The 51,022-nt window shown below is 30.9% G+C and carries 46 protein-coding genes and 2 pseudogenes; 29 read left to right on the forward strand and 19 right to left on the reverse strand.

Annotated features, from left to right (window positions below):
* Positions 1-3,179 (reverse strand): lectin-like domain-containing protein (locus tag HMPREF3125_RS13050; protein ID WP_256278079.1); only part of this gene is annotated, 3,179 nt, incomplete at its 3' end.
* Between the two features lie 566 nt (positions 3,180-3,745).
* Between HMPREF3125_RS13050 and HMPREF3125_RS07275 the strand changes: the two genes are divergently transcribed.
* The gene (locus tag HMPREF3125_RS07275) at positions 3,746-4,309 is read left to right on the forward strand and encodes a PepSY domain-containing protein (RefSeq protein WP_046467232.1); all 564 of its coding nucleotides are present in this window, start codon (positions 3,746-3,748) and stop codon (positions 4,307-4,309) included.
* An 84-nt stretch (positions 4,310-4,393) separates the two neighbouring features.
* Here HMPREF3125_RS07275 and HMPREF3125_RS07280 read toward each other — a convergent pair whose 3' ends face one another.
* Entirely contained in the window at positions 4,394-4,750 is a 357-nt protein-coding gene (locus HMPREF3125_RS07280) for a DoxX family protein (RefSeq protein ID WP_029056731.1), read from the reverse strand.
* A 383-nt stretch (positions 4,751-5,133) separates the two neighbouring features.
* Between HMPREF3125_RS07280 and pbp4 the strand changes: the two genes are divergently transcribed.
* Positions 5,134-6,375, forward strand: coding sequence for a penicillin-binding protein PBP4 (gene pbp4 / locus HMPREF3125_RS07285; protein WP_070452822.1), 1,242 nt, complete (start codon positions 5,134-5,136; stop codon positions 6,373-6,375).
* Positions 6,376-6,538: 163 nt separating this feature from the next.
* Positions 6,539-7,177 (forward strand): NAD(P)-dependent oxidoreductase, encoded by a 639-nt coding sequence (locus HMPREF3125_RS07290; protein WP_070452825.1) that lies wholly within the window; start codon positions 6,539-6,541, stop codon positions 7,175-7,177.
* A gap of 81 nt (positions 7,178-7,258) precedes the next feature.
* On the opposite strand, the gene HMPREF3125_RS07295 is transcribed toward HMPREF3125_RS07290, so the two are convergent.
* Positions 7,259-7,921 carry a M15 family metallopeptidase gene (locus HMPREF3125_RS07295; protein ID WP_046467230.1) on the reverse strand — a complete coding sequence of 221 codons (663 nt, stop codon included), beginning with the start codon at positions 7,919-7,921 and terminating at the stop codon, positions 7,259-7,261.
* 367 nt (positions 7,922-8,288) lie between these two features.
* Here HMPREF3125_RS07295 and pflB point away from each other — a divergent pair, with 367 nt between their 5' ends.
* The 9 genes from pflB to HMPREF3125_RS07340 all read left to right on the forward strand — a co-directional run bounded on the left by pflB (position 8,289) and on the right by HMPREF3125_RS07340 (position 21,682).
* Positions 8,289-10,532, forward strand: coding sequence for a formate C-acetyltransferase (gene pflB, locus HMPREF3125_RS07300; protein WP_070452828.1), 2,244 nt, complete (start codon positions 8,289-8,291; stop codon positions 10,530-10,532).
* A gap of 19 nt (positions 10,533-10,551) precedes the next feature.
* Entirely contained in the window at positions 10,552-11,307 is a 756-nt protein-coding gene (gene pflA / locus HMPREF3125_RS07305) for a pyruvate formate-lyase-activating protein (protein ID WP_029056736.1), read from the forward strand.
* A gap of 311 nt (positions 11,308-11,618) precedes the next feature.
* The gene (locus HMPREF3125_RS07310) at positions 11,619-12,548 is read left to right on the forward strand and encodes an FAD:protein FMN transferase (protein ID WP_083279979.1); all 930 of its coding nucleotides are present in this window, start codon (positions 11,619-11,621) and stop codon (positions 12,546-12,548) included.
* A gap of 71 nt (positions 12,549-12,619) precedes the next feature.
* On the forward strand, positions 12,620-15,652 hold the full coding sequence (locus tag HMPREF3125_RS07315; protein ID WP_070452831.1) for an NADH-dependent flavin oxidoreductase: 3,033 nt from the start codon (positions 12,620-12,622) through the stop codon (positions 15,650-15,652).
* Between the two features lie 12 nt (positions 15,653-15,664).
* Entirely contained in the window at positions 15,665-17,041 is a 1,377-nt protein-coding gene (locus HMPREF3125_RS07320) for an MFS transporter (RefSeq protein WP_017637621.1), read from the forward strand.
* A 174-nt stretch (positions 17,042-17,215) separates the two neighbouring features.
* On the forward strand, positions 17,216-18,613 hold the full coding sequence (locus HMPREF3125_RS07325; RefSeq protein ID WP_070452834.1) for a YfcC family protein: 1,398 nt from the start codon (positions 17,216-17,218) through the stop codon (positions 18,611-18,613).
* Positions 18,614-18,768: 155 nt separating this feature from the next.
* Positions 18,769-20,733: a DUF1430 domain-containing protein gene (locus HMPREF3125_RS07330; protein ID WP_070452837.1), complete on the forward strand. Its 1,965-nt coding sequence runs from the start codon at positions 18,769-18,771 to the stop codon at positions 20,731-20,733.
* Between the two features lie 2 nt (positions 20,734-20,735).
* Entirely contained in the window at positions 20,736-21,056 is a 321-nt protein-coding gene (locus HMPREF3125_RS07335) for a YxeA family protein (protein WP_070452840.1), read from the forward strand.
* Positions 21,053-21,682: a putative bacteriocin export ABC transporter gene (locus HMPREF3125_RS07340; protein WP_070452843.1), complete on the forward strand. Its 630-nt coding sequence runs from the start codon at positions 21,053-21,055 to the stop codon at positions 21,680-21,682. The genes HMPREF3125_RS07335 and HMPREF3125_RS07340 overlap by 4 nt, the downstream gene beginning before the upstream one ends.
* Positions 21,683-21,808: 126 nt before the next feature.
* Here the strand turns inward: HMPREF3125_RS07340 and HMPREF3125_RS07345 are convergent, their stop codons facing one another.
* From HMPREF3125_RS07345 to HMPREF3125_RS07370, 6 genes are all read right to left on the reverse strand, one after another.
* On the reverse strand, positions 21,809-22,732 hold the full coding sequence (locus HMPREF3125_RS07345; protein ID WP_046467223.1) for a hypothetical protein: 924 nt from the start codon (positions 22,730-22,732) through the stop codon (positions 21,809-21,811).
* Between the two features lie 24 nt (positions 22,733-22,756).
* The gene (locus tag HMPREF3125_RS07350; RefSeq protein WP_017637615.1) at positions 22,757-23,431 is read right to left on the reverse strand and encodes an ABC transporter ATP-binding protein; all 675 of its coding nucleotides are present in this window, start codon (positions 23,429-23,431) and stop codon (positions 22,757-22,759) included.
* A 15-nt stretch (positions 23,432-23,446) separates the two neighbouring features.
* Positions 23,447-24,367 carry an ABC transporter permease gene (locus HMPREF3125_RS07355; RefSeq protein ID WP_017637614.1) on the reverse strand — a complete coding sequence of 307 codons (921 nt, stop codon included), beginning with the start codon at positions 24,365-24,367 and terminating at the stop codon, positions 23,447-23,449.
* The gene (locus tag HMPREF3125_RS07360; protein ID WP_070452846.1) at positions 24,364-25,530 is read right to left on the reverse strand and encodes an ABC transporter permease; all 1,167 of its coding nucleotides are present in this window, start codon (positions 25,528-25,530) and stop codon (positions 24,364-24,366) included. Before HMPREF3125_RS07360 ends, HMPREF3125_RS07355 begins: the two co-directional genes overlap by 4 nt.
* A gap of 146 nt (positions 25,531-25,676) precedes the next feature.
* On the reverse strand, positions 25,677-27,161 hold the full coding sequence (locus HMPREF3125_RS07365) for a DUF6583 family protein (protein ID WP_070452849.1): 1,485 nt from the start codon (positions 27,159-27,161) through the stop codon (positions 25,677-25,679).
* 102 nt (positions 27,162-27,263) lie between these two features.
* Positions 27,264-27,875: a DUF5067 domain-containing protein gene (locus HMPREF3125_RS07370; protein WP_070452852.1), complete on the reverse strand. Its 612-nt coding sequence runs from the start codon at positions 27,873-27,875 to the stop codon at positions 27,264-27,266.
* A 429-nt stretch (positions 27,876-28,304) separates the two neighbouring features.
* Between HMPREF3125_RS07370 and HMPREF3125_RS07375 the strand changes: the two genes are divergently transcribed.
* The 9 genes and pseudogenes from HMPREF3125_RS07375 to HMPREF3125_RS07420 all read left to right on the forward strand — a co-directional run bounded on the left by HMPREF3125_RS07375 (position 28,305) and on the right by HMPREF3125_RS07420 (position 35,147).
* Positions 28,305-28,763 (forward strand): DUF1433 domain-containing protein, encoded by a 459-nt coding sequence (locus HMPREF3125_RS07375; RefSeq protein ID WP_070452854.1) that lies wholly within the window; start codon positions 28,305-28,307, stop codon positions 28,761-28,763.
* Positions 28,764-29,071: 308 nt separating this feature from the next.
* A complete protein-coding gene (locus HMPREF3125_RS07385) occupies positions 29,072-29,446 on the forward strand; it encodes a cystatin-like fold lipoprotein (RefSeq protein ID WP_070452858.1) in 375 nt (124 codons plus the stop codon).
* An 18-nt stretch (positions 29,447-29,464) separates the two neighbouring features.
* Complete coding sequence (locus HMPREF3125_RS07390) at positions 29,465-29,854, forward strand: DUF4064 domain-containing protein (RefSeq protein WP_046467214.1); 390 nt, start codon at positions 29,465-29,467, stop codon at positions 29,852-29,854.
* 1 nt (position 29,855) lies between these two features.
* The gene (locus HMPREF3125_RS07395) at positions 29,856-30,248 is read left to right on the forward strand and encodes a DUF5084 family protein (RefSeq protein WP_046467213.1); all 393 of its coding nucleotides are present in this window, start codon (positions 29,856-29,858) and stop codon (positions 30,246-30,248) included.
* Positions 30,249-30,469: 221 nt separating this feature from the next.
* Positions 30,470-31,132: a DUF5079 family protein gene (locus HMPREF3125_RS07400; protein WP_046467212.1), complete on the forward strand. Its 663-nt coding sequence runs from the start codon at positions 30,470-30,472 to the stop codon at positions 31,130-31,132.
* Between the two features lie 54 nt (positions 31,133-31,186).
* A pseudogene (locus tag HMPREF3125_RS07405) lies at positions 31,187-31,818 on the forward strand (DUF5079 family protein).
* A 44-nt stretch (positions 31,819-31,862) separates the two neighbouring features.
* On the forward strand, positions 31,863-32,477 hold the full coding sequence (locus tag HMPREF3125_RS07410; protein ID WP_070452861.1) for a DUF5080 family protein: 615 nt from the start codon (positions 31,863-31,865) through the stop codon (positions 32,475-32,477).
* A 13-nt stretch (positions 32,478-32,490) separates the two neighbouring features.
* The gene (locus HMPREF3125_RS07415) at positions 32,491-33,267 is read left to right on the forward strand and encodes a tandem-type lipoprotein (protein WP_070452864.1); all 777 of its coding nucleotides are present in this window, start codon (positions 32,491-32,493) and stop codon (positions 33,265-33,267) included.
* Positions 33,268-33,452: 185 nt separating this feature from the next.
* Positions 33,453-35,147, forward strand: a complete 1,695-nt coding sequence (locus HMPREF3125_RS07420; RefSeq protein WP_070452867.1) for an ABC-ATPase domain-containing protein — start codon at positions 33,453-33,455, stop codon at positions 35,145-35,147.
* A gap of 72 nt (positions 35,148-35,219) precedes the next feature.
* Here HMPREF3125_RS07420 and HMPREF3125_RS07425 read toward each other — a convergent pair whose 3' ends face one another.
* From HMPREF3125_RS07425 to HMPREF3125_RS07440, 4 genes are all read right to left on the reverse strand, one after another.
* The gene (locus HMPREF3125_RS07425) at positions 35,220-35,579 is read right to left on the reverse strand and encodes a hypothetical protein (RefSeq protein ID WP_070452870.1); all 360 of its coding nucleotides are present in this window, start codon (positions 35,577-35,579) and stop codon (positions 35,220-35,222) included.
* Between the two features lie 185 nt (positions 35,580-35,764).
* Entirely contained in the window at positions 35,765-36,115 is a 351-nt protein-coding gene (locus tag HMPREF3125_RS07430; RefSeq protein ID WP_046467206.1) for a DUF4064 domain-containing protein, read from the reverse strand.
* A gap of 253 nt (positions 36,116-36,368) precedes the next feature.
* Entirely contained in the window at positions 36,369-37,031 is a 663-nt protein-coding gene (locus tag HMPREF3125_RS07435) for an ABC transporter ATP-binding protein (protein ID WP_070452873.1), read from the reverse strand.
* A 15-nt stretch (positions 37,032-37,046) separates the two neighbouring features.
* On the reverse strand, positions 37,047-38,096 hold the full coding sequence (locus HMPREF3125_RS07440) for an ABC transporter permease (protein ID WP_070452876.1): 1,050 nt from the start codon (positions 38,094-38,096) through the stop codon (positions 37,047-37,049).
* A 201-nt stretch (positions 38,097-38,297) separates the two neighbouring features.
* Here HMPREF3125_RS07440 and HMPREF3125_RS07445 point away from each other — a divergent pair, with 201 nt between their 5' ends.
* A complete protein-coding gene (locus HMPREF3125_RS07445; RefSeq protein WP_070452879.1) occupies positions 38,298-39,323 on the forward strand; it encodes an SDR family oxidoreductase in 1,026 nt (341 codons plus the stop codon).
* A 351-nt stretch (positions 39,324-39,674) separates the two neighbouring features.
* Here the strand turns inward: HMPREF3125_RS07445 and HMPREF3125_RS13055 are convergent, their stop codons facing one another.
* The 3 genes and pseudogenes from HMPREF3125_RS13055 to HMPREF3125_RS07455 form a co-directional block, all read right to left on the reverse strand.
* Complete coding sequence (locus HMPREF3125_RS13055) at positions 39,675-39,875, reverse strand: hypothetical protein (protein WP_256278080.1); 201 nt, start codon at positions 39,873-39,875, stop codon at positions 39,675-39,677.
* 5 nt (positions 39,876-39,880) lie between these two features.
* Entirely contained in the window at positions 39,881-40,531 is a 651-nt protein-coding gene (locus HMPREF3125_RS07450; RefSeq protein WP_256278081.1) for an SDR family oxidoreductase, read from the reverse strand.
* A 71-nt stretch (positions 40,532-40,602) separates the two neighbouring features.
* Positions 40,603-41,610, reverse strand: a pseudogene (locus HMPREF3125_RS07455) (HoxN/HupN/NixA family nickel/cobalt transporter).
* A 238-nt stretch (positions 41,611-41,848) separates the two neighbouring features.
* Here HMPREF3125_RS07455 and HMPREF3125_RS07460 point away from each other — a divergent pair.
* Both HMPREF3125_RS07460 and rarD read left to right on the forward strand, forming a co-directional pair.
* Positions 41,849-42,055, forward strand: coding sequence for a zinc ribbon domain-containing protein (locus HMPREF3125_RS07460; protein WP_017637304.1), 207 nt, complete (start codon positions 41,849-41,851; stop codon positions 42,053-42,055).
* Positions 42,056-42,209: 154 nt separating this feature from the next.
* Positions 42,210-43,109 (forward strand): EamA family transporter RarD, encoded by a 900-nt coding sequence (rarD, locus tag HMPREF3125_RS07465; protein WP_070452882.1) that lies wholly within the window; start codon positions 42,210-42,212, stop codon positions 43,107-43,109.
* Positions 43,110-43,176: 67 nt separating this feature from the next.
* Here the strand turns inward: rarD and HMPREF3125_RS07470 are convergent, their stop codons facing one another.
* Together HMPREF3125_RS07470 and HMPREF3125_RS07475 are read right to left on the reverse strand one after the other, a co-directional pair.
* Complete coding sequence (locus HMPREF3125_RS07470; protein WP_070452885.1) at positions 43,177-44,595, reverse strand: anion permease; 1,419 nt, start codon at positions 44,593-44,595, stop codon at positions 43,177-43,179.
* Between the two features lie 174 nt (positions 44,596-44,769).
* Entirely contained in the window at positions 44,770-45,237 is a 468-nt protein-coding gene (locus HMPREF3125_RS07475) for a bacillithiol transferase BstA (RefSeq protein ID WP_070452888.1), read from the reverse strand.
* A 162-nt stretch (positions 45,238-45,399) separates the two neighbouring features.
* Here HMPREF3125_RS07475 and HMPREF3125_RS07480 point away from each other — a divergent pair, with 162 nt between their 5' ends.
* Positions 45,400-45,960, forward strand: a complete 561-nt coding sequence (locus tag HMPREF3125_RS07480; protein ID WP_070452891.1) for a tubby C-terminal domain-like protein — start codon at positions 45,400-45,402, stop codon at positions 45,958-45,960.
* Positions 45,961-46,018: 58 nt separating this feature from the next.
* On the opposite strand, the gene pcp is transcribed toward HMPREF3125_RS07480, so the two are convergent.
* Positions 46,019-46,657: a pyroglutamyl-peptidase I gene (gene pcp, locus HMPREF3125_RS07485; RefSeq protein ID WP_070452894.1), complete on the reverse strand. Its 639-nt coding sequence runs from the start codon at positions 46,655-46,657 to the stop codon at positions 46,019-46,021.
* 193 nt (positions 46,658-46,850) lie between these two features.
* Between pcp and HMPREF3125_RS07490 the strand changes: the two genes are divergently transcribed.
* From HMPREF3125_RS07490 to HMPREF3125_RS07505, 4 genes are read left to right on the forward strand one after another with little or no spacing between them, the layout of a single operon-like run.
* A complete protein-coding gene (locus HMPREF3125_RS07490) occupies positions 46,851-48,800 on the forward strand; it encodes a BglG family transcription antiterminator (protein WP_070452897.1) in 1,950 nt (649 codons plus the stop codon).
* Between the two features lie 3 nt (positions 48,801-48,803).
* Positions 48,804-49,247, forward strand: coding sequence for a PTS sugar transporter subunit IIA (locus tag HMPREF3125_RS07495; RefSeq protein WP_017637297.1), 444 nt, complete (start codon positions 48,804-48,806; stop codon positions 49,245-49,247).
* 1 nt (position 49,248) lies between these two features.
* Entirely contained in the window at positions 49,249-49,533 is a 285-nt protein-coding gene (locus HMPREF3125_RS07500; RefSeq protein ID WP_017637296.1) for a PTS sugar transporter subunit IIB, read from the forward strand.
* A 15-nt stretch (positions 49,534-49,548) separates the two neighbouring features.
* Entirely contained in the window at positions 49,549-50,904 is a 1,356-nt protein-coding gene (locus HMPREF3125_RS07505; protein WP_070452899.1) for a PTS ascorbate transporter subunit IIC, read from the forward strand.
* Positions 50,905-51,022: the final 118 nt, after the last annotated feature.

A 51,022-nucleotide genomic window follows, 5' to 3' on the forward strand; every position in this document is an offset into this window, starting at 1 on the left:
CTATCAGACGTAGACGTACTTGTACTAGATGAATCGCTAGTATACGTGCTTGCGCTATCAGAAAGCGAAGTAGAAGTACTTGTACTATTTGAATCGCTCACAGACGTACTCGTGCTGTCAGAAACAGACGTACTCAATGAATCACTTAGAGAAGCACTTGTGCTATCAGATGTAGACGTACTTGTACTAGTAGAATCACTCATAGATGTACTAGAACTATCAGAGAGTGATGTCGAAGTACTTGTACTATTTGAATCACTTACAGACGTACTCGTACTGTCAGAAACAGACGTACTCAATGAATCACTTAGAGAAGCACTAGCACTATCAGAAGTTGAAGCACTCGTGCTATCCGACATAGAAGTACTAGAACTTTGAGATTCACTCATAGAAGTGCTTGTGCTATCAGAAGCTGACATGCTATTACTTACTGATTGGCTATCAGACAAGGATGCACTAGTACTTTGTGAGTTACTTAGTGAAGCACTTGTACTACCAGAAGTCGAAGCACTCGTAGAATTACTTATAGATGCACTAGTGCTATTTGATGACGAAATACTATTACTATTAGATGTACTATTTGAAGTACTTGTACTATCAACAGTTGAAGTACTTTGTGAGTTAGAAATAGAATCACTTTCTGCATTTCTTCCTATATTCCAAGTAAATGTTTTAGTAGTTGTATTATTACTAGCATCTTTAGATGTAACTGTTACAGTATAGTCACCCATTGTAGTAGGTGTGCCACTAACTGTTTTAGTTGTAGGATCATAAGTTAAACCTGGTGGTAATCCAGTTACAGTATCAGTTGTTGAACCACTGTTGTCACTTGTATCAATTGTTACGTTATTAATAGGTGATAGTACTTGGTTAGATTGATTATTAATATTAATAACCGGATTAGTAGTATCCACTACATTAATGTTAAATGTCGATGTAGACGAATTACCGGCTTGATCAACTGAAGTGACAGTAACAGTATTATTTCCTAATTGTGTAGGAGTTCCAGTAATTGTGTTTGATGCTGAATCATAACTTAATCCAGAAGGTAGACCTGTAACAGTATTTGTAACAGTGCCAGTACCATTATCTGTTGTATTCACTGTAATAGGTGAAATTGGGCTATTAATTTCTTTAGTTTGATTAGACATGTTAATAGTTGGTGCCTGTACATCTTTATAAAAGACAGTTATAGCTTGCCCTGCATTTGTTAATTTAACTGTTTTATTTGTTGCGTTATATGTTGGTGCATATGTACTATCTATATTTACTAATTGATAACCTTTAGCCGTAATCGCGCTTTGTTGATCATCAATAGTGACAGTATTGTCTACGTCTCCAGCCAGTGTTTTAGCTGCAACGATTTCTTTACCAGTATCGGCATCAACATAGTGAACTTGTGCCGTAGCAGTTTCAGTATACGTGAATGAGTCAATTTCAACTTGTTGTAAATTTCGAGCTCCACCAGTAGACGCTGTCATAGATAGCGAGAAGTTAGTATTTTTACTGGCTTTAATCCAATCAGAAATATTTCTAGTCCACGTTTGTCCAGCATATGTTACTGTCATGACTTTCGTATCACCATTATAATCAATGATAAAATCTTGGAAAGTACCATTAGGTTGTGTTGTTAATTTAGCCGCATTAGCAGTTTTTGTATTATCTGTATAAGTTGTTGCTACGCCTGAATTATTTGTTGTTACAAATGCACCGAATGCGCCACCGCCACCTACACTAGCAGGGTCTTTATTAGCTTTGGCAGATGAGTTAGGTTGTGAGGTATTATGATAAGTATCTAACTTAAAGCCGAAAGCATTATTCAAGCCACCAATACCTAAGGCAGCCCCTTCTTTACCAATTTGTCCGAGTGTACCTGGTGAAAAGGCGAAACCGATACCATCGCCACCAGTGACGCCGTCTGGAGAAGTTCCTTCATAACGAGTTCCTAGGTTAACTTTACCTTCAAAATGGAAACTTTTATTTGAGTCAATTTTAGTACCTAGAGATATAGCACCTTTTTGTCCGCCAACATCTGGAGTTAATGTTGCAACACCAGTACTTTGATCGTATGTTGCAGAACCGCTAGTTGTGAAATGATCAGTAAAGTTATCCTTATCAACTACGACCTGTGAAGTTGTAGGTGCAATTGGTGATGCTGTTGTTGCTGCAGCTGCTAAACGATTGACCGCTAATCTACTAAATGCACGTACTTTAGTTGTACTAGTCGATTTACTAGATTCACTAGCAACCGGTGTAGTGACAACACTCTCAGAAGCAGTATGTGTCATTCTTTCATTAATATATGATGTTTTATTCGTAATCGCTTCACTATTTACTGTATTTTGTTTTGGGGATTCACTTGATGTAGCACCTGCAGATGATTGACTGTCGGTATTTTTCGTTGAAGCTTGAGATTGAGAGTCTGGTGAAGTTGATTTAGTTTCACTTGAAGTACTTGTTTTACTTTCATTTGTAGCTGTTTCTGATTTCTGCGATTGTGAATCAGATGAATTATCGTTAGATGATGAAGTAGATTTTGTACTTTGAGAATTTTTTGAATCATTTTTGCTTGCTTCAGAGTTACTATGGTCTGATTGACTAGACTTAGAAGCTTGCTCTGAATCAGAATTCTGTTTGTTAGTTTGATCAGTTTCACTATGTTGTTCAGATTTATTTTCAACGCTTTCACTAGATTGTGTATCTGATTTCTCGCTACTACTAGACGTAGATTGAGTACTATCAGTTGTGTCATTTTTTTCAGAACTTTGTGTTTTTTTTGATGAAACAGATTCACTTTTCGCTGTGTTTTCACTATTGCTTGCATGTTTAAGTTCAGTTGAATTTTGATTTGCGACTGCTTGACTTTGTGTAGAAAGCTCTGAAGTTACAGGTAATTCAGAAGCTGCCATTGCTTGATGATTATGTAACATATTAACTGTAAAAGCGCCACCTGCTATTGTAGAAGCTTTTATAGCATTTCTTTTTACAAAGTTACCTTTTTCTTTACCTTCATCAGAATCTTCCATTGTATGATTGGAAAAGATAGGTAATCCCATGATTCGCATTAATTTAATTTCTTTGATACCTGATTTAATCCAATGTTTCCCAGATTTATATAATTTAACCCGAGATTTTTCGTTTTCTAAACTGTGTTTTAAATTTCTTTGTCTTTTTGACATTGAACCATACTCCTTTAAATGTTGCTGTGTAAGAATGGGTTAGTCTCAATGTAATAATACACTAATATTTAACTTCATATTACGTAACAAATATATCACACTTTGAGATTAAAAAATATTAATATTATTTGGAAAATAAAATTGTTATCCCATTACAACGAATAGAGTAAAATTCAATAAGTTTGTATAATATATTTGTTGTAATACAAGTATAACTATTCACAAATCTATTTCTAAAAAATTTTTTTGTAGCTATTATTTTTGAAAACATTTAAAAATTTATAAAAATCAAAATAAGTGTAAATAATTTCTGTGAGAGGACACTGAGGTTTGTCTGACGTCAACGTGCTCGTGGTCTAATTTAGAACTGATATTCTAAAATTTTTAAGTACAATCGAAACGTAAAATTCAATAAAAAGCAATGATAAATACTTTAATATAAGTGAACTACTGTAAACATTTACCTTCAATAAATCTTTACAAAATCTTTACAATTCCTTAATTTAAGTTTTTTTGTATAGAAAGTTGGGGATTAAGAAATATCTAATATAAAGGAGAGACTAACAATGAAACATACAAAAACAATAGCTTTATTATCATCGGCAGCCATTTTATTAGGTGCGTGTGGCAATGGAGGTAGTGATTCAGCTTCAAATAAAAAAGACGAAGGTACAAAAGATACTACTGTAGCAGTAAAAGATATTAAGACAAATCCTGAAGATGCGATTAAAAAAGCGCAACAAACATATAAAGGTCAAGATTTAAAAGATATTTCATATGAAAAATCAAATGGCGACTGGGTATACAAAGTTGAACAACAAGACACTAAGAATAACAAAGAATCAGAAGTCATTATTAATGACAAAGATAAAAAGGTAATTCATAAAGAAACTGAAAAAGGCGAATCTAATAATTCTAATGATTCGTTTAAATATAGTGATGTAAAAGATTATAAAGATGCCATTAAATCTGCTCAAAAAGAATTTGACGGTGACGTTAAAGAATGGTCATTATCTAAAGATGATGGAAAATTAGTTTATGATTTCGACCTACAAAAAGGTAAAGAAAAACATGAAATAACAGTCGATGCTAAAACAGGTAAAGTATTAGACAATCAACAAGATGATTAGTATATAATAGAAAATCGTATTTGAAAAAGCAACCTAACGATGTGTTAGGTTGCTTTTCGTGTATCTGAATGTTCTATTTAAAAATTAATATAGTTCTAATAATTTCTTCCAATTATAAGAGATCATTACAGCAATACTCATAACTAGAAGTATAATTACAAGTTCTGAAGCCATATAACCTTGTGATAGATGTACCGTAAATAATGCGCCTAGCATAATAACGATAAAACCAGCAGCAACGTAATTTGAAAGTAAACCTATAATCATAAAGATACCACCAATAAATTCAAACAATCCTAATAAAATGCCTAAAAATGCTGGAAAGCCTAAGCCAGCCATCATTTCCATAGGTTCTTTAAATCCACTAAATACCTTTTGTGAACCATGTATTGTAAAAGTGACACCTAACATAAGTCTAATTAATAATAATCCTATTCTCATAGCGTATAACTCCTTTTGTATATTTTATATACTTGATATAACAGTTATATTACAATACTAGCTATTTACATTCAAGAACAAATCAGATATTTATTGTAACTAAACAATTAAAAATAGATTACAAAATGTAATAAAACGATAAAATGCTATAAATTTTAAAAAATAAAGTCCTTCTTACTTTAGAAATACATATTTTACAAAATTTGATAATAAAATTTTAATAGAGTAAGTCAATTACGTTATAATACTTATGTTCATATAATATATACATAAATACCAAATTAGTTTAGAGTGAAATTAAGTAGGGCACTTATAAACATAGGTATATGCAAATTACATATAGTAACTAAATGATATAAAAAATATTAATAGGGGGAGCATCATTGAAAAAAGTTTTGACCAGTATTCTGATGATAATTATGTGTTTAATCGTTGTATCACCAACTGTTTTAGCATCACAGTCACCTGTAGACGTAGCTAAACAAGAAAAACAAAACATTGATAAGCAATACAATCCAAAAGGTATGATAGTAACAACTGAGGATGGACAAATACTCTACAATTATCACGACAAAAAACAAGTTGATCCAGCTTCAACAACTAAATTGATGACAATGGATTTAATATACGATGATATTAAATCTGGGAAAGTGAAAATGAACGATAAAGTAAAAATTACATCAAGATATGAAAAAATGTCAGAATTACCTAATTTAACAACATTTCCTTTAAAACAAGGTGAAACTGTTACAATCAATCAATTATTGAAACAAGCAGCATTAGAATCAAGTAATGCTTCTACATTAGTCTTAGCTGAACATATTGATGGCAATTCTTCAAAATTCACAGACAGAATGAATAAAAAAGCAAAAGAATTAGGTATGAAAAATACAAAATTTACTAATCCAAGTGGAGCAAATAATAAAGTTTTACAACCATATGAACCGAAAAAATATAAAAATGATACTATTTCTCATACATCTGCACGAGATATGGCTATACTCAGTACAAATTTGTTAAAAGAACATCCGGATGTTTTAAAAATTACAAAGCTTTCTAAAGATACTCAATCTAATCAAGAGCTACATAATACAAATACATCATTACCAAATGCAGCAGATGCTATGAAAGATGTTGATGGATTGAAAACAGGTACTAGTGACAATGGCTATAATCTAGAATTAACAGCTAAACGACATCATTTAAGAATTGTTACTGGCATATTTAATGTAATGCCTTATCCTGATGAACAAGCTAAACATGCACGTCAAAAACTTGCGAATGCTTTGACTGAGCATGCTTTTAAACAATATGAATACCGTAAAGTTGTTTCAAAAGGGGAACATAAGATAGATGATAAGGAATACGAAGTTAAAAAAGATTTATATGATTTAGTTCCAAAAGATAAGAAAAAATATAAATTGAAAGTTTCTAAAGACAATCGATTATACGTTGATTATGATAGACAATTTATAAAAGATCATCACGCCCCTAGCGTTAAAGTTGAAGCTACGACACATTGGGGCATGATTTTCCTTTACATACTTATGGCGGTCGTAGGCCTTGTATTACTTGGTATGTTGACAATTATTGGCATCAAAATTTATTTTAAGAATAATAAATAAATATATAAATTGAGATAACTAACCTACCACTTTATGGATAAGAATTTGTATTAAGAGCTATTAAATTGACAAAAACATAAGTAACTGCAAAGATTACATTTATATATTTAGATTAATTGCTTTTAAATTAACCTTTATAACAAGAAATACGGAGGGGTTTATAATGAAAGTAGGAATTATTGGGGCTTCAGGTAAAGTTGGACAACTTATTTTAGAAGAAGCAGTAGATAGAGGAAACCAAGTAACGGCTATCGTAAGAAACGCATCAAAAGTTTCGAACTCAAATGTAGATGTCATTGAAAAAGATATTCATGATTTAACTACTTCTGATATTGCAGGATTTGATGTAGTGGTAAATGCATTTGGTGCACCATTAGGCGATTCAGAAGGTCATATTAATGCAGGTCGTCATTTAATTGATATTTTAAAAGGTACAGATACTAGAGCAATTATTGTTGGTGGCGCAGGAAGTTTATATGTTGATGATGCTCACACTATTAAACTTATTGACACTGATGAATTTCCAGATGTAGTCAAACCAACTGCAATAGGCCAAGGACAAAACCTTGAAGAATTACAAAATGCAGAAGGAATTACTTGGACATTTTTAAGTCCTTCAGCTGAATTTGATTATGAAGGTGCAAGAACTGGTAAATATAAATCTGGTAAAGATCAACTATTAGTGAATTCTAATGGAAAAAGTTATATTAGCTATGCTGATTTTGCAATAGCTATTGTAGATGAAATTGAAAACCCACAACATATTAATGAACGTTTTACAGTTGTAGGCGAAGAAAAATAATAAAGTTATCACTTTTATCATAAAGTAAGGCGGAAATTTTGAGTTGATATTCAATTCAAAATCTCCGCCTTTTTCTATTATTTATTTCCTAGGATATAAACCTAAATATGATTCTAAACTTTTACCTGATTGTTTAACTTTTTTCGCTTTATCTTTTCCTAAATAACGTAAATGCCATGGTTCATATTGATAACCTGTTTCATTCTCTTTATGTTTTCCATATCTTACAATGAAACCATAATCAGCAGCATGTTTTTTAATCCATTTACCTTCTTTAGTTTTACCAAAGCTACGATATAAATTTTTATCTGAGCCCTGTGCTCCTACATCAAATGATAATCCAGTTTGATGTTCAGAGTGACCTGGTTTCGAACTATATTTATTAGCAGCTTTTTCGCCATCTCTAGCTTTATAATTATTAAATAGTTGTACTTGTGTTTGATAACTTCTAAAACCACTTATTTTATATAATTGAATATTATCTTTCTTCGCATCTGTCATCATTTTATTTAAAGCACGTACCGCTTTTGGATTTTCTCCTGGATTGAAATCTTTAGGTAATTTAATTTGTTTATTTACTATTAGAATACCATCAATATATGTCTTTCCGTCTTTTTTAATCTTTTTATGATTTTTCTTCGAATGGTTATTATCACTTTTTTGATTTTTTTCACCTAAATGACCATTTGAACATGCTGACAGTATTAATAATCCCATTAATAAAAAAAGATATAACTTCTTCATGTAACATTTAACTCCTTTAAACTATTAATCACTCAATACTTGAAGGTTAGATGATGTCATCATTCCATACTAAATTAGCCTAACATATTTGCTTGAAAATTTAATTGTATTTAGTCAATAAATTCACTTTTTTTAAAGTGACAAACTATTCTTTTTACCATTAACTATAAAATTGTTATATAACAGATAATTTAAAAGATATACTGTATTAATTTATTTCACAGGTTCTTTAATCAGCCACATATTATATATAATTTAGCCATAAATTATGTGAAAGTAATCACAAAATACATGCTATACTCTTTGTGAAAGCGATAACAAAATTTGGGATTAATTAACTAATAATAAATAATTGGAGGCGAAAGGTATGTTAGAAACAAATCATACTCATGCTTGGCAAGGTTTTAAAAATGGACGTTGGAATAGACATTCAGACGTAAGAGAATTTATTCAATTAAACTATTCTTTATATGAAGGCGACGACGCATTCCTAGAAGGTCCAACAGAAGCTACTTCAAAATTATGGGACCAAGTGATGCAATTGTCTAAAGAAGAACGTGATCGCGGTGGCATGTGGGATATGGATACAAAAGTTGCATCGACAATCACTTCACATGATGCAGGATATTTAGACAAAAACTTAGAAACAATCGTTGGTGTTCAAACAGATAAACCATTCAAACGCTCAATGCAACCATTTGGTGGTATACGTATGGCGAAAGCTGCATGTGAAGCATATGGATATGAATTAGATCCAGAAACTGAAAAAGTCTTCACAGATTATCGTAAAACACATAACCAAGGTGTATTCGATGCATATTCCAGAGAAATGTTAGATTGCCGTAAAGCAGGAATTATTACTGGGTTACCAGACGCTTATGGCCGTGGACGTATCATTGGAGACTACCGCCGTGTGGCATTATACGGTGTAGATTTCTTAATGGAAGAAAAACTTCACGATTTCAATACAATGTCTACTGAAATGTCAGAAGATGTAATTCGTTTACGTGAAGAATTATCAGAACAATATAGAGCTTTAAATGAATTAAAAGAATTAGGTCAAATGTATGGTTTCGATTTAAGTCGACCAGCAACTAACTTTAAAGAAGCAGTGCAATGGTTATATCTAGCATATCTAGCTGCAATTAAAGAACAAAATGGTGCAGCAATGAGTTTAGGACGTACATCAACATTCTTAGATATTTATGCAGAACGTGATTTGAAAAATGGTGACATTACTGAAAGTGAAGTACAAGAAATTATCGACCACTTCATTATGAAATTACGTATTGTTAAATTTGCTCGTACACCAGACTATAATAAATTATTCTCAGGAGATCCAACATGGGTTACTGAATCTATTGGTGGTGTAGGTATCGATGGCAGACCACTTGTTACTAAAAACTCATTCCGTTTCTTACATTCATTAGACAATTTAGGTCCAGCACCAGAACCAAACTTAACAGTACTTTGGTCAGTGCGTTTACCTGAAAACTTCAAAATTTATTGTGCAAAAATGAGTATTAAAACAAGTTCAATTCAATACGAAAATGATGACTTGATGCGTGAAAGTTATGGCGATGACTATGGTATTGCATGTTGTGTATCTGCTATGAAAATTGGTAAACAAATGCAATTCTTCGGAGCAAGAGCTAACTTAGCTAAAACATTATTATATGCAATTAATGGTGGTAAAGATGAAAAATCTGGAAAACAAGTAGGACCAAGTTACGAAGGTATTAAATCTGACGTACTTGATTATGATGAAGTCTTTGCTAAATTTGAAAAAATGATGGATTGGTTAGCAGGTGTCTACATTAATTCATTAAATATCATCCACTACATGCATGATAAATATAGCTATGAAAGAATCGAAATGGCATTACATGATACAAATATCATTCGCACAATGGCTACTGGTATAGCAGGATTATCTGTAGCAGCAGACTCATTATCAGCAATTAAATATGCAAAAGTAACACCTATTAGAGATGAAAATGGACTTGTGACAGACTTTGAAATCGAAGGAGATTTCCCTAAATATGGTAACAACGACAGCCGTGTAGATGATATTGCAGTCGACTTAGTAGAACGCTTTATGACAAAATTACGTAGCCATAAAACATATCGCGATTCAGAACATACAATGAGTGTATTAACGATTACTTCAAACGTTGTATATGGTAAGAAAACAGGTAATACACCAGATGGACGTAAAGCTGGAGAACCATTTGCACCAGGTGCTAACCCAATGCATGGACGCGACCAAAAAGGCGCATTATCATCATTAAGTTCTGTAGCTAAAATACCTTATGATTGCTGTAAAGATGGAATTTCAAATACATTTAGTATTGTTCCAAAATCACTAGGTAAAGAAGAAGAATCACAAAACAAAAACTTAACAAGTATGCTAGACGGCTACGCTATGCAACATGGCCATCACTTAAATATCAATGTATTTAATAGAGAAACATTACTAGATGCAATGGATCATCCTGAAGAATACCCACAATTAACAATTCGTGTATCTGGCTATGCAGTTAACTTTATTAAATTAACTCGTGAACAACAATTGGATGTTATTTCTCGTACATTCCACGAACAAATGTAGAAAATAAGGTGGGAGCAAAATGCTTAAAGGACACTTACACTCCGTTGAAAGTATGGGTACAGTAGACGGACCAGGAATTAGATATATATTATTCACACAAGGTTGTTTATTAAGATGTTTATATTGTCATAATCCAGATACATGGAAAATTAATGAGCCATCAAGAGAAGTGACAGTAGATGAAATGGTAAATGAAGTATTACCTTATAAACCATACTTTGACGCTTCAGGTGGAGGAGTTACAGTTAGCGGTGGCGAACCATTGTTACAAATGCCGTTTTTAGAAGCATTATTTAAAGAATTAAAAGCTAATGGAATACACACATGTCTTGATACTTCTGCTGGATGTGTTAATGATACAGTAGCATTTAATCGTCATTTTGATGAATTACAAAAATATACGGATCTCATGCTTTTAGACATTAAACATATCGATAATGAAAAACATATTAAATTAACAGGCAAACCGAATACACATATTCTTAAATTTGCACGTAAGCTTTCAGATATGAAACAACCTATATGGATAAGACACGTTCTAGTCCCAGGAATTTCAGATGATAAAGAAGATTTAATTAAATTGGGTGAATTTATCAATTCGCTAGATAATGTTGAAAAATTTGAAATCTTACCTTATCACCAACTCGGAGTACACAAGTGGAAAAATTTAGGTATCCCATATCAATTAGAAAATGTTGAACCACCAAATGATGAAGCAGTCAAAATGGCATATCAATACGTTAATTTCAAAGGAAAAATTCCAATCACGCTATAAAAAACTATATTATACCCCATAAAATACCCTTCAAATTATGGACATATCAAAGCAGAATTTGATATGTCCATTTTTAATAAAATTTGAAGTAATTGTTAATTATTTATCAAAATATAAAAAATAATTTAATAATCATTAAGTTTATTTTTAAAGTGTGTTTTAATTGTGAACATTTATCATATTTTAACTATTTTTGTGTATTTATGGTAGTATGAACTTGGAAATAGAATTAGTTAACAATATTTCTAAATTTTATATTTTTTTAGCACTTTTTGTAAACGCTATCAAAATATATTTCAGGAGGGGATAAATTGAAAAACGTCATAATTAATGCAATGGGGACGGTGATTCGCTTATCAATTAATCACAATCAACCAGATTCAATTTTATCTCAAGCCGAGTCAAAAATTCATACTTGGGAAAAACAATTTAGTGCTAATGACGAGCACTCAGATTTAATGAAAATTAACCGAATGGCTGGTATAAGGCCAGTAGTAACTAGTGGTGAAATATTTAAAATGATTCAGCTAGGTTATCATGCAACATTAACTTCTAATCAAAAAATGAATATCTTAATAGGCCCTTTAGTTAAACTTTGGAAAATTGGTTTTGAAGATGCTAAAAAGCCGAATGAACAAGACATTCAACATGCGATAACGTTAACGAATCCTGAAAATCTAGAATTGAATGAAGCAACAAATGAAGTTTATTTAACTAAGAAAGGTATGGAGATTGATTTAGGCGCTCTTGTAAAAGGGTATTTTGCTGATCAACTTCAAACATTTTTCATTAATCAAGGTGTAACTTCAGGAATTATTGATTTTGGTGGTAACGTGATTACGATTGGTGAAAATACACCAACATCAAGAAGTTGGAAAGTAGGTATTCGTAATCCTTTTTATAAGAATAGTAATCCACTTGCAGTTTTAGATATTCATCAACAATCTGTTGTGACTTCAGGTATATATGAACGCTATTTTATAAAAGATCATCAATTGTATCATCACATATTAGATAGTAAAACAGGATACCCAGTTAATAATGATATTGCTAGCGTAACCATCGTATCTGATCATTCTGTGGATTGCGAGATATGGACTACGATTTGTAGTTTTGGGCAAGCATCACAAAATATTGAACTACTTAATCAAATAGATGGTATTGAAGGTGTCATTGTTAAACGTGATGGCGACATTGTTTCAACTTCAAGAATTTCTATGCAAAAAGAATATGTAATTTAAATACTCTAAATGAGTATTATATTTTTAAATATACATGTGAAAATAATCACAATTTATCAGGAGGATGACTTATGAATAAAGAAATTTTAGATACTGTCAAATTAAACTCTGGAGCTGAATTGAAAAACCGTATAGTAATGGCGCCAATGACAATTCAAGCTGGATATTTTGACGGTAGTGTGACTTCAGAAATGATAGATTACTATCAATACCGTTCAGGTGACGCAGCTGCAATTATTGTAGAAAGTTGCTTTGTTGAAGATCATGGACGTGGATTCCCTGGTGCTATTGGTGTTGACACAGATGAAAAGGTTAAAGGTCTAGCAAGATTAGCACAAGCGATTAAAGACAAAGGATCAAAAGCAATTCTACAAATTTATCATGCCGGTCGTATGGCTAATCCAAAATTAAATGAAGGAGAACAGCCAATCTCCGCAAGTCCAATTACTGCATTGCGACCTGATGCTGCAACACCTCGTGAAATGACTACATCACAAATAGAACAAATGATTAATCACTTTGGTGAAGCGACTCGTAGAGCAATTGAAGCGGGATTCGATGGTGTTGAAATTCATGGTGCAAATACGTATTTAATCCAACAATTCTTCTCTCCTCACTCTAATAGAAGACAAGATGAATGGGGCGGTAGTCGAGAAAAACGCACAAAATTCCCAATCGAAGTATTGAAAAAAGTTCAAAGTGTTGTAGCTCAAGCAGACGCTAAAGATTTTATTATAGGTTATCGCTTCTCTCCAGAAGAATTAGAAGAACCAGGTATTAGATTTGAAGATACAATGTATCTCTTAAATACACTTGCTGAATATAAACCTGACTACTTCCATATTTCAGCAAATAGTTATAAACGTACGTCAATCGTTAATCAAGACGATTCTGAGCCATTAATTAATAAATACTTAAATTCTAGAAATGAAACATTAGCAAGCATTCCTTTAATAGGTGTCGGAAGCATTTCACAAAAACAAGATGCTGAAGAAGCTTTAGAACTAGGGTATGACTTATTAGCAGTTGGTAAAGCATACTTAATTGAACCAAATTGGACAGAAAAAATTATTAACGACCAAGAAGTAGAACAATTTGTTGATATTCATGACCAAAAAGTATTACACATTCCATCACCATTATGGAAAGTAATGGACTTTATGATATTAGACAAAGAAGAAGAACATAGAAAATACGAAAAACTTAAAGCATTACAAAATAAAAAAGTGAAATTTAATAAAGGTACTTATAACGTTTTTGCTAAAGGTCATAATGGTAATTTACCTATGAAAGTTGAACTGTCTGAAGACAAAATTGTAAGTATTGAAGTTGATGACAGTGGAGAATCTGAAGGTATTGCTAATCCAGTATTTGAACGTTTACCACAAGATATCATAGAAGGACAAACATTAAATGTAGACGTAGTTTCTGGGGCAACTGTTACAAGTGAAGGTATTATTCAAGGTATTGCTGAAGCGATTGAACAAGCTGGCGAAGATCCTGATGTACTACGCGCGCGTCCTAAACCAGTTGTTCAATGGTCAAACGAAACAATTGAAGAAACAACGGATATTGTTGTAATCGGTACTGGTGGTGCAGGTTTAAGTGCTGCAACTACTGCTTTAGATGAAGGTAAAGAAGTGATTATGCTTGAAAAATTTGCCGCTATCGGAGGAAATACGATACGTACTGGCGGACAAGTCAATGCAGTTGAACCAGAATGGCAAGGTAGTTTCCCTGCATTAGCTGGTGAACATGAGACATTAAAACAACTATTAGAACATGATGAAAATGATATAGATGATGATTATAAAGAAGATTTCCGCACAGTAAAATCTCAAATTAAAGCCTATTTAGATGACGATAGTGAAAAAGGCAATAACTTATTCGATTCAATTGAATTACACCGAATTCAAACATATTTAGGTGGTAAACGTAAAGATAAAAATAATGTAGAAATTACAGGTGACTATGAACTAGTTAAAACACTCACAGATAATGTATTAGATTCTGTTAAATGGCTAACAGAAAAAGGCGTACATTTCGATCGTTCATTCGTAGATATGCCAGTTGGTGCATTATGGCGTCGTGGTCATAAACCAATGAAAGCACAAGGTTTAGAATTTATCGAAAATCTTGGTGACTATGTTAAAACACATCACGGTCGTATATTCACTGAAACAACAGCCGAAAAATTAATCAAAGAAGGCAATAAAATTGTAGGTATTGAAGCTCGTAAAGCAAACGGAGCTAAAGTTAAAATTCATACAAAACATGGTGTAGTACTTGCTACAGGTGGATTTGGTGCTAATACTAAAATGTTACAACAATATAATACGTATTGGGATAGTATTCCAGATGATATTAAAACAACAAACTCACCTGCAATTACTGGTGATGGTATACGTTTAGGTGTCCAAGCAGGTGCAGAACTTGTTGGTATGGGATTCTCTCAAATGATGCCAATATCTGACCCTAAAACAGGCGCACTATTCACAGGTTTAATTGTGACACCATCTAACTTCGTATTTGTTAATAAAGAAGGACAACGTTTCGTAAATGAATTTGAAAGTAGAGACGTGTTATCTAAAGCGGCATTAGAACAAAAAGATGGTATGTTCTACATTATTGCTGATGAAAATATTAAATCATTAGCGATGAATACTTCTGAAGACAAAATTAATCATGAGCTTGAAGACGGTACATTAGTAAAAGGTGACACATTAGAAGAATTAGCAGAAAAACTAAACATCGAACCACAACAATTAATTAATACTATCGAACGTTATAACAAATTTGTTGATCAAGGTCATGATGATGATTTCAATAAAAGTGCATTTGATTTAAAAATTGAAAAAGCACCATTCTATGCAACACCTCGTAAACCAGCAGTACATCATACTATGGGAGGCTTACGAATTAATTCTCAAGCACAAGTTATTGATGTTGAAGGTCATATTATTGAAGGATTATATGCATCTGGTGAGGTAGCAGGAGGTATTCATGCAGGTAACCGATTAGGTGGTAATGCACTTGCTGATATCTTTACTTATGGAAGAATTGCTGGTAAAAGTGCAGCTACGCATCAAGTTACTAATGAATAGGAGTGACTAGCTATGTCTGGAAATTACAAAAAAGGAAATCAATTAATACTAGCTATTATATTAGGGATTTTGACATATTGGTTGTTTGCTCAATCTCTCTTAAATATAGCGCCTCATGTGCAAAATGATTATCACGTTGATATGAGTATTATCAATATTGCAGTAAGTCTTACCTCACTATTAACTGGTGTGTTCATAGTTGTTGCAGGTGGACTCTCAGATAAAATAGGAAGAGTAAAAGTGACTAGAGCGGGACTAGTATTAAGTATATTAGGATCTATTTCCGTTATTATAACTAATATGCCGTTCTTCTTACTTACAGGACGTGTATTACAAGGTCTTTCAGCCGCTTGTTTATTACCAGCGACGATTGCGATTATTAACTCATTCTTCTCAGGTGAAGAACGTCAAAAAGCATTAAGCTTTTGGTCATTTGGTTCTTATGGTGGAACTGGACTAGCTTCTCTATTCGCTGGTGTAGTCGCAACATATGTAGGATGGCGTTGGATTTTTATCTTATCAATTATTTTTGCATTCATCGCAATGATATTGTTAAGAGGTACACCAGAGTCTAAAGATGAATCCGCACATAATAAGAAATTTGATATTATGGGTATTTTCATCTTCGTAATAATGATGTTAAGTATTAATATAGTTATCACACAAGGTACAAAATTAGGTTGGCTTAATCCTGTGATTATAGGTTTAATCGTAGTATTTATTATCACATTGTTTGCATTTTACATTTATGAACGTAAACAAAGAGAACCATTTATTGATTTTACGTTATTTTCAAACAAAATTTATATAGGTACAACGATTGCTAATTTAATGGTTAATACTGAAATTGGAGTGCTTGCATTATTCAATATTTATATGCAAGACGCCATGGGATTATCAGGAGCACAAGCAGGGTTAATTACTATTCCATATATGGTTTGTAGTTTAATCATGGTTCGTGTAGGTGAACGTTTCATGCAAAAAAATGGACCTCAAATACCATTAATGTTTGGACCAATCACTATTGCTGTAGGAATTATTTTACTATCCATTACAGCCTTACCAAGTATAATTTATTATATTGTTTCTGTGATTGGATTTATTTGCATAGGGTTAGGCTTAGGTTTCTTTGCAACACCTGCCTTATCAACAGCAGTATCAAACGTTCCAGAAGAAAAAGTAGGTACAGCATCAGGTATTATTAAAATGACATCAACATTAGGAGCAGCATTTGGTATCGCAGTGGTGACAACAGTTTATTCAACAATTAGTATTTATAACGATACCCATTTTGCAGCAACAATCGCCTTTATCGTAGGTGCTTGTATGGTATTAGTCGCATTTATTGCCGCATTTATTTTAGTACCAAAACGAAATGTAGAAGTGTAGATCATAAAATAAAAAACTTGTATTTAAAAGAGGGATTTAGTAGCTCGATGTAGCTGCTAAATTCTTTTTTAATAAAATTATTGTTAATTTTCTGAAAATAGGGTATCGGTATAAAAATAAAACTTCAAAATAAATTGATTTTAAATGACGTGATTTAAAAAGGGGTTAAATCATATGACAAAAGAAAAACAAAGGAAGAAATTTAAATTTAAGACACCACATACGTACGCTTTATTACTGATGGTAATTATTTTTGCATGGATTATGACTTATATTATTCCAGCAGGAGAATATGCGCGAGAAAAGAAAGGGAGTCAAACAGTTGTAGTTTCGGGTTCATTCCACGGAGTAGCTAATCAACATCTGTCTTTCTTAGATATTTTTAGAGCTGTACCAGAGGGTCTCGTCAGTGGTGGAGAGATAGTATTTTACGTGTTTTTAGTTGGTGGTGCGTTCGGTATTGTGCATCAAACAGGTGCTTTTGAAAATGGTGTGAATAAAGCCATGCGTACACTAGGGAAGGCTAACTTCTTAATGATTCCGTTAACAATGACGGCTTTTTCTATTTTAGGATTTTCTATTGGTTTGTCAGAAGAAACAATCATCTTTGTACCGATTGGCGTCTTAATCGCACGTACCTTAGGTTATGATGCCTTGACTGGAGCAGCTGTCGTTATTTTAGGTGCTGGAAGCGGGTTTATGGGAGGTATGTTAAATCCATTTACCGTTGGGGTTGCGCAGAAAGTGGCCGAATTGCCGTTGTTTTCAGGTTGGGGTTTACGAACAATAATATACATATTTATATTATTTGCAGCAATTGCAACAGTGATGTTGTATGGTCATAAAGTTAAAAAGAATAATACTAAAAGTATTGTTTATGAATTAGAAAAGGAAGAAGGACAACTTAATAAAGAAATTGAATACCAGCATTTTAGTAAGAGACAAGCATTCAGTTTAGCGCTAATTTTAGGAAGCATTTTATTTAATGTATTCGGTATTTTCAAGTATGATTGGACATTCACACAAATGAGTGCCAACTTTTTACTTGCAGGTATCGTAGCCGGTTTAGTTGCTGGACTTGGATTTAATGGCACATTTGATGCACTAGTAAAAGGAATGCAAGATATTTTATATGGTGCTCTAGTTGTCGGAATCGCCAAAGGGATTGTTGTACTATTAGAGAATGGGAAAATCATTGATAGTATTGTACATGGTATGACAACACTATTAGCTGATGTTCCAGCTTCATTAGTTATCATGGTCATGTTCGTCTTACAATTTATACTTAATTTCTTTATACCGTCTGGATCAGGTCAAGCGCTAACAACAATGCCATTAATGATTCCGATTTCTGATTTATTACACATTAATCGTCAAATAACAGTACTCGCATTCCAATATGGTGATGCAATTAGTAATATTCTATTCCCAACATCTGCAACATTAATGGGTGCGTTAGCAGTAGCGCGTATTACATATACACAATGGCTAAAATTTGCATGGAAATTAATAATTATATGGGTCGTTATCTGTGCAGTTGCCATGTCCATCGCTTTAATGATAGGGTATTGATTTTTATATAACTTGAAAAAAACGAGTGGCTTACTTATGGGTAGGCCATTTTTTGTCGTAAAAAAATCGTTTATTATTATCAGAATATTCAGTATAATTAAATGGAGACAAATCATTAATGAAAATAGACATCGATACAGCATAAGAGGTACAACATGAAATGGTTTAAGATAATATTAGACATCACGGTATTACTATTAATAACAACACTTTTATTCTTATATACATATAAAGAAAATGAACAATTGTTACCTAGTAGTAAATATATAGTTGAAGTAACTGACTGGGATCATCAATATAATAAAAAAGAGATTTTTGATACAATCACAAAATTTGCTAAAAAAGAACATATTGCAATATATAAAGTGATTACTAATTATAAAAATAAGAAGATAAATAAAGATATATATGTCTTTAATCCAACTCAACAAACTTCGCTTAATTCCTTTAATACCAAACAAAAATACAACTATATTAATAATAAAGAACTTATTAAAAGAGAGGTAAAAGGGAACTACTTAATTACTGACAATCAGTTTAATGCTAAAGAATTAAAAGACACTTTGAAGGCTAAGGGTGTCAATATCAAAACGTATCAACTCAATAGAGTGATGATTGCGATGGGTATTATTGCTGAAATGAATCTAGTCATTCCATTAATCGCATTAGTAATCATTTATTTACTTTATTATATTTATGAAAAGAATATTCATTTCAAAGCCTACGCAGTAAAAACATTACATGGTTACACACTCCCGAAAATCATTTTTGAACAATTTCATATGAAATGTGCTTATTGGTTCAGCTTATATATTATTCAAATAGGAATAAGTGCCATTACGCTATGGTTATTAGGCTATAGTGGAAATTTAAAGTTATACATGATAAGGCTAAGTCTACTATCTAGTATTTTTATTATCATCATCAGTTTTATTAATTTATGGACTTACCTCATGTTATTAAATTTGAATATAGCTCATATGATTAAAGGAAAGCAGCATTTTAAAACGATTCGACTAATCAATACTAGTGCTAAAGGTTTTTTATTGGCGCTAATGGCTATAGTAATTATTCAAAATATGGCTATGATTACAGAGTTGAATAAAATAAAGGCATCGGAGAAATACTGGAAGTTATTAGATGATTATTACACAGTAGAATTTACGCCTTCAAATGGAAATGAAAGTACTCAAAATAAGAGAATGGTCCACTCACGTCAACTTATTATGGATAGTGAAAATCAAAATAACGTTATTCTAATTAAGGAAAATAATCATCAAAGTGCTAAGAATGATTACTCTCCATATGAGGGTAATGTGATTTTTGTGAATCAGCAATTTCGGGGTTTATACAATAAATATTATCCAACTGGTTTGACTATGAATAATAATAAAGATGTTCTAGAAGTTATACTGCCTAATAAATATAAGGACAAATTTAAACAAGTTAATAAAGAATACCAAGAATGGTTTAATACTTTGAAAGATAAGCATAACAAAGATGGAAAACTCAATATTAATTTAACTAATAAAGATGATTATCACATCTTCTCCTTTAATAACCGTTCGATAGGTGACTTGAGTCTCGTACCTTCACCAATTATCGTCAATGTGCAGTCTACAGATTTATGGGATGATTTTTACTATGCCATGCTCAGTCAAGGTGGTTATTTATTTAAAGACTACGATGCTTTAGTTAAAAATATTGAAAAATATAATCTGGAAAATGATGTCAGTGGCATTACTAACTACAAAGACAGCATTATGCAAGAATATCGTGATAACAATATCAAATTAGTAATTTATATTGTCTCTGAAATCATTATAGCGATTGTTACCGTGATTATTATTTTATTTGATGTGAAATATTATTTTGACCAAAATAAAAAGCTCATTTTAATTAAGAAAATTCATGGATACACGGCGTTACGTTCAAATTATAAGTATTTAATGATGAGCAACTTATTTCTTATCTTTGTCGGTCTAGTTACATATTACTACTTTGCTTCATCTCAATTATTGTCGATTTTCTCTTTCATGATTGTCTTACAATTATTATTACAACTATTTACCTTACGTCATTTTGAACAGAAATCACAACAAGTCATCAAGGAGTTATAACTATGAAATACATCATTACATTACTTATTATTCTTATCTCAGCTACTCTCATCGTATTCACTTTTGTACATCATCCAATTATTGACCGTGTTAATCCATTACTTAAAATGGAAGATGACTATGCTAAAGTACCGAAAGATACGCAGTACTATGAAAATATTTCCGTATTCAACAAAGATGGCAAAAAATTGGATTATAAACTTACATTTAATGGATTTGATCCTGATAGAGAATATGTGAAAGTCATGCATAAAGGACAATACGTAAGAAAAATCACATATGTTAAAGAAGCGAATGTTCCAAAAGAGGTTAAATCTCAATGACAATACAATTGAATCATCTATCAATTCACAAAGATAACTATCATATATTTGAAGATATTAACTTAACATTCGAATATGGAAAATCATACGCTTTAATCGGAACAAGTGGATGTGGTAAATCAACATTGTTAAACACCATTGCCGGCATTGAAAAAGTCGATAAAGAACAAATAGTATTTGATGGCCAAATACAAAAGTTTAATGCGAAATTTTATAGAGAACAATTGGGTTATTTATTTCAAAATTATGGTTTAGTAGAGAACTTATCTATTGATGAAAATTTAGACATCGGACTTGCTTATAAAAAGTTATCCAAAAGAGAAAAAGAAGCATTAAAGTCGAAGTATTTAAGTCAATTTGGTCTGACCGAAAATAAAAAGAGAAAGGTTCATACTTTGAGTGGTGGTGAACAACAACGGGTCGCATTAATAAGGTTAATGTTGAAAGAGCCAACGATTATATTAGCTGATGAACCTACAGGAGCCTTAGATCCTGAAACTGGACAGTTGATTATACAATTATTACTCAACTTAGTAGATGAACATAATATATTGATTATGGCCACACACGATATGAATATTGCAGCCCAATGCGATGAAGTGATCGATTTAACAAAGTTAGCATAATTTGAAAACAGTAAAATTAATAATTAGAAAAGAAAATCCTCAACTTGAAAAACAAGTCCCTCAGAACTAGCAGATTACTCTAGTTACAAGGGATTATGTTAAAACAAGTTGAGGATATTTTTATTTTTATAATGCTTCTTTGAGTGCCTCTTTCATAGCAACATAAGCATAGTTACCAAAGTCTGCTTGTGCACTTTCAAACGGAGCGCCATTAACACTCACTACTTCATGATTTTTATCTTTATCATATTTAACAGGTGAGAAATTAAAATAAGCTAAATAGTTAGAAGCGGATTTTTCGTCTTTGTCCTTTTCACCTTTAACTAATACTGACACATTAGTAACTGGAAGTGCTTCATATTTCATTTCAGCTACACTATATGGTATAGGTTTTGATTGGTTAAGTTTTAATAATTGCTTTAGATTTTTAACTTTAGTGAAATCTTTATTTTCTACAGCATCGCTGAAACTTACATGGTATAGACCTGGTTCAACAGAAGCATAAACAAGTTTACCTTCTTTATATTTAGTCATGATTTCAGTATAATATTCCGGGTAATTTGTGTTGCCAACTTTTTTGCCAGATCCAGTGACATACCAATAATTAACTTGCTTAATACCATCTTCGCCAGCATCCATTTTTTGACGTTTTACATCTTTTTTATCTTTGAAAAATGCATCAACATCACTTAATGAAGAACCCTTAGATTCTTTAGTATATTTATAATCAGCAAGCTTTACTTTATCCATTAATTTCTTATAATCTTTCCAACCTTGCATTCCTTTTTTATTAGTGAAAGTTTTATCTGTCATAATTGGATCTAGTTTATTAAGCATAGAGATTGGTTTTTGTTTACTATATTTTTTCTTAGCTTCTTCATACGCTTCACTATTGTCATCGTATTCTTTAAAACGTTCACTTTTACTTTTAGCTTTAGATTCTGATTTTTTCTCCTCATTTTTATGTGAATCTTTATCATTATTACTATTGCTACAACCTGCTAAACATAATACTAAGGCTAAAATAAATACACTAATTAATTTTTTCATAATAAGTTCTCCTTTAACTATGTTTTAAGTTAATGCATTATTATATTTTTCATAGTGCCAATGTTTATCTTCAAGCATTTCTTGATAAAACGGGTTTTGTCCAATAAGTTTAATTTCATCTGCTAAAACTTCTACTTCGTCTAAATGATGTGTAGTCATGATAATTAAACAATGTGATTTTAATTGCTCTAATAGGCGGTGTATATCATATCTTGACTCAAGATCAATTCCAACGGTTGGTTCATCAAGTATTAAAATATGAGGATTACTGAGCAATCCAATTAAAATATTAATTTTACGTTTATTACCACCTGATAAATTGGAAACTTTAACTTTAGTTTCTTTAAAATTTAACTGTGATAAATAATCTTGTATTGTCTCTTCTGATACAGGATTATTACACAGTGACTTGAAAAAGTTAATATTTTCATTAACTGTCATATGTTCAAAAAGTGCGATATCTTGTGGAACATAACCGACCATATCTCTAATATGACGTTTAGTTAGTGTTTGGTTAAAATATTGTATGGAACCAGAATCTACCTTTTCAATACCAGCAATTAAACGTAATAAAGTTGATTTCCCAGCACCATTTTCTCCTAATAAAATAGTAATTTGATTATCTTGAATTTGCATATTGAGTTTATCGAAAATATGTTTATTTCTATAACTTTTACTTACGTCATTAATGTTTATCATCTAGTTCACACTCCTTTACAATTGAATCCATAGATAAATGACACTCATAACAATGGCATAGACAATAGCCATAAATATACGATGACTCAGTACATTAATTTTAAATAGTAATAAAGCAATGCCTAATTCGTAAATAACTAATATGATTAATGATTTTAAATAAAAGAATATGCTTAATGGTTGATGAATAACTAAGCTAATGCCAATGAGTATAATTATTAAAATAAAAACATGTGTAACGACATACGTACTATAAAGTTTAAGTTGACTATGATTAGTTAGGAAAAGTCGCTGTAATGGTGCGTTTTGTTTGAGACGCTGATGTAATAAAATTTGAATGGCACTAACCATGATGACACATGCAAATACAACACCAATGGAGATAGATTGATTTGCGTTTTGAGTTATAGAATGCGTTGTTAATTGTGATTTAGGTGTATCTTTATAATATTGATTTTGGATATCTGAGTGAGATTTTGTTTGATTCATATCGTCTAAGTGTTCTTGAATGATATATGGTATCTGTTGTTCATATAAAGAACGACTCACAATTTCGACAGCTATACTACCAATAAAATCATCTCGTCCATACAAAGGGATTGAGGATTTTAAATTATTGTTTTTTAGTTTACTATTGAAATCTTTGGGGATTTGCAGACTTACCATAACTTCTTTTTTCTTAACCAAGTCATCAATATAAAAATCGTCTTTAGATAAATATTGAATTTCTACGTATGGACTTGAATCCATTTGATGAATCAGTTGTTTAGATGCTTTACTGTGACTCATATCTTGGACTGCAATTGGAATTTTAAACGTTTGACTTGCAGATTTGTGAGCGATCCATAATGCACCTAATGCCAGCATAATCGTCAAAATAAATATAAAATAAGCGAACCATTGCTTTTTAATAACGAGTTGGATATACGGTTTCATCGACGATACCTCCAAGCAAGTATGATTAGCAATGCTAAAATTAATACAATTAAACTAAAATAGAACGCTGGATGTGAATCTAAAATATAGTTGTTTAAAGTAATTTCTAGCATTTGATTCGTTACTAAACTAAACGGTTGGCTAATTAAAACATCATTCAATATATGTTGGAAGAAAATAGTAGGAATAGTAATCCCTGAAAATCCAATAATGAGTATGCTTAGACTAACTTTTAGGAGTAAATTCAACCAAGATTTTGATACTAAATCAATAATGATGAGACATAAGACCAAAATCGTGACCAAATATACTAATTGGATGGCTACCGTAGGCCAATTATATGTTCTGAAAGCACTATGCAAAGCAGATTGAATCCAAACAAAACCTATTGCTGACCACAACAAGGTATAAAACCAAGAGATGAATCCACGTACAAGTGTTAACTTTTCAAAAGAAAAATGAAACATTTGTAAACGTTCTTTAAGTGCTGATTCTTGATTCATTTTCAAAACGGTGAAAAGTGATAAACAAAGAACAAATATGGAAAATAGATAGCCAGTAACAACATAATAACTTCCAGTGTCATAAATATGGATAGATTCATAATCAAAGGAACCAGTACGATTAAGTCCGGTAAACAACATGTCTGTCATAGTCATTAATGTATCTTGGTCTGATGGTTTGTCAGCAAGATGTGAAAAACTTAGTATTCCTCCCATAGATAGCATTAGACGGTCATATACTGAATGGGTGAGTTGATTTATCACTACACTTTTAGTGGATTGTTTGTCATATGTATAAACTGAAATAGGAAGCCTACCATTTTTATAAAAAGCTTTTGTCATACCCTTATCAAAGACAAAATAACCTTGTAATTTTTGTTGTTTTAATAATTGATGTGCTTCATTTTCATTATATTTTTTCAATGATACATTCTTTCCTAAATTGCTACCTTTACCAACAGACCCTAAAATAAGTTGTGTTTCTTTGGATTGGTCTTTATCTACAATGCCAATAGTAAAATTAGATTCATTTTTATTAATATGTTGAATAGTAGTTAAAGTGACAATGAGTGCAATTATGATTAATAGTAAATACACAAATAAGTACCACTTTTTTAATAAAAAAGAGTTGTAAATATGAAACAACTTTAATGAATTCAAATAACCACTCCTAATAATAATATAAAGAGGGTAGGACAGCTGTCCCGCCCCTTATGCTTGCTGATTTGTCCTTGAATATTTACATGGATAGGGGGCGATTAGCCAACATATTTAAAAATTCATTAAATACACAAAAATAATTGAAATTAGTCATCCAATTTTTTCTCTACTTTTTTAAATGTATCCTTTCCTTTTTTCTCCATTTCTTTACTTAATTTTTCTTTGTCTTTTTTAGATAATGCGTTGAAGTCTTTTGCACCGTCAGTATTGAAATTAATTTTTTCTTTAAGTTTAGTATTGGCATTAATAATAATATTAATTGGTTCGCCATCTAGCTTGAATTCAACATTTAACTTTTGCTTTTGTTGGTTATTCTTCGCGTCTGTGTCTAAGTTGTTTTCATAGTCGATATCATAATTATCTGTACCATCATCAATAGTTAATGTACCAGCGTCTTTACGTTTTGAGTCATTTTGAGTCTCTTTGTTATCGATATCGAGTGAATAGCGGTCATAATCGATGCTACTAGTTAATGTATATTGATCTTTGTACTTATCATCTTTCTTTTTAGAAGAGCCTTTAATTTCAAATGAATTATCATTTCCTGTTACTTTATAATTCACTTTTAGGTTATCATCAATTTTATTTGTACCTTTGATGTTCATCTTTTTATCATCGGAATCAATAATTGTGATATCACGTTTGAGAATTTGATGTTTTTCCTGATAGATAGTTGATTTAATTTTAGGGAAATCTTTATCTTGTGCGTCTTTAGCATCTTTCAAAGCATCTTTAATTGATTTGTTGTATTCTTTTTCATTCATATTTGAAAGTCTCAATAACTCTTTATCATCTTTTGCTTTTTTCAAAACTGCTACTGTTATGTTCTTAGCTTTTTCTCTACTAATTGATAAAGTAACTGGTTTGATTTTCTTAGTTTCCCCATCAATTTTCACTTTTTCTTTATCACCTTTTTTGAAATCATCATCATCTAATTTATCAGTGATTAAATCAGTATACCGTTTTGTTACTTTATCGATATCGTCTTGACGAGTATGTAGAACACCAAGTTGATTATTCAAATTGAAGTTTACATTTGAATAACCTTGTTCTTTCAGTTTAGAAGCGTCTGTTCCTTGTATTTCAGCTAAAGTATCAATGATTTCATTATTTTTAACACTATAAACACCTTTGAAGAAAGGTGATTCATAATATTGATTTTTATCATCTGCACTAGCTTGAAACTTACCAATTTCTTCATCAACTAGAGTAGGTGCTATATTGACGATACTCTTTTTACTTTCTGGATCGTGTCCGACAGTACCTTTAATTTTTGAACCATCGACTACGGATTTGGGCAAACCTAAGTCTTCTATGTAATCTTTAGGTGCATCTGCAGTAACTTCAAATTTAGATAAGAAAGAATTATCATTATATTTTTCTTGGAATTTCATTTCATTTTTGAAACGATCATTAATATATGAATCTAAGTTCTTAGCGGTTTTCTTTTCGCTTAATAAATATGAATTTTTTGGTGTATTCGTAATAAAAGCATAAACACCCCAAGCAATTCCTAGTACTAGTAATAGTCCAATTACTATGGGTAAAATGATTTTTAATTTTTTCGACATTGTATATCCTCCCAAAATGTACGTTATCCCAATTAAAAATAGCTATATTTAGCAAAAGTGACCAAATAATTGCGAGCAATTTATTCAGTCACTTTACTGGTATTATTTTAACTTGATTTCTTTTTTAGCAAGGTTATCATTGCTGTAGTCATCTGGATCTTTAACTTGTAATGTCACAGGTGTTTTTGTATCTTTTAATTTATAGAACTTAACAGCTTTAACTTTACCGCCTTTATTAATTTCATCAGTACCGTTTTCACCGTATTTTCTATCTAATTCGCTATCGTAAGCGTCCCCAGTTTTTAATTCTCTCTTAACATCTTTAGAATCTTGATATGCTTCAAAACTCATATCAAATGCTGATGATGCTGTTACATCTTCTTTGTCAGTTTTCTTTTTAACACCATAAACAATAGCAATATTTGGTTTATCATCGTCTGCATATTTGCTTGCATCGACAATTTGAGTGTCTAAAATTTCAACATCAAAGTTTTTACTTGATAATTTATCATCTTTGAAAGAAGAATCTGATTTCTTTTTATCATCTGAAGAAGAATCAACTTTTACAGAATCTGTGTCTCCTGAATCCTTTTTACTTTCTGATGATTTGTTAGAAGAATTGTTACTTGATGAATCTTTAGAAGAATCATCCTTATCACCACATGCGGCTAATACTAATACTGACGCAAATAGTAACGCTAGTAATTTTTTCATAATTAAACCTCCCAATATTATAAAATAAATAGTATGTAATGAAAATATTCACTTATTAATATTAAATGAATAATAAAATAACGAATATTTATGGTAATTAGTATATCATTTAATTGTTACTAAAGTAATACTTTATTTTAAAAATATTTACGTTAAAATATATTGATAGACTGAATGAATAAAACTAAAATAATTATTTATATTTTAAAATATAATGATTTTTATTTTAAATTTAAATACAGTGTATCTAATAGGATTAAATTCAATTTTGGTTAATGGAATTGAGTCATTGCTTATAAAATTTATAGAATGAAAGGATCGTTCATTAAGTGAATCATTTAATGAGATTAATGATTTTAGTTGTTAGCTAGAATGGTTTGAAAATTTTGGGAATATCTAATTATGAGGTATTACGTCAGGGGGATAAATATGAAAAGGTTCGTATTAATACTGAGAATATTTGCTGTTTTGGTTCTCGTTGAAATTATCATTTTTATAGGCGCATTATGTACTCATTTATATTTCCAACATCAATATATCCAGAAAGAAGGAAAACGGATTGAATTGTTTTTAAAATATAATTTTAAAAATATTAATAGCACAACAGTATATAAGAGTAATAGTGATTCCCCGCTAGGAAGTTACAATATTATCGTCCGTATTAATGGAGATAAAAATAAAGAATTAAGCTATGATGCTGAATGTGGTAACTATAATCCAAAATTTAATGGAGAAGATTATATTTTAAACGGTAATCTAAAAAAGCAGAAAGCAAATAGAAAGATAAAATCTGTAAAAGAGATATTAAAAGAAAGAAATGCCAATTCTGTGAATGATGCCTTAAGAAAAATACAATCGGAAGGTGAACAACATGAAGAGAATAACTAAGCGCAAGACATTAATGCTTATTGCTATTCTATCAACAATAATGAGCAGTTTCGTAATACTGATAACTGTATGTAGTATGTTGATTGTTTTTGTTTGGGGATTATTTCCATATTGGACGCCTATTGCATCAGCAATTGTTGTCTTGGGCAGTTTTATATTATCTTTTTCATTAAAATATATTAAACATAAATATCTAAAGTTTTTCATTTCAGTACATATAATAGCGAGTTTTCTATTGTTTTTTGTAAATATAATTTCAATTTGCCTAGTACAATTAATTTAAAAATATGATTTTTAAGGAGAAGATAATGAAAAAAATTATTTTAGGTGTTTTAGTTATATTGATAAGTATATTGAATAGTGGTTGTAGTGATAATCAAGAGGAAAACAAATATCAAAGTAAAATAAATAAAATTATGGAAATTCAGCAAGAAACTCATAAAGAAATGGTTAAAAAGGATGATGAATTTATACCAGAATTTGATAAAGATAAAGTGAATTCCTATGTATATGATGATGGAAAACTTATTATAATAGGCTATAAAGCATTCAAAAATAGTGGTAATCTGTTTTTTGTACCTTATGTATTTAAAGATGACAAAATATATTATAAAGAGCACTTCGATGCAAAAACATATGTTAAAGATCATAAGCCTGACTATAAAAATATCAAAGTAAAATAAATTTAAAGGAGTAGAAAAATGGAAAAATTAATCAAAGTGACATCTTTAATTGGGGTAATAATACAAAGCTTTTTAACTTTATTATTTTTATTGTTTTTAATACTTTCAGCAACAGGTGTGATGCATCCGGAATTAACTACAACAGTGAATGGTGAACAGACTGTTCAAAGTCCAGAAACTGCTCAAGCAACATTTGTTACTATATTTGCTATTTTCTTTGTTATTTCTTCAGTTTCGGATTTATTAGGTATTATTGCTATGAAAAAGATATTTGTGAACAATAAAGTGAGCGGGGTTTTACATATTATTGGAGCAATTATCAGTGCTAATTTATTAACTTTTATTGCTTGGTTAATAAGTGGAATTTCAATATTAAGCTATAAAAAATCAAATAAAGAAGTGTATTAGTATGAAATATGCATGGTGGGTACTTTTAACAATTGCAGGCATATTGAGTTTAACTAGTGTCTATGGATTTATTTTGTGTGTTGGTAGTTTTGGAATGTTAGCATTAAATCTTATGTGGTTATTTGTTTATACACCTCATAAAAACACAAAAGCACTTGAATCTATATCTAAACCAACAATATATTTATCAATTATTGGAACATATGTCGTATTTATATTTATGACTATTCTATTTTATTTTGTAATGAACGATGTGTTTAAAAATATTGGGGTTCAATTGTATGGACAAAACTTTGGTATTTTTGGTTTAACACTATTCATATTTGCTATTATCTTGTTCTCTATAGGAACTGGGATAGTTTTTAAAATACAAAGAAGCAGATTAAATCAATAAACTTGAATTTGTAAAATATTGAGACAAAATTATATTATTTTCTTTGAATTTTGAGACTAAACAACTAAATATTGTTTACTCTCAATTTTTATAAATATAATAAAATTAATGAGAATTACAATTATTAAATAATTGATTTGAAAAGAGTTGAAATAGTATATTTCAAATTTAAATAAGTAAGTGGCAAATAAAAGAATTTATTCTTTAGAGGAGAAGGTAAGATGGAAGAAAGTCTAAAACAATTACGTAAACCTACTATTCAGGTAATGAATTTTATTTCATTATTAATGATTTTATTATCAACAACACAATATTTTTATAGTTTGACTATGGAAACTACCCCAATATACTTAATTATTACGACTTTAATTGAAATAATAGTCATACTATTAGGGCTTTTACAGTTATTTGAAAAAAATACTGCTAATCCTTTAAAGAAAGCAAAAAGATATTTAATAGTAGGGATTTTGACTAGTTATTTTACGTACTTATCATTTTATAATCTTTATTTTTTTATGGCTGAAGAAAATAAATATGATTTAACTAGATTTTGGATTGTTGGTTTTGTTTTTCTTTTTATATGCAGTTGTGCACATATATGTAGTCTTTTGTTAATGGGCAATACTCCTCATTGGTTCAAAGGCGATAAAACAATGTGGATTATAATATTAAAAATAATAGCATGTACTTTTTATGTTCAAAAGATTATAGAATACATAATGATTCCTAATGTTGCAGAATCACATTTTTTAATCATATTAAGTATGTTTATGATTTTTGTTAGTAATTTACTAGTGAGTCAATACTATTTATTATATGGAAGAGTGTTAACCGATGTTAATAAAATAAGTAAAGATAAAAAAAGAGATAAACACGATAATTAATGGCTCAGGCTTATTAATAATGCCAAATATAGTTGAAATGGAGTTAAATTAAAATTGGAAGAATCATTAAAACAGTTGAGAAAGCCATCTATACAAGTAATGAACGTGTTATCAATATTGTTTATATTAGCGTCAGCTATTCAATATCATTATGATCTTACATTTGAAAATACCCCTAAATATTTATTGATTACGACAGCAATTGGGCTTGTAATCAATATATTAGGATTATTACAAATGTTCGAAAGTAAAATAACTAATCCTACAAAACAAGCAAGAAGATATTTAATAGTTAATATTTTAACTTGCTATTTTACTTATATAACAGTTTATAATTTATATTTTTTTGTAGCAGCTGAACATCATTATTATTTAGATAAGTATTGGTATGTTGGGTTCATTACTTTATTTGTATGCAGTACACTCCATATTCTAAGTCTAATTTTGATGAGCTTTTATCCAAATTGGTTAAAAGTAGATAAGGTTATAGTCATTCTAACACTAAGGTTATTGCATCATTAATATACGTTCAAAAAATCATTGAATATATAATAGTTCCTAATATTGCTGATTCTCATTTTGTATTTATTGTATCTATTATCTTGATTTTTACTTGTAACTTTTTAGTTTCTCAATACTATTTATTATATGGAAGAGTATATACTGCAGTTAATAATTCTAATTAAATCTATTGGCTGATATTTTATCAAATGGAGGAAGATTAAACTCGATGGATATTTTACTTGTTATCATTGTATTTGGCTTGTTTTATTTAGTGCATTTTACATCTGTAATGCATTCAGGCGGACTTAAAGTATTGCCAACAATGACCTATATTATAGCTCTTATTTTATATTTAATTCCTGTGATTCTTATAAAAGAAGAAAGTGCAAACCAGTTTGAAAACTTGATGCTTATATTAAATATAGGTGTGTTGTTGTATGGAATTATGGGAGTAAGGGGATTATGGTCTAGACCCTTAAAAATTAAAATTCAAGAGTTAACTAAGTCCTCAGATAAAATGATTACACAACAGAAATATGACAAAATTGAAAGTATGAAAATTAATTTAGAAATAGCTAAATATAAAGGAATAATATCATTAGTGATGTCATTTATCTTTATGATAACGATGTCTATTAAAGCTTCATCACAATATAAAGAAGATTTTGCATTTGACAACATTATCATACTCTTTATTTTTATCGCAATATTTGTTATTTACATAATTATAGATATTATTTTAAGAATAATAAAAGGACGATGGAGACTCATATCTATAAGACCATTACTGATGTCGATTTGGTCATTTATTTTCATAATGATATTACTAATACAAAGATAAGATAGGTGAAGATATGAATATATCGAAAAAATGGTTGTTAGTTATTATCATACCTTTAGCAATTGTACTCATTATAGTTGGGATTTATTATTCATGGAAACTCAAAAAAGAAAATGAAATCAAAGATAGTTTTGCAAAAACATTAAAGATGTATCCAATCAAAAATTTAGAAGACCTATATGACAAAGAAGGATATCGAGATGAAGAGTTTGATAAAGATGATAAAGGTGAGTGGATAATACAATCAACAATGAATGTTGAAAAGGATGGTGGTGAATTAGTATCAGAAGGCATGGTTATTTACATGAATAGAAATACTAAAGAAACCCAAGGATCATACAATATTGAAAAAGTTTATGATGATAAAAATGGGAGACTTAAACAGAAGGAGATTAAAGTCCCAATTAAATTAAAAAATAATAAAATTATTATTAATAAGGAAATCCAAGATAAAAAATTGAAAAACAAAATTGAACATTTTAAATTTTTCGCTCAATATGCAAACTTTAAAGATTTAAAGAAATATAAAAATGGTAATATTGAATATAATCCAGAGGTTCCTAGTTATTCAGCAAAGTACCAACTATCAAATAGCGATTTTAATGTGAAAAAAATTAGAGAAATATATAAAGTACCAACAAAAAAAGCACCTAAATTTACAATGAAAGGTACAGGGGAATTAAGCGGAGATTCTATAGGAGATCAGTCAATAGAATATACTTTTGAAGAAGGTAAGAAAAATAATATATATTTTACAGATTCTATTGAATATCAACCAACGAAAAATTAAACAAACCACTCGAATAGCGTCCGATTCCTTTACTATAAACAAAGGTGTTGGGTGCTATTTTTGTATATTCCACTATTTAATATTATGCTAAAAATGGCTTTTTGTATGGTGATTGAACGTTTAATTGAAAATGCTTAACGGGTAATGTTTACAGATGGATGTCATGTTCTTAAGGAGAATAATTAATGAAACAAGCACAAGAATTAAAAAAGATGTTAACACAATTAGATGGACAAAAATATGGTGCTTATAAACGTACAAAAGGGATGTATCAATTTGATGACTTTCGATTAGCCATCGACCATGTCCAAGTAGATCCTTTTGCATCGCCCTCAAAAATGAGACTAATTATAGATAGAAAAGTAGTTGGCATACCCGCTGACTTTTTAGATACAAAAGATAAACGTATTGCAGTTGCTGACTTTTTAACAAGAAATGTAGCTCGAAAATTAAAAAGCATATTATCAAAAGCAAAAGGACAACATAAAATCTTTATCGATCGTTGTGGTCTAGAGATGCTTCAACGCACATCTGTAGTTATTAATGATGATGTCATAGAGGTACGTCTAGAGGTGGGTCTTCCTGCTGCAGGTCGCAAAATTTTAGGGAAAGCTGCAGCATCAACAATAACTCAAGTGTTACCACAAGTAGTTAATCAAGCGCTCAAATACCAACATATGGATCAACAAGCTTTAAAACGTCAAATTGAATTGAAACTGAATCAAACGTATATTAGAGAACAACTAGATCAACAAAACTTAATCGCATTTGTCGCTAATGGTTCCATATTACCTAGGAAAAGTGGCGTATCTGATTGGCCGATGCCTCAAGCAATTGAGTTTTCAAGCCCAAAATCATGTGAAATAACAATGGAAGTACCATATGGTAAGCCTGTTGTAGGTATGGGAATTCCAAAAGGTATTACATTAATCGTTGGTGGTGGCTACCATGGTAAGTCTACCTTATTACAAGCACTCGAACGAGGTGTTTATGATCATATCAATGGCGATGGTCGTGAGTATGTAATTACAAATAATAGTGCGATGAAAATACGTGCAGAAGACGGTAGAAGTGTAGAAAAAGTGAATATTCAACCATTTATTGATCACTTACCAGGTAAAAAAGATACAAGTCAATTCTCAACTGATAATGCAAGTGGTAGTACGTCACAGGCGACCAATGTGATGGAAGCATTAGAAGCACGTACTAAAGTATTATTAATTGATGAAGATACATCGGCAACGAATTTTATGATTCGCGATGGCCGTATGCAGAAGTTAATTGCACCTGAGAAAGAACCGATTACCCCATTTTCAAATCGAGTGAAACCTCTGTATGATGATTATGATGTTTCGACTATTTTAATCGTAGGTGGTTCTGGTGATTACTTTGAAGTCGCTGATCAAGTATTAATGATGGATGAATATGTGCTAAAAGATGTGACTAAAGAAGCTAAAGAAATTGCACAAACAGCAGGATATGAACGTGAAGATACTTCTCATAAGACATTTGGTGAAATTCCGTCTCGTATCCCTCTTAAAAATAGTTTTAATAAAAAGGGAAAAGATAGTCGACTTAAAGCTAAAGGACAACATGCAGTCATGTATGGAAAAGAAACGATTGATATTAATGGCTTAGAACAATTAGTAGATGATAGTCAGACTAACACACTCGCGATGATGATCGATTATATCCAACAACACGAGTTAGGTAACGACAAGACAATCAATGATATCGTTGATGATGTATATCAACTTATTGAACATAAGGGACTAGAAACAATATCACATCATCAAGGCCATCCAGGTAATTTAGCATTACCTCGTAAACAAGAACTTATAGGGACATTAAACCGTTATCGTGGGTTGAATGTGAAGTAATAACAACATGCGCATGTATCAGAGTGTACGTTATGTACCATGATAGCATGCGCATTGTTTATGTAATATCGATTATCTTTTGAATGGTTTATTTTCATTGTATTCTTCTTCTGTCATGAGCGTACTTTTTCTTTGAATGCCATAATCTTCTATATAAAATCGTTTACCAAGTTTTAAATAAGGCACAACCATAGCTCTGAATTTTACTCTTTTATAAAGAAGTGAAAAACCAATTTTAAAATACTTTTGACGTTCGAAAAGCCATAAATGATCTATTGAAATGCCATTAATTTGAACATCTTTGAGTAAAATTCGTACATTTCGTTTATATGGTAAATCACGATCTAATTTATTTTTATATCCAATATATTCAAGCCTACCAGTAACAACTACTGATTTATTCCGAAAAGGTTTCAATTCATCTCTTCTCACATGACCACCCCTTACTATATCACTTATTATAAAAATAATATCACAAAATTATTGATTTTATTTATAAAATGAGTTGTGGAGAGGCGGTTATATCAAAAAATAAAAATTTCTCCTCAATGATATTGATGACAAATGACATTAAATAAAAATAACCTTCATCCAATACTGAATGAAGGTTAAAAATATTACTTTCTTATTAATGCTAAAATACCAGCAACTAAAATTAAAATACCTGATAAGATACCAAAGAAGCTGATGAAAACAAAATTTAAAATTCCACCAATAATTAAAAGAACACCCATTAATACTCTTTTCTTATTGATGATACAGCTTAAGATTAATGTAATGATACAAGTGAGTATGACAGCTACGCCTAAACCATAAACTTGACCACTATCAGATGCTTCAAATTCATTGCCAATACTACCAACCATTATTGCAAATAGTCCACCAAGCATACCAAAAATACTTCCCATAATACCCAATACCATTTCGGCTACTCGATTTGTTTGTCTTTCAAATTGATAATTATTCATTAATTCACCTCATTTTATGTATACTATTAATATATCCTATATAAAAAATAAAATAAATAGTTTTGTTACAACTATTTTTATTAAAATCAAAAATTCTTTACGAAACAAATTAATAAACAAAAAGAAGTTGTTCTCACTTTAAAGACGAGAACAACTTCTTTAATGATGGGTGATAATGTAACTACAAAAATAAAAAAAGTATTAAATCATTAACTAACTCTAACTATTACGTTATAAAAAATGTGATTTTAAATCATTGCTCTTTTAACACGCCGTCTTTCATATGATAAACTTTATCGCAAAATTGTGTGAGACGTTCGTCGTGTGTAACGATGATACATGTTTTGTTTCGTTGTTTTGTTTGGTTTTCTAATATTTTCATGACGGCCATAGCGTTATCTGTATCGAGTGAAGCGGTTGGCTCATCAGCTAAAATGAGTGATGGGTCTGTAAATATCGCTTTAGCTATAGCAACACGTTGTTTTTGTCCACCTGATATTTCGCTCGGCAATTGATTTTCTATTTCAACTAATCCCAATTGTTCCAACAATGTTTGGTATTCTTCTTTATTAAGTGTGTCTCTTTTATATTTTTTTAATAACTGAAATTGTTGTTTAACTGTTAAAAAAGGTACTAAATTAGTCGATTGTAAAATAAATCCAATTTCTTTAATTCTGATTCGTGCCAAAGCTTTTTGGTTTAATTTAGTAATATTGTTATCGTTAATCCATATCTCACCAGATGTTGGTGTTTGTAACGCGCCAGCCATAGTTAAAAATGTACTCTTACCAGAACCAGATGGCCCAACAATTGCGATTAATTCACCTTGGTTAAATTTCAAATCAGTCGGTTTAACTGCTTCAATAATATGATTACCATCTTTGAAGGACTTTGTAACGCCTTTGAACTCTAACATAGCACACACTCCTTTCTATCCAATTGCTTTTAGTGGGTCGATTTTTCTAATAGATAATACTGAAAATAGACTTCCTAATAATGAAATAATGATAAGTACTAAGCCAAAAATTAATAACGTACCCATATTAAATTGTATAGGAACAGCATCTGGTAAAATAGTACTCGTTAATAGTGTGAGTACGAGTCCAATTGCAGTACCAATGAGTGATAATATAAATGTTTGAGCAAGCACCATCTTTGCCAAATATCCATTCGTAAACCCTTGTGCTTTTAATACGCCAAATAACTGCGTTTTTTGAAGCGTCATAACATATAAAAAGACGCCAATCACAGTTGCTGAAATCACAAATAAGAAAGAAATCATAAAATTAAGTGTCATATTTTGAGCTTTATAACCCGGTAGATTTTCAATAAATTGATCAATTGAAACCCCTTCAAGTTCACTATCTAACTTATGATTTTTCCAATTTTTATCTTTAACTACAACGGCATTTGTTTGATTTTTAGATAAAGCTGGATTAATCTTTTCTATAGTTTTGTTGTTGGAAAAAATAACAGGAGATGCATTATATTTCGCACTTTCTGAGACACCAACAACTTTTAATTTTTCATCTGATTGGGATAATGACAATGTATCACCAATTTTAAAACCTTTATCTTTAAGCGTTTGATCTATGATTACCTCATTTGTTTTATTAACTTTATTACCATCAACTAATTTGGGTATTAAAAATGAATCTGAAGTGACACCAAAGAGTAAAGCATTTTCTTCTTTATTATCATTTGAAACAATAACACCTTGTTGTTTTAAAGGTGTTGCTTCATTAAATTCATTACTTATTTTAGAACGATCAAATACTGATTGTTCAACAGTTTGATTAGCATCTTTGTTCAAAATAATGGCATTTGCATGCCACTTTTCAATGCCTTCTGTATTCATCTTAATTAAACCGTTAGCTAAGCCAGATAGTAAAAATAATAAATAACTTATGAGTACTAGAATTCCGATAATTAAGCTGAATTTGAGTTTATTTCTTTTAATTTCATTCCAAGCTAAGAACATACATACTTAACCTCCTTTTAAACATTAGTTCCATCACCTTTATTTCTTAAAGATACCATTTTTTGGTATGAAGTATAAGTTTAGATGATGAGAAAAAATAAAAATATTGATATTTAGGTATTTAACATATAATTAGTTAGTTGATAGATTTTTAAACTGTTATAATAAAATCTCAATTGGATAACCTGAGGAGGTTAAATTATGAATGATAAAGTATTAGTAACAGGCGGTACTGGATTTTTAGGTATGCGTATCATTTCTGAATTATTAAAAGACGGCTATGAAGTACGTACAACTGTACGTAAATTAGATAAAAAACAACAAGTAATCAAAACATTGCAAAATAACCATATCAATACTGATAAATTAGAATTTGTTGAAGCAGATCTTTCTAAAGATGAACATTGGAATGAAGTAATGCGCGGATGTAAATATGTATTAAGTGTGGCTTCTCCAGTATTTTTCGAAATTCCTGAAGATGAAAGTGAAGTCATTCGACCAGCGATAGAAGGTATTCAACGTATCTTAAGAGCAGCTGAAAAAGAAAATGTTAAAAAAGTAGTTATGACATCTAACTTTGGTGCAGTAGGATTCAGTAATAAAGATAAATCAACTATTACAACTGAAAAAAATTGGACAAATCAAGATGAACCAGGTCTTTCTGCTTATGAAAAATCAAAACTATTAGCTGAAAAAGCAGCTTGGGATTTTGTTAATAATAAAGACAACCAAATTGAATTTGCGACGATTAATCCAGTTGCTGTGTTAGGAAAATCTATGGATTCTCATGTATCTGGTAGCTTTGATATGATTAAAAACATTATGAATGGATCAATGAAACGTGTGCCAAATGTACCTTTAAATGTAGTTGATGTCAGAGACGTAGCTCGTTTACACGTTCTAGCAATGAAATCAGACGATGCTAATGGTAAACGATTTATTGCTTCTGCAGATGGTCAAATTACCTTAGCAGAAATAGCTAAATTAGTGAAAAATAAACGTCCTGAACTTTCAGAAAAGGTATCAACTAAAACGTTACCTAACTTTGCAATTAATATTGGTGCTTATTTCAATAAAGAAGCCAAAGAGGGTAAATTACTATTAAATATGAATAGAAATATAAGTAATGAACAAGCTAAATCTATTCTTGGTTGGCGTCCGATTGGTTCACAAGAAGATGCAGTACTAGAAGCTGTAGATAGCATGGCAAAATATAACTTATTTTAATTAAGACGAAGAAAAAGAGTAACCGAAAGATAAAGTTCTTAGACAAGTGAAAAAAGATAATTTCTATTGAAGTAATATAGAAATTATCCTTTTCATTATTTTTTAGTATTTTAATATAAAATTATGTACAAATACGTAGTATTTATGGCAAGACTCCTGAGGGAACAGTACTAGTTGAAGACCTTAGAAATTCTCACAGATTTATCTGTGTAGTATTTCTGGCTGAAACTGTACCCTAGGAAGGCGTAGCCATACAATACGAAGTATTGGATATAAAGAAAGCACTAAGATGATTAAAATAAATTATCTTAGTGCTATTATTTTGGATATATGTCCTAGCCTCTCTATTTTTTATTTCCCAAGTAATTTAACAACACGTTGTTGTTGTTCTTTACCATCTGGATCGGCTTTTGTTTTTAATTGAGTAAATGTTTCTGACCATTCAGAAGTACGTGTACGAATTGGTGGCTCATTCATTTCTAATGTTTTAAGGATAACTTCTGCAACCTCTTCAGATGTCTGAGAAGATCCTGTTCCATAATTTTCCTTCAAACCACCTAAATATTTATCAAGAATTGGTTTGTTTCGTCGTCTTTAAGACCACCCGTAGACTGAAGTTGTGACATCACATTATTCGTGAACTCTGATTGAATGCCACCAGGTTCAATAACGGTAAACTTAATATTAAATTTAGGTTGAACATAACTCGCCATAGATTCAGTGTATCCTTCTACACCGAACTTCGTTGCACAGTATATTTCATTAAACGGTTGCCCAACTAAACCACCTACAGAAGAAATGTTAATAATACGACCATCTCTTTGACTTCTCATAGTAGGTAATACTGCTTTAGTCATACGAATAACACCCATTAAATTTAAATTCACTTGCCACATAATTTCTTCATCAGTAGCGAGTTCTGTTGTTTTGACAAAACCTGCACCTGCATTATTTACAAGAATATCAATGCGACCTTCAGTTTCAACAATATCATTCACAACTCGATTAATATTGTCTACATTAGTGACATCTAAATGTTTAGTATATATATCTAAGTTTAATTCTTGTGCTTTGTTAATTAAATCCTCTTGCTTTTCAAGATTACGCATTGTTGCATATACTTTATAACCATTTTTAGCTAATAAAATAGATGTTTCAAATCCTAATCCAGTTGATGCGCCAGTAATTAATGCTACTTTTTGATTCATGAATAAATACCCCAAGTTTCTATTTTTTAATTGAACTTAGTTTACTTTGTTATTGATAGAATCGCAAAGATTTAAGACCAACGTTGTTCAACTTTACCAAATTTCCAAATCAATGTAGAAATTAACCATGTGATTAAGAATAATGCGACTAAAATATAGCCTAAATAATCAAATTGTATAGATTCAATAAATGACCAGAAGCCTCCAGATAATTTAAATTTGTCAGCCATTATTTGTAATAATTCGATTAAACCAATGATTAAGGCAGCAATTACTGAAATAGTCGTAATCGTAATATTGTAATAAATTTTACGAATAGGATTGAAAAATGCCCAATTATACGCTGATTACATAACGACACCGTCTAATGTGTCTAATAAACTCATTCCTGCTGCAAATAAAATCGGTAATGACAAAATACCAATAAATGAAATAGCTTGTTGAGAAGCACCTGATGATAGAGCAAGTAATGCAATCTCACTAGCAGTATCAAAGCCTAAACCAAATAAAAATCCTAATGGTAATACATGCCAACTTCGACTAATGACTTTAAAATAAGGACCAACAAATCTTGTAATAAATCCTCGAGATTCTAATAAATCATTGATTTCTTCGTCATTAACTCCTTTTTGTTTTCGCAATTTCATAAACAGTTGAACTAAAGACACTAGAATTATAAGGTTTAATACGCCAATTAAAACTAGGAAAAATCCTGATACTAAAGTACCAATTGTGCCACCAATCTCTTGGAAATGTGGTAGCTCGCTTTTAGCCCATTTTACGGAAATACCTAGTAAAACTGCCATTAAAAATACAACAGTTGAATGTCCAATTGAGAAGTAAAATCCAACACCTACTGAATCACGTTTCTGTTGAATTAACTTTCTAACTGTATTATCAATTGCTGCAATGTGATCAGCATCAAATGCATGACGCAAACCTAATGTATATGCCAATATTCCCATGCCAAATAAAATATGGTGGTCTTTACCAGCAAACCACAAAAAGCTAAACCCAATGATATGAAGTGCAATAACAATACTTATGTATGGCAACCAACTTAATGATTGTCGATTCATGAATTTCAAAATAATACCCTCTTTCCAATAAATATGCTAATTAATCATACTCTGATTCTTGATAACCGAAAAGAAAAATTAATTCGTATAACAAAACTGTTATGGAGAAAATACATATAATTTATTAATTTTTTAAATATCGTGCATATTAAATGATATATATGACTATACGTTTAGCTAACTATTGAGTTAGGTATTGTAATATTGATAAACATTTTAAATAAAGGAGAGATGAGAAATGGCTGAACAAAATGGTTGTGTTAAATGTGGTCATACTGAAGTAGAAGAAGGGACACTCTCTGCGACAGGCTCAGGTCTATCTAAAGTATTTGATTTACAGCATAATAATTTTAAAACGATTACTTGTAAAAACTGTGGTTACACTGAATTTTATAAAGACACTAAAAATAATAAAATGGATATCGTTGATTTATTCTTTGGTTAAATTTAAAGTACAGGGTAAATTTAATATGATATTTGAGTAGCGTGTATGATATTCATACACGCTGCTTTTTAATATAAACAAACTATTGTTTTTTCTAGGTGATTATTAGTAGACTGATATTATTACTATTTAAAAGAGTGAAGGGAGGACTTTGATGAGTAACGAATATAAAAAAGGGATATTTTTCGCGTTAGGCGCATATGTATTATGGGGAATTTTACCGATTTATTGGGAATTGATTGATCAAATCGGTGCGTTTGAAATTTTAGCTTTTAGAATTATCTTTTCTGCAATATTCATGGTTTTAATTTTGATTGTAGGAAAGCATCAAAGACAGTCCTTTATGAGAGATGTGAATCAGTTAGTATCACATCCGATACAACTTTTAGCAATTATTGTTGCTGGCTATGTTATTACAGTTAACTGGGGTACATTTATATGGGCAGTTACAAACGGCCACGTATTACAGTCTAGTTTAGGCTATTACATTAATCCGTTAGTGAGTATTTTATTAGCATTGATTTTCTTAAAAGAGAGATTCAATAAATTTGAATGGCTAGCCATTTTATTCGCATTTATCGGCGTACTTTATATGACATTGAAAGTTGGAGAATTTCCAGTTGTTTCACTCATGTTAGCATTCTCATTTGGTATTTATGGACTACTTAAAAAGGTTGTTCATATCGATGCGATTAGTAGTATTGCGGTAGAGTGTATTGTTACTGCACCTGCAGGACTAATTTATGTAGGTTATTTATGGCAACAACATCAATTAACGTTTGGTATGAATATGTCTTCATTCTGGTTACTGTTTTCAGGTGCCATTACAGCAATCCCTTTAATTTTATTTTCTGCGGGAGCTAAACGTATCCCATTATCTTTAACAGGATTTATACAATATGTTGGACCAACGATTATGTTTGTTCTAGGCATATTCTTGTTTAATGAACCATTTGATGTTCATCAACTCATTACATTTGTCTTTATATGGATAGGTATTATTTTATATAGTATCTCTCAATATTTAAAAATGAAAAGAAGACCAATTACTTAATAAAAAAGTCATCACCTTAACACTATTTCGAGTGAGTAAGGTGATGACTTTTCTTTATTTCAAAGGATTAAAATATACCTAAAACTTTCATCCATAATGAACCTAAACCAATCCATATAATGAAGTAAACAAAGCCTAATACGATGTTCATTGTCCACCAACGTTTTTGTGTAATGTAACCAGAACCGAAAAGAATTGGTGCAGGACCACTACTGTAATGTGTTGTTGAAGCCATTAAGTTACCGAAGAAACCAAGGATCAATGCACTGAATAATGGTGGCGCTCCGGCTGCTACGGCAACACCTAATAATGCTGCATACATTGCACTCACATGTGCAGTTGAACTTGCGAATAAATAATGTGAGTAGAAGAAGAACAGTATTAATAACACAATAACAATTGGCCAACTTAAACCATGTAAACTTTGAGCTATTACTTTACTTAACCAAGGGATGAATCCAAGTTGATTTAATTGATCAGCCATTAATACAAGTACTGAGAACCAAACCAATGTATTCCATGCGCCTGTTTCATTTAATACATCTTTCCAAGTTAAGACACCTGTAAGTAAAAGTAAGCCTAAAGCAATAAATGCTGTTAATGTAGCATCTAAATTAATAAAACTTCCTATCATCCATAACACTAATGCAATGACAAAGATAGCTGCCATGAATTTTTCAGCAAGAGAAACTGAACCCATTTTTGCTAGTTCATTTTCTGCCCAATTTTTAGCATTTGGTGTTTCTTTGACTGTAGGTGGGTACATTTTATAAATAATAAATGGCACTACAATGAGTGAAACTAATCCAGGAACAAGTGCTGCTAAAAACCAGTTCATCCATGTTATATGTATATGAGCAGTTTTTTCAGCTAAGTTTTGTGCAAGAGGGTTCCCAGCCATTGCGGTTAAGAACATTGCAGCAGTAATCAGATTTCCTTGAAATTCAGTGAAAATCAGGAAAGCACCCATTTTTCTTTCTGTGCCATCTTTTGGTGTTGAGCCAAATGATTCTGAAAGGGATTTAATAATAGGGAACATGATGCCACCAGCACGAGCAGTATTACTTGGAGTTGCCGGAGCTAATATTAAATCAACACCTACAAGTGAATATGCTAGACCAAGCGTCTTTTTACCAAATAATTTTACGAATTGTAGTGCAATTCGACGACCTAATCCAGTTTTGACAAAACCTCTAGAAATGAAGAAAGCCATCGCAATCAGCCATATACTCGTATTCCCAAAGCCTTGCACAGCCGTCTTAATATCGACTACGCCAACTAATACAGTTAATGTAAAACCAATGATTGATACTGCACCAATTGGCATAGGTTGAGTGATACATGCGATAATCGTAGCGACAAATATCGCAAACATATACCAAGCTTGTGTATCTAATGAGTCAGGCTTAAGAGGGGTTAAAGCCCAAATCAGTAAACCAACAACAATTGGTAAAATGAATTTTTTATATTTTATTGAGTTTTCCACAATAAGTGTCCTTCTTTCTGTAGAGAATTCATATGTACAACATCAGAATAATCCTAATTGAAATTAATGTACAGAGGGATTTTAAATTTAATCGGTAAGTGATATAGCATATATGTCTAAAACGTTAAAAACTGATTTCACACCGTTGTGAAATCAGCTTAAATTTAGTCTAATTTAGTTGTTTTTTAATACACGTGCCATTTCTTCCATTTTACCAGCATGAAGCGGAATATGGATGGCATTTAACATTAATAAACCTTCAACAGTTGAGAAACCAGCAATCGGTTGATCTAGCTCTATAGCTAATTGTTCATCTGTTAATTTTCTTGCACGTTCAGGAATAGTTTTAATATCATTTAAGATACTTTCTATATTAGGAACGTCACCGTCAATGTTAGACCAATCTGCAGGTTTAGAACCTGGCGCAAATAGTTTTATATAAAGATCTAAATCTACGACATTTTGGTCACCTTTAGATAAAGCATTTTCGAAAACAGTTAATACATGACCCATTTGCCAATGTAAATTATTAGGGAATACGTCGCTATCTTTATCTAATACGTCTTCAATTTTCCAATCTTCGTACATATTTAATAAATAATGAACACCTGTATCTATTACATCATATACTGTGTTAGTCATATTAGTTATTCTCCTTTGTATAAAAATTATACTTATCATTCTAGTAATGTTTACCCGTAATTAATAAGTTGTATACATTAGAAGCTTGTACAGTTGTAGGATATTTATAGTAAGATGATATTAAGAAAAGTAGCTAAAATAGAATTATAAGGTGGTAACTTGATGTATAAGTATAAAAAAAGGAATCCTTTTTCAACCAAAGCATCTGTTGTATATGATGAAACTAATCAAGACATAGCTTATATTCGAAAAGTTTATAATAACCCAATACAAAGGTTAATCAGTATTTTAACGTTGTCGTTACGTTTTAGAAAATATGAAGTTCGTAATCATGAGGGTAATGTGATAATTAAAGCAAATGCTAAATCCATGCTAGATAGTAAGCATTTTACATTGGATTACTATCACGATAATACGCAACAAAAAGTATTGTTTGATAAAAAGAGTAGTGGAAGTAAAGATACGTATGGCATTATTAAACTCAATGATAGGATATTGAATATTTATGCCGATGAAAATCAAAATGCATATATTAAAGATGCGAAATTAGATACAGATATTGCAAGTTGGAAGCAAGTAGGAGACTATGCAGAAGTTCGAGCGGGAAAAGATTCATTTTTCCAAGAACATACTTTATTATGTATTGCTATGCTTCATATTTTTGCTGATAATCATGTTAGACATCAAAAAGCATGGTCATTGTTAGGACCACCTACAATATAAAATAGCAAAACCGGAAATGAATGTGCTTTTCATTTCCGGTTTTTTCTTATATATGAAACTAATGTGTTTCGCCTAAAGCTGCTTTTAAATCAGGTAAATGGTCGATAGTTTTAATAGCAGCGGTTAATCCTTGAACAATTGTATTTAAAGACATGGAAGGTGTGCCAGGTTTGTCAGTAACCTGCTCAGGTAAATAAGGGACATGGATAAATCCAAATAATAAATTAGGGTATTGTGTCGCATTTAAATATCCTAATTGATACAAGATATGATTACATACAAATGTTCCTGCAGTATTCGAAAGTTTAGCGGGAACTCCATTATTTTTTATACTTTCTGTCATACGCTTAACAGGTAAATTTGAGAAGTAAGCGGCAGCTCCATTTTTTCGTATAGGTATATCTATAGGTTGGTTCCCATCGTTATCTGCAATTCGCGCATCATCAATATTAATTCCAATACGTTCAAGTGTGATTTCTGCGCGTCCTCCAGCTTGCCCAATAGCAACGACAGCATCATAGTGCTCTGAGTTTAATTTTTGCTCAATGACCTCAATAGCTTTATGAAATACAGTAGGAATCTCTATTTTAGTGATGTCATGCTCCCCGATTTGAGAAGGTAATTGTTTGACAGCCTCCCAAGAAGGATTCATTTCATTACCCTCAAACGGATCAAATCCAGTGACCAATATTTTCATAAAAATATCCCATCCAATCGACGTAGTTATTTTAATAAATCATAACATGAGTTAGCTATATTTTAAGCTAAACAAAATTTGTATAAAATTAAATCGGCACATTGATATGCATAATTTCGGATTTAAATATGAAAAGAATTGCACATCTATTAGATTAAGAAATCGCTTACAATGAAATTAGGAGGATTAGATATTGTTAAGTAATCGACAAACAAAGATTTTGTATTTCTTACTGAAAGCAGAAACGTTTGTATCCATCGCTAGGTTAGCAGATATGTTTGATATCTCACAACGTTCAATACAATATGATTTACAACATATTGAAAGTGTTCAAGACAATAAGCAATTCATGTTGATTAGACATAAATCATTAGGTGTAAAGGCGAAGTCATTGAATCAAAATAGTTTAAATAGTGAATTCGAAGCTATCGCTAATACAGTTCATCTTACTAAAAATGAACGTAAAATAAATATTTTAATTACACTTTTTGAGTCGACACAACCTATGTCATCTAATCATTTAGCAGAACTAATGAAAGTATCAAGACGAACTATTGTTAATGATCTTAAATCAGTACAACAATGGTTAGCGACTTATCAATTAGAAATGAAATATATACAAAATAAGGGATTCATCATTATTGGTGAAGAAGAAGCATTTCGACAAGCCTATGCCAATACAGTAAAAAATTATTTCAAAATGACTGTGCCATATTTCCAAGATCATTTATTTTCTGAAGCAGAATTAGCGAGTGTCAGAAAAACAGTTATTGATACTTTAATAGAAGAGGATTATCAGCTTGTACAATCGGCTGTTGATGGCTTGGTATATCATATTATTATTGCTATACATAGATTGAAGTTGAATTACTCAATTGATGTACCAAACAGTGAATATGAAAAAGTATGTGACACAGTTCAATATCGTATTTCTGAAAAATTGAAAAAGAATTTAGAAAAAGAATTTGATATTCAATTCCCTAAATCAGAAGCCATTTTCATAACGTTACATTTATTAAGTTCCAAAATTTCTAATATAAAAGAAAATTACATAAATACTAGTGAATTAGAACATATGATAAACGAGCTTATTAAACAAGTTAGTGTTGAAATGGGCATTGATTTGCGGGAAGACAAAAAATTATTAAAAGGATTAATAGTACACTTACAACCAGCAATTCACAGATTAAAGTTTAATTTAGTTGAAAAGAATCCTTTAAAAGATGATATACAAAATCAATATAGAAATGTTTACGACATCTTAAGTAGAAACATCGAATTAATCGAAAAAACTTATGAAATAACATTTACTGAAGATGAAATTGCTTATCTTACTGTTCATTTTGTTTCTAGTATCGAACGTGTTTCTACACAAAAGCACAGTTATATCAAAGTGGTATTGTTATGTGGTTCGGGGATAGGAACATCTCAATTATTAAAAAGTAAATTAGGCAATATCTATCCTGAATTTGAAGTGATTGATGCATATTCAATTTATCAAATTGATGAAAAAGCATTGTTAAGTAAAGGTGTGGATTACATTATATCAACAGTAGACTGTGAGTTTAATCAGCTCCCAGTTGTAACGGTAGATGCCTTTTTAAATAGAAATTCTAGAGATAAATTAAATCAAATAGTAAATCATTTCAGAGAATCTAAAGTGGTTAATATTGAACATATGGGTGAAAATCTTAGAAAACTTTTACCTGAACATAGAATTATTAAATTAAATCAAATTGTTAATAAAGAAAAGGCTATACATCAAGTTTCAGAATTGTTGTTTCATGATGACATCATTGATTATAGATATGCAGACGAAATCATAAAACAAATGGAATCGTTTGGTCCATATATGATTATTAGTCCACACATAGCTTTACTTCATTCTGATACGACATATGTTCGAAGTGGTGCTGGATTTGCGTTAGCTTATATTGAAAATGGAATTTCTTTTGGCCATCAAACATATGATCCAGTTAAGGTAATTATTGTTTTAGCAACAGAAAAACCTCATATTCACTTAAAAGCACTTGGACAATTGAGTCAGCTTTTAACTGATGAAGTTAAAAAGAAAGCATTTTTGGAAGGAAACATTAAAAAGATAAATCAATATATTAAAGAAATCTCAGTAGAAAGGGTGTAATGAGTGGCATTAGATATTTTGACAGAAGATAAAATTATTATAAAAAATCAAGTATCAAATTGGATTGAAGCGATAGAAATAGCTTCAGAGCCATTATTAGATAACAATATTATTAATCATGATTATATTACTTCAATGATTGAAAGTGTTCATGAATTTGGCCCATATATTGTTATAGCACCGGAGATAGCTATTGCACACGCAAGACCAGATCATAATGTTAACGAAGTAGGATTAAGTCTTCTGAAGCTCAATCAACATATTAATTTTTCAGAGAATAGTCATTATGCATCACTAGTTTTCGTATTGAGTGCAATCGATAATACATCACATTTGAATATATTACAAAGTTTAGCAGGAATTTTAGGAGATTCTGAGAGAGTTACACGTTTAACTAATGCAGAAAATAAAGAAGAAATTATAAAAATTTTAAAGGAGAATGATTAAGATGAAAATTTTAGTAGTTTGCGGACATGGATTAGGAAGTAGTTTTATGGTTGAAATGAATGCTCAGGAAGCTTTGAAAAACTTAAATGCACCTTCTGATGTTGAAGTAGAGCATAGCGATATTATGACAGCTAGTCCTGAAATGGCAGATTTATTTATCTGTGGTCGAGATTTAGAAGAAAATGCAGAACGTCTCGGAGATGTTTTAGTATTAGATAACATTTTAGATAAAGAAGAACTACAGCAAAAACTTGAAAGTAAGTTAAAAGAATTAAATATTATTTAAAAGGAGGTTTGGCATATGAAATCAATTCTTGATTTTATAGTAGACATTTTAAGTCAACCAGCTATATTAGTAGCACTTATAGCTTTTATAGGGTTATTAGTTCAAAAGAAATCAGCATCAGCCATAACTTCAGGTACAATTAAAACCATGTTAGGATTTCTAATTCTAAGTGCTGGCGCGGAAGTCGTTTCAAAATCACTTGAACCTTTTGGCAAAATTTTCCAACATGCATTTGGCGTGCAAGGAATCGTACCTAACAATGAAGCTATTATTTCATTAGCACTAAAAGATTATGGTACTACTGCAGCACTTATTATGGTGTTTGGTATGATTTTAAATATTTTGATAGCACGTGTTACAAATCTTAAATATATATTTTTAACAGGACACCATACATTTTATATGGCTGCTTTTTTAGCGATATTATTAACAGTCGGTCATGTTAAAGGATCGTTAACTGTGATTATAGGTTCAATTATTTTAGGTTTGATTATGGCTATTTTACCGGCACTAGCTCAACCAACAATGCGGAAGATCACTGGAAATGACCAAGTTGCATTGGGACATTTTGGTACTGTTAGTTATTGGGCTGCAGGCGAAGTTGGTAAGTTATTTAAAGGTAAATCTAAATCAACTGAAGATATTAAATTTCCTAAGGGATTAAGTTTTTTAAGAGAAAGTACAATTAGTATTTCAATTACCATGGCTTTATTATACTTTATAGCTTCGTTGTTTGCCGGAGTAGGGTATGTAGATAAAATTAGCGATGGGCAAAACTTTATTGTATTTTCAGTAATTCAAGGTGTTACATTTGCTGCAGGTGTATTTATCATTTTAACTGGTGTTAGATTGATATTGGCAGAAATTGTGCCGGCATTTAAAGGTATATCTGAGAAAATTGTACCTAATTCTAAACCTGCTTTAGACTGCCCGATAGTATTCCCTTATGCACAAAATGCTGTGCTAATTGGGTTCTTTGTAAGTTTTATCACAGGTGTAATAGGGATGTTCATATTATTCTTATTTGGTGGCGTAGTTATTTTACCTGGAGTAGTAGCACACTTCTTCCTAGGAGCTGCATCAGCAGTGTTTGGTAATGCTCGAGGTGGAATTAAAGGTGCTATTGCAGGATCAGCATTGAATGGTTTATTGATTACATTTTTACCATTATTATTCTTGCCTTTCTTAGGAGATTTAGGTCTTGCGTCAACTACATTCTCTGACACAGATTTCTTAGCAGTAGGAATTATATTTGGTAATATTGTGAAATTCACAGGTATCATTGGATCAGTCATTTTCATTATTGTATTAGCAACAGTTGCTATATTTATTAAAAGTAAGTCAGACAAAAAATTAGAACAACAATCTTAAGAAACTAATTTAGTAGTCAACTTTTAAAAAATGAAAAAAGTGATTTTCATATTAATTCACATGCTGACACGTAGTATTATGGCGAGACTCCCGAGGGAACAGTACTAGTTGAAGACCT

The organism is Staphylococcus sp. HMSC13A10, assembly GCF_001808005.1.
GTDB classification, from domain to species: domain Bacteria; phylum Bacillota; class Bacilli; order Staphylococcales; family Staphylococcaceae; genus Staphylococcus; species Staphylococcus pasteuri.

Coding starts and splice junctions, on each gene's coding strand:
- HMPREF3125_RS07355 (WP_017637614.1), bottom strand. CDS start 24,367: ATGAAACCGTATATCCAACTCGTTATTAAAAAGCAATGGTTCGCTTAT.
- pcp (WP_070452894.1), bottom strand. CDS start 46,657: ATGAAAATATTGGTCACTGGATTTGATCCGTTTGAGGGTAATGAAATG.
- HMPREF3125_RS07445 (WP_070452879.1), top strand. CDS start 38,298: ATGAATGATAAAGTATTAGTAACAGGCGGTACTGGATTTTTAGGTATG.
- HMPREF3125_RS07450 (WP_256278081.1), bottom strand. CDS start 40,531: ATGAATCAAAAAGTAGCATTAATTACTGGCGCATCAACTGGATTAGGA.
- HMPREF3125_RS07460 (WP_017637304.1), top strand. CDS start 41,849: ATGGCTGAACAAAATGGTTGTGTTAAATGTGGTCATACTGAAGTAGAA.
- HMPREF3125_RS07275 (WP_046467232.1), top strand. CDS start 3,746: ATGAAACATACAAAAACAATAGCTTTATTATCATCGGCAGCCATTTTA.
- HMPREF3125_RS07410 (WP_070452861.1), top strand. CDS start 31,863: ATGGATATTTTACTTGTTATCATTGTATTTGGCTTGTTTTATTTAGTG.
- HMPREF3125_RS07370 (WP_070452852.1), bottom strand. CDS start 27,875: ATGAAAAAATTACTAGCGTTACTATTTGCGTCAGTATTAGTATTAGCC.
- HMPREF3125_RS07505 (WP_070452899.1), top strand. CDS start 49,549: ATGAAATCAATTCTTGATTTTATAGTAGACATTTTAAGTCAACCAGCT.
- pflB (WP_070452828.1), top strand. CDS start 8,289: ATGTTAGAAACAAATCATACTCATGCTTGGCAAGGTTTTAAAAATGGA.
- HMPREF3125_RS07345 (WP_046467223.1), bottom strand. CDS start 22,732: ATGAAAAAATTAATTAGTGTATTTATTTTAGCCTTAGTATTATGTTTA.
- HMPREF3125_RS07320 (WP_017637621.1), top strand. CDS start 15,665: ATGTCTGGAAATTACAAAAAAGGAAATCAATTAATACTAGCTATTATA.
- HMPREF3125_RS07390 (WP_046467214.1), top strand. CDS start 29,465: ATGGAAAAATTAATCAAAGTGACATCTTTAATTGGGGTAATAATACAA.
- HMPREF3125_RS07430 (WP_046467206.1), bottom strand. CDS start 36,115: ATGAATAATTATCAATTTGAAAGACAAACAAATCGAGTAGCCGAAATG.
- HMPREF3125_RS07280 (WP_029056731.1), bottom strand. CDS start 4,750: ATGAGAATAGGATTATTATTAATTAGACTTATGTTAGGTGTCACTTTT.
- HMPREF3125_RS07340 (WP_070452843.1), top strand. CDS start 21,053: ATGACAATACAATTGAATCATCTATCAATTCACAAAGATAACTATCAT.
- pflA (WP_029056736.1), top strand. CDS start 10,552: ATGCTTAAAGGACACTTACACTCCGTTGAAAGTATGGGTACAGTAGAC.
- HMPREF3125_RS07315 (WP_070452831.1), top strand. CDS start 12,620: ATGAATAAAGAAATTTTAGATACTGTCAAATTAAACTCTGGAGCTGAA.
- HMPREF3125_RS07420 (WP_070452867.1), top strand. CDS start 33,453: ATGAAACAAGCACAAGAATTAAAAAAGATGTTAACACAATTAGATGGA.
- HMPREF3125_RS07395 (WP_046467213.1), top strand. CDS start 29,856: ATGAAATATGCATGGTGGGTACTTTTAACAATTGCAGGCATATTGAGT.
- HMPREF3125_RS07435 (WP_070452873.1), bottom strand. CDS start 37,031: ATGTTAGAGTTCAAAGGCGTTACAAAGTCCTTCAAAGATGGTAATCAT.
- HMPREF3125_RS07325 (WP_070452834.1), top strand. CDS start 17,216: ATGACAAAAGAAAAACAAAGGAAGAAATTTAAATTTAAGACACCACAT.
- rarD (WP_070452882.1), top strand. CDS start 42,210: ATGAGTAACGAATATAAAAAAGGGATATTTTTCGCGTTAGGCGCATAT.
- HMPREF3125_RS07295 (WP_046467230.1), bottom strand. CDS start 7,921: ATGAAGAAGTTATATCTTTTTTTATTAATGGGATTATTAATACTGTCA.
- HMPREF3125_RS07335 (WP_070452840.1), top strand. CDS start 20,736: ATGAAATACATCATTACATTACTTATTATTCTTATCTCAGCTACTCTC.
- HMPREF3125_RS07480 (WP_070452891.1), top strand. CDS start 45,400: ATGTATAAGTATAAAAAAAGGAATCCTTTTTCAACCAAAGCATCTGTT.
- HMPREF3125_RS07365 (WP_070452849.1), bottom strand. CDS start 27,161: ATGTCGAAAAAATTAAAAATCATTTTACCCATAGTAATTGGACTATTA.
- HMPREF3125_RS07440 (WP_070452876.1), bottom strand. CDS start 38,096: ATGTTCTTAGCTTGGAATGAAATTAAAAGAAATAAACTCAAATTCAGC.
- HMPREF3125_RS07475 (WP_070452888.1), bottom strand. CDS start 45,237: ATGACTAACACAGTATATGATGTAATAGATACAGGTGTTCATTATTTA.
- HMPREF3125_RS07330 (WP_070452837.1), top strand. CDS start 18,769: ATGAAATGGTTTAAGATAATATTAGACATCACGGTATTACTATTAATA.
- HMPREF3125_RS07500 (WP_017637296.1), top strand. CDS start 49,249: ATGAAAATTTTAGTAGTTTGCGGACATGGATTAGGAAGTAGTTTTATG.
- HMPREF3125_RS07375 (WP_070452854.1), top strand. CDS start 28,305: ATGAAAAGGTTCGTATTAATACTGAGAATATTTGCTGTTTTGGTTCTC.
- HMPREF3125_RS07350 (WP_017637615.1), bottom strand. CDS start 23,431: ATGATAAACATTAATGACGTAAGTAAAAGTTATAGAAATAAACATATT.
- HMPREF3125_RS07385 (WP_070452858.1), top strand. CDS start 29,072: ATGAAAAAAATTATTTTAGGTGTTTTAGTTATATTGATAAGTATATTG.
- HMPREF3125_RS07290 (WP_070452825.1), top strand. CDS start 6,539: ATGAAAGTAGGAATTATTGGGGCTTCAGGTAAAGTTGGACAACTTATT.
- HMPREF3125_RS07415 (WP_070452864.1), top strand. CDS start 32,491: ATGAATATATCGAAAAAATGGTTGTTAGTTATTATCATACCTTTAGCA.
- HMPREF3125_RS07400 (WP_046467212.1), top strand. CDS start 30,470: ATGGAAGAAAGTCTAAAACAATTACGTAAACCTACTATTCAGGTAATG.